Here is a 56,828-nt window from a genome sequence, read left to right on the forward strand (position 1 = left end):
AATCCATCGACCTGCATGCGGTTATCGAAGAAGCCGCGGCGGCGTGTCTGCCGCTGATCACCGAACGCCAGCAATCATTCGCGCTGCGTTTGCCGCCGCAGCCGACCCTGCTGCGCGGAGACGGTGTGCGCCTGTCGCAAGTGCTGCGCAACCTGCTGGACAACGCCTCCAAATACACTCCCGAAGGCGGCCGCATCGGCCTGCAGCTGAGCCTGCACGGCCGCCGCGCCATCATCGTGGTCAGCGACAACGGCATCGGTATCGGCGGCGACGCGCTGCAGCGCATCTTCGAGCCGTTCATGCAGGACGACCACGCGATCGGATTCAACGGTGCAGGCCTGGGGATCGGCCTGGCAGTGGTGCGGCAGATCGTCGAGGTGCACGGCGGCAGCGTCGTCGCCAGCAGTGACGGCATCGGCAAGGGCTGCACCTTCACGCTATCCCTGCCATTGGGCCGGCGTCCGCGTAGCCCACGGGTCCAGCGCAGCCAGTGAGCCTGCCCAGGTGCACGGCGGCGCGCGCAAGCTGACGGCGACCAGAGGTGTGTGCCTGGCAACACCCGCGGCGTCGCTGCGCGAAATCGCTGCACAGCGCCCGTGCTTACGCCTTGTCGACCCCGTAGTGGGTCAGGCCCAGTCGGGCCAGTTCGCCGGAGCGTCGGTAGTAGACCTCTTCCCAGCCATCCACGCGCTGGCGGTCGGTCTCGCTCATCGCGTCGAGAATGTCTTCGATGCTGAGCAGGTTGGGGTCTTCTTCCAAGCGTTCGAATACCGTGCCCAGGCCTTCGATCGCCTGGCGCGCCTGCGCTGCGCCCATCGCGCCCAGTCCCTGCAATGCGTCACGCCGGGTAGCGGCGTCCCAGCGGTCGAAGTAGCGTGCATAGCCGCTCTCGCTCATGTCCGCATCCAGCCGCGCCAATGCCACCAGCTCGCGCTCGCCCGGCGACAGGGCATCCATGCGTCCGCGCAGCGCGGTCAGTTTGGTTTGCGCACGTGCGCTGCGGCGGCGCCACAGCAACTCGGGCATGTTGAGCAGCCCCTCTTCCGTGGGCGGCGCCACCGCCGGCCAGTTCACTCCGAAGCCGTCGTCGGTAAGCTGCCATTGCGCGCGCTGCGGCGGCGTTGCCTTCAACAACAGCCGCTGCGCCTTGATCGGCTCGTCGATGCGGATGCCGTTGGCCAGGGTGAACAGCAGGCGGGTGTCGTCCAGCTCCAAGCGCCGGATGCGAAGCTGCGTCAGGTCCATTGAGCGAAGGCGGTATGGGGAGGTTTGACCATAGTCCGGCTCGGCGGTGGTGTCGAGTCGGTGCAGCCTCACACGTCGCCGTCTGTACTCCAGCCTTCGCCGCTGCCGCGCTGGATGACCCGATCGGTGTCCAGCACCTCGCCGGCCGGCACCTGCGCCTGCTGCGCAAGATCCGCATAGATCGGGGTGAAATCCGGCGCGGTGGCGCTCATCAACTGCGCAAAGCTGTCGATGACGAAGTAGGTCTTCTGGAAGCTGTCGATGCGGTAGCGCGTGCGCATGATGCGTTGCAGGTCGAAGCCGATCCGGTTGGGCGCCGGCGATTCCAGCGAGTGCAGCGATTCGCCCTTCGACGACACGATGCCGGCACCAAAGATGCGCAGCCCCTGCGGCGTGGCGATCAGGCCGAATTCCACCGTGTACCAGTACAGGCGGGTGAGGTTCTGCAGCGCGTCCGCGCCGATGCCGTGCGCCTTGACCCCGCCACGGCCATAGGCCTGCATGAAGTCGGCAAACAGCGGATTCATCAGTAGCGGCACGTGCCCGAACAGGTCATGGAACAGGTCCGGTTCGGCGATGTAGTCGATCTGATCGGGGCGGCGGATCCACCATGTCACCGGGAAGCGCTTGTTGGCCAGGTGCTCGAAGAAATCCAGCTCCGGCAGCAGGCCCTGCACGCCGACCAGGGTCCAGCCAGTGGCCGCCTGTAGCACCGCATTGAGCGCATCGAAACGCGGAATGTGGGTCTCGCCCATGCCCATCGCATCCTGCGCCTGCAGGAACTCGTCGCAGGCGCGGTCGACCAGCAGCGCGCGCTGGCGGCGATACAGGGTGCCCCAGGTGGCGTGGTCGTCGGCGCTGTAGCCATCCCACGGCTGCTCGACGACGGCGGTGGTGTAGACCGGCACATAGCCCTTGTCGGTGAGCTGATTCTCGACGCGTTGCGGTGCGATGTTCATGCGGCGGCGGTTCCCGATGATCAGCGCTCACCTTAGCCCGACGGTCGCGCAACGGGATTGCGAATCTTGCGTGTCCGATGCTTCCGGGCGCAAGATTCGTGCGTCATCCTCTGCTGCTGCGCAACATATGGACCAGCCAATCGCCCTGGACCGCACCGATCTGCGCCTGCTCGCCCTGCTGCAGACGCAGGGCCGCAGCAGCAATGCGGAGCTGGCGGTGCAGGTCAATCTGTCGGCCTCGGCCTGCCTGCGCCGCACCCAGCGGCTGGAGGCGGCCGGCATCATCGCCGGCTACGGCGCGCGCCTGGATGCCAAGGCGCTGGGGCTGGGGCTGCAGGCCTTCGTGCGGGTGCAGCTGGAGCAGCACGGCCAGGCCGATATCGAACATTTTGCCGAGGGCGTGCGTGGCTGGGACGAGGTGGTGGCCTGCTGGGCGCTCACCGGCGACATGGATTACCTGCTGCAGGTGCAGGTGCGCGACCTAGAGCATTTCTCGCGCTTCCTGCTCGACCGCCTGCTCAATGCGACCGGCGTGTCCGACGTCAATTCCAGCTTCGTGCTGCGCACGGTGAAAGCGCCGGAAGGCCTGCCGCTCTCGCATCTGGGCTGATCCGGCGGGCTGTGAGGCAGGCACACGCACTGTGACTTGCCTCTCAAACGATAACGATTTACATTTGCGTAACATCCGGCTGCGCCCGGCATGTCTTCTCGTCGATCCGCCAGCCCGACAGGGCCAGCCAGCTCGTCGCCCGAGTGGGACGCGCCGCGCATGCCTGCGTTTTTTTGCCCGGTGACGCCGCGCGTCCCGCACCGATCGACGAGAACCCTCCAATGCCCGCGATTTCCGCTCCCCTGGCCACGTTGTCCGCTGCCTTGCTGTGCGCGTTGGCGCTGACGCCCTGCGCTGCCCGTGCTGACGATGCCGCCGCCGATGCAAGCAACGCCAAGACGCTGGACCAGGTCAACGTCAACGGCGCGGTGAGCCGCGCGCAGCCGGCCACCACCACACGCCTGCCGCTGACCCTGCAGGAAACGCCGCAATCGGTGAGCGTGATCGGGCTGCAGCGGCTGGAAGAGCAATCGCTGTTCAGCATCGACGATGTGATGCGCAACGTCACCGGCGTCAACGTGTCGTTCTACGACACCCAGCGCCCGCTGTATTTCGCACGCGGCTTCCAGATCACCGACTTCCAGGTCGATGGCCTGCCCACCTACAGCGGTGCGACCAACCAGGAATACGACACGGTCTTCTACGACCGCATCGAGGTGATCCGCGGCGCCAACGGCCTGCTCACCGGCGCCGGCATTCCCTCGGCCACGGTCAACCTGCTGCGCAAGCGCCCGGGCAAGGACTTCGATGCCTCGTTCGCAGTCAGTGCCGGCACCTGGGATTTCCGCCGCATGCAGGCCGATGTCAATGCGCCGCTGACCGAAGACGGGCGCTGGCGCAGCCGCGTGGTCGCGGCCTGGCAGGACCGCGACTACTACTACGACCGTTACCACGACAACAAGATGTCGGGCATGGCGGTGCTGGAAGGCGACCTGACCGACAGCACCACGCTCACCGTCGGCTATCAGCGCCAGGACAACAGTCCGATCGGCTCGACCTGGGGCACGGTGCCGTTCTTCGCCGCGGATGGTTCGCCGGCCAACCTGCCGCGCTCGACCAACATGGCGCCCAAGTGGAGCCGCTGGCAGCGCGAGACCAGCACCGCCTTCGCCAACCTGGAACAACGCTTCGGCGAGGACTGGTTGCTGCGCGTCAACTACGCGCACACCAAGGGCGATGTGCAGAGCCTGCGCGTGTACGGCACCGGCTATCCGGCCGCCGATGGCAGCGGCATCTTTCTGCGCACCGGCGCCGGCGAAACCAGCGACGCGCGCGATGGCGTGGACGTGTACCTGTCCGGCGGTTTCTCGTTGTTCGGCCGCCAGCACGATGTGGTGGTCGGCGGCAGCTGGCAGGATCTGCAGTCGACCTCCTACGGCGTCGCGCAGACCTATCCCGATGACTGGGCGAGCTGCCCTAACGACTTTGGCCCGCCCGAGCGCTGTTATTTCATCCCCAATATCCGCAACTGGGATGGCGATATTTCCGAAGTGACCTATGCGCGGACCGGCCGCCGCAGCGAAGCGCGCACCACGCAGCGCGGCGTGTATGCCTCGACCCGGTTGCGTCTGGCCGACCCGCTGTCGCTGATTGCCGGTGCACGCCTGAGCTCCTGGGAAACCCGCACCCAGGCCTTCGACGCCAGCGGCGCCTACACCGGCACCAGCGGCCGGTACGAGGTGAGCGACGAAGTCACCCCGTATGTGGGACTGGTCTACGACATCGTGCCGGATGTGTCGCTCTACGCCAGCTATACCGAGATCTTCAACCCGCAGAATTACCGCGACAAGGACAACAACCTGCTCGCCCCGGTGGAAGGTTCCAACCTGGAAGCCGGCATCAAGGCGCAGTTGTTCGACGGCCGTGCGATGGCCACCGCCGCCGTGTTCGAGGCCAAGCAGGACAACTTCGCCGTGCGCGACATGACCCAGCCGGAATCCTCGCTGCCGGACGGCAACTCGGCCTACATCGGCATCAACGGCACCAAGAGCCGTGGCTGGGAAATGGATTTCAACGGCGAAATTCTGCCCGGCTGGACCGTCAACGCCGGCTTTACCCACGTCAAGGTGACGCGCCCGCCCACCGATGCGATCTACGCCAACCTGCCCGAGGATTACCTGCAGCTGTCCACCCAGCTGCGCCTGCCCGGCGCCTGGGAGCGCCTGAGCATTGGCGGCGGCGTCAGCTGGCAGAGCGCTGTGCGCGGCTTCAATATCGAGCGCCCCACCGGCGACGGTACCGGCGCCACCACGCCGGTGACCGTGGTGCAGAACCCGTATGCACTGGTGCACTTCAACGCCAACTACCGCATCAGCGAGCAATGGACCGCCACGCTGGCGGTACGCAACGCCTTCGACAAGACCTACTGGGCCAACCTGGATTACCAGAACTACGGCGAGCCGCGGTTTGTCAGCGTGTCGTTGCGTTGGCGCTATTGAGGCGTTGCCCATGAAGTCCGGGCTTGAGGCGTTGCCCATCAAGGCCAGGCGTTGCTACGGGTAAGGCATCGCGGCCAGGGCCGCTCCTACAGGAGCGGTGCTGGCCGCGCCGACGTTACCCAATACACCCGAAGACCGCCCCGCCATCGTAGGAGCGGACCCGGCCGCGACCCCATCCCGCCTCAGCGCACCTGAAAAAAATGCCACGCCGTCGTAGGAGCGGCCCAGGCCGCGATCCCCTCCGCGGCACATCTCAGCGCACCCGAAAAGAACCGCCGCATCCTTGCAGGAGCGGCCCAGGCCGCGACCTTGTCCGGCACACCCTCGGTGCATCAACACAAGGCATCAACAACGCAGTCGCCTACGCATCGGCTTTAAATGCGCGCGTCTCGAAACAGGCGCCCACGCCCACTCAGCTCCGCATGACCTCGCGCGGCACCCGCATCAGCTGCGCATCGCACCGCCTCCGCCTCACGGCGCCACGCAAGCCTCGTCCTTGCCGCGCAGTTTCTGCCAGCGCGAGCGCTCTTGCAGGCAGCGCTGATACGCCTCTGCCTTGGCCGCGGCAGCCTGCTCGGCGGCGGTGCGGGTGGCGCTGCTGCGCTGCGCCTGCAACTGCGCGATCTTGGCGCGGATCTGCGGCATCGCCGCCATCGCGGCACGCTCGCCTTCCAGGATGGCGGCGCCACGCTGGTTGAAATCGGCCGAGCCGATGTCGTTGACCTTGGGGCGGATCACCACATCGGCACGCTTGAGTTCCGCCTCGCCCAGGCGCTGGCCCATGATCGAGATCGACTGGTTGACGGTGCCGAGCAGATCGCCGGGATTCTTGCCGCTGGCCTTGCTGGAAATATCCACCGCCACCACGAACTCCGCACCGAGCTGGCGCGCCGCATCCACCGGCACCGGGCTGACCACGCCGCCGTCCACATAGTGGTATTGGCCGATGGTTACCGGCTCGAACACGCCGGGAATGCTGCTGGATGCGCGCACCGCCTGGCCGGCATTGCCGCGCACGAACACGGTGCGTTCGCCGTCTTCCAGCCGCGTGGCGACCGCCGCGAACGGCTTGCGCAACTTGTCGATCGGCTTGCCGCCGAGCTGTTCGTTGACGTAGTCCTGCAGCTTCTGGCCCTGCACCAGGCCGCCGGAGAAGATCCGCACATCGCGGATGCTGGTCTGGTCGAGCGCGACGGCCTTTTCCTGCATCTGGAACGCATCCATGCCGCTGGCATACAGCGCCCCGACCACGCTGCCGGCGCTGGTGCCCGACACCACCACCGGGGCAAAGCCGTTGGCCTCGAGCATCTTGATCACGCCGATATGCGCAAAGCCCTTGGCCGCGCCGCCACCGAGCGCCACGCCGATCTTCACCGGTTTGACCGCGCCGGCAGACGGTGCCTGCACCACCGGCGCCGGTGCTGCCGGGCGCGGCTCGCCACCGCAGGCCGAGAGCAGACCGAGCATGGACAACAGGGCAAGCGAGCGTGGGCGGCGGAGCGCAGTCATGGCGAAAACGTCGATGGGAAAGGCGAGGGAGAATACACGCGTGCCGTCACGGTGGCGCTGATGGTTGGCGTGCGTGGAGATTGTTCAGAACGGCATCGTTTGCAGGCGTTGCACTGCCTTGTCCCGGCAAGAAGGGCGAGCCGTTCATTCGGGCGATGGCCGCAGCCACCTGCACGGGCCGGGGGCGCGGAGCGGGGGGTGAGGGTAAGGAGCGAGGCCACATGGGATCGCAGCAGGCTTCGCCGGTCCCCTCATCCGGCGCGACGCGCCACCTTCTCCCGGCAGGAGTAGGGTGCCGGCATAGCCGCCGGCCGCGTCACCCCATCAAAACCGGTTGTCGCCATCCAGCAACCTTCCCAGGCCGCCCAACATCGAGCCTTCGCCGCGTTGCTGTCCACCGGCCTGCGGGGCGGCCTGCAGCATGCGGCCGGCCATGCGCGAGAACGGCAGCGATTGCAGCCACACCTTGCCGGGGCCGGTGAGGGTGGCCAGGAAGACGCCTTCGCCGCCGAAGAACATGCTCTTCAGCCCGGCGACGCGGCGCACGTCCATGTCCACGCCGGCGTGGTAGGCGACCACGCAGCCGGTGTCCACATCGATGCGTTCGCCGGGGCCGAGCTCGCGTTCCACCACGGTGCCGCCGGCATGCACGAAGACCCAGCCGTCGCCTTCGAGCTTCTGCATGATGAAGCCCTCGCCGCCGAACAGGCCGGTGAGGATCTTGCGTTGAAACGCGATCCCCAGCGACACGCCGCGCGCGCCGGCCAGGAAGCTGTCCTTCTGGCAGATCAGTTGCCCGCCATGCTCGGACAGGCGCAGCGCCAGCACCGTACCCGGATAGGGCGCGGCGAATGCGACCCTGGCCTTGCCGCTGCCGGCATGGGTGAACACGGTGGTGAACATGCTCTCGCCGGTGACCACGCGTTTGCCGGCCGACAGCAGCTTGCCCATCAGCCCGCCGCCGCCGCTCTGGCCGGCATGCGAGCCGTCGCCGAACACGGTGTCCATCTGCACCACGGCGTCCTTGTACATCAGCGCGCCGGCCTCGGCGATGGCGCTTTCGCCCGGGTCCAGCTCGACCTCGACGAACTGCATGTCGTTGCCGACGATGCGGTAGTCGATCTCGTCGGCGCGCCCGGCTGCGCCGGTCAGCGGTGGCGGCAGGCCGCTGCCGCCCTGCAGCTCGGCCAGCTGGCGGGCCGGTGTCCAGCCATCGAGTCCGTCGCGCCAGGCCAGCGCGTCGGGCTGGCGCTGGGCATGCGCGCGGGCGCTGGCATCGTCGATCGGGCCGACGCGATCGGCCTGTCCGGGAACATGGAAATACCACTGGGCCATCGGGACGACTCCTGTCTGTGCGTGCGCCGAGTCTAAGCGCAGCCGCGGTGACGGCGTCCCGTGTCCAAGGTCATGCCTTGAGGGCGCGGTCGGCCGCGGTTGTGGCCTGTAAGGAACGCGTGGCTGCCGGCTGTCGTCGCGTAGCTTGCGCAAGGTCCCCGGGCTGCGTGCGCGGTAGCGCGGATGGTGCTTACTCGCCCACCGTCGCCCAATAGCGCTCGCCGTCGCGCTGCACCCGCACCGGGCCGCCGAACACGTCCGACAGGCTGGCGTCGGTGAGCAGCGCATCGCGCGGACCATCGGCCACGACGGTGCCGGCACGTAGCAGGATCACCCGCGCGATCTCCGGCACGATTTCCTCGATGTGATGGGTCACCAGGATCAGCGTGATGCCTTGCCGGGCCAGGTGACGCATGGTGTCGAGCAGGTGCTGTCGCGCCACCAGGTCCAGGCCGGTGGACGGCTCGTCCAGCAGCAGCGCCTGCGGGCGGTTGACCAGTGCACGCGCGATCAGCACGCGGCGGGTCTCGCCGGCCGACAGTTCGGCAAATTGCCGGTCCAGCAACGGCAGCGCGCGCGCCAGGGCCAAGGCTTCCCGTGCCCGCGCGCGCATGTCGTCGCTGATCTCCCGATGCGGTGGCACCACATAGCTGGCGAAGAAACCGGACAGCACCGCGCTTTCCACATCCAGCCCCGGCATGTCGGCCAGGTTGACGCTGAGGTCGCCGGTGACGATGCCCAGCTGCGAGCGCAGGCGATCCACCTGCCAGCGCACCTGCCCGAGCACTTTCACCGCCGCCTGGCCGTCGGCGCGCACCAGCGGATACAGCTCGCGGGTGATCAGTTTGATGAAGGAGGATTTGCCGCAGCCATTGGGGCCGAGGATGGCGGTGTGCTGCCCCAGCGCGATGCGCAGGCTGAGCGCATGCAGCACGCGCACCTGGCCGCGCATCACGCTGGCCTGGTCGAGCTCGATCAACGGGATGGCGTTGGCAACAGCAGCAGGATCGGTGGACATCTCGGCAGTAACCGTCATACGGGTGACATCAGGCGCAGTGGGGAGGGGAAGCGTGTGAACCGCTTTAGAAATGTAGGGCGCACCCTACGCATCCGAAGGGTGAAGTTTGCCGCCATCGCCCCCATCATGTCTCCATCGACCCAACCCGATGGCGCCGCTGTGGAGATGCCGATGTTGTCCGACCCGATCATCGACCTTCTGACTTCCGGCGTGGCCGGGCTGGGCGTGTGGGGCATGCTGGCGGTGCTGCTGGTGTTCACCCAGCTGACCATCTTCGCGGTGACCTTGTACCTGCATCGCAGCCAGGCCCATCGCGGTGTGGACTTCCATCCGGTGGTGGCGCACTTCTTCCGCTTCTGGACCTGGCTGACCACCTCGATGATCACCCGCGAATGGGTGGCGATCCATCGCAAGCATCACGCCAAGGTCGAGACCGAGGAAGACCCGCACAGCCCGCAGACCAAGGGCATCAGCCAGGTGTTCTGGCGTGGCGTGGAGCTGTACCGCGAAGCGCGTGCGCAGCGTGCCGACATCGAGCAATACGGCAAGGGCGCGCCCACCGACTGGATCGAGCGGCATCTGTACACCCCGCATGCCAATGCCGGCCCGATCGCGTTGCTGGTGATCAACGCGGTGCTGTTCGGTTTGCCCGGCATCGCGCTGTGGGCGATCCAGATGGCGTGGATTCCGTTCTGGGCTGCCGGCGTGGTCAACGGCCTGGGCCACTGGTGGGGCTATCGCAATTTCGAGTCGGCCGACACCTCCACCAACCTGACGCCGTGGGCGCTGTGGATCGGTGGCGAAGAACTGCACAACAACCACCATGCGTTCCCGAGCTCGGCGCGGTTTTCGATGCGGCGCTGGGAGCTGGATATCGGCTGGGTCGCCATTCGCGGGCTGCAGGCGATCGGCCTGGCCAAGGTGCTGCGGGTGGCGCCGTCGCTGGACATCCGCCCCAACATCGCCGTGCCCGATGCCGACACGCTCAAGGCCCTGCTCTCGCATCGCTTCCAGGCGATGACCGATTACCAGCGCAATGTGTTCACCCCGGCGCTGCGCGAAGAGGCCGCGGCCACCGGCGCCAAGTTGCGGCAGCTGTTGCCGCGGCGGCTGCGCAAGGGCCTGGTCGATGACGGGCGTTGGCTCAAGCCCGATGCGCGCGCGCAACTGCAGCACTGGGTGGCCGAGCGCCCGCGCATGCGCACGCTGGTCGAGTACCGCGCACGCCTGACTGCAGTGCTGGAGGCGCGCAGCCACGATGCGTCCGAGCGGCTCAAGCACCTGCAGCAGTGGTGTCATGAGGCCGAAGCCAGCGGCAATGCCGCCCTACAGGCTTATGCGGCGCGGCTGAAGGGTTATGCGCTGAGTGGGTCGTAAGCATGGCGGCACGCGCACTGCTGTGCGTGTGCATGGATCGCATGGCTTGGTCGCGCGCGGCCTGCTGCTGGCGGGTGCCGTATGCGCTCCGGCTTTTCTTGCGCAAGCGCAGGCCCAGGTGCAGGACAGCCAGCAGTATCTGCAACGCATGGATACCGATGGCGATGGCCGGGTCAGCCGCGACGAATATCTGGCCTGGATGAGCTATGCCTTCGAGCAGCGCGACCTGGACCATGACGGCGTGCTGCAGGGCGATGAACTGCCTGGCCGACGCGGCAAACCGATCACCCGCGCCGCGCATCGCGCCACGCTGATCGAGCGCTTCGCGCGGCAGGATGCCAACGGCGACGGCTATCTGAGCGCGCGCGAGTTGCTGGCGCCGCCGCGCTGATGCCTACCTTCGCGCGCGTCTGACGCTGCGTTCGGCAAGCTCGAGCGCATGTTCACTCTCGACCAGGTCAGCCGGCGCTACGGCCAGGCCATTGCCCTCGACTCCGTCTCCCTGCAGTTCGCCAGCGGCATCACCACCGCCTTGATCGGCCCCAGCGGCGCCGGCAAGTCCACCGTGTTGCGGATGCTGGTGGGGCTGGAGTGGCCGGACAGCGGCACGGTCGCCTTCGATGGTGCGCCGCTGCAACGCGCCGGCCTGCAGGCGCAGCGCCAGCGCATCGGCTATGTGATCCAGGAAGGCGGGCTGTTTCCGCATCTGGATGCACGCAGCAATGTGGTGTTGCTGGCGCAGACGCTGGGCTGGACGCGGCAGCGCATCGACCAACGCCTGCAAACCCTGTGCGCGCTCTGCCAGCTGCCGCCGGAGCTGCTGGCGCGTTATCCGGCCGAGCTGTCCGGCGGTCAACGCCAGCGCGTGGGCTTGATCCGTGCGCTGATGCTGGATCCACCGGCCCTGCTGCTGGACGAGCCGCTGGGCGCGCTCGACCCGATCGTGCGTTACGACCTGCAGGCGCAGATGCGCGCGCTGTTCGCCCAGCTCGGCAAGACCGTGGTGCTGGTGACCCACGACGTCGCCGAAGCCGCCTACCTGGCCGACACCCTGGTGCTGATGCGGGCCGGCCAGGTGGTGCAGCAGGGCAGTGCACGCAGTTTGCTGGAACAGCCGGCCGATCCGTTCGTGCAGCGCTTTCTCACTGCGCAGCGCAGCATCGGCGACGCCGCATGATCGCGCGCGTGCTGCTCGCCGTGGCACTGCTGATCGCAAGCGTCGGTGCGCAGGCCGCGCAGGTGACGATCGGCTCGAAGAACTTCACCGAGGCCGTGCTGCTGGGCGAGATCGCCACCGCCGCCGGGCAGCGCGACGGCGTGGACGTGCAACACCGCGCGCAGCTCGGTGGCACGCGCATCCTGTGGCGCGCGCTGGAGACCGGGCAGATCGATGCGTACGCCGAATACACCGGCACGCTGGCGCAGGAACTGCTGCAGCTGCCCAAGGCCAGCCAGGCCGAACTGCGCGCCGCACTGGACGCGCGTGGGCTGGCGATGACCGACTCGCTCGGCTTCCAGAACACCTATGCCTTCGGCATGCGCGTCGAGCGCGCGCAGGCGCTTGGCATCGCCTCGATGTCGGATCTGGCACGGCATCCATCGCTCAAGATCGGGCTGAGCAACGAATTCATGCAGCGCGCTGATGGCTGGCCGGGCGTGCGCGCCGCCTATGCACTGCCGCAGACCGCGACCGGGCTGGATCACGATCTGGCCTATCGTGCGCTGCAGAGCGGAGCGATCGAGGTCACCGATCTGTACAGCACCGATGCGGAAATTCCGTATTACCGGCTGCAGGTGCTGCGCGACGACCGCCATTACTTTCCTGATTACCAGGCGGTATTCCTGTATCGCAAGGACCTGGCGCAGCGCTCACCGGCGATGCTCAAGGCATTGCAGGGGCTGCAGGGGCGCATCGACGAGGCGACCATGCAGCGGCTCAACGCACAGGTGAAGCTGGAGCGTCAGTCCGAGGCGGCGGTGGCTGCGCAGTGGCTGGGCGTTGCGCCGGCATCGGCAGCCGACTCGCGTGTGGCGCGTTTGCTACGGCATACGCGCGAGCATCTGGCCCTGGTCGGCATCTCGTTGGTCTTCGCCTTGCTGATCGCGTTGCCGCTGGGCGTGCTGGCGGCCCGGCGGCCGCGGCTCGGGCAGGTGGTGCTGTCGTTGACCGGCGTGCTGCAGACCTTGCCGTCGCTGGCAGTGTTCGTCTTCATGATTCCGTTGTTCGGCATCGGCGCCAAACCGGCGATTGCGGCGTTGTTTCTCTACAGCCTGCTGCCGATCGTGCGCAACACGCATGCCGGGCTGACCTCGATCCCGCGCGAGTTGCGCCAGACCGCCGAGGCGATCGGGCTGCCGGCATGGACGCGCCTGTGGCGGGTGGAACTGCCGCTGGCGCGTCGCACCATCGTGGCCGGCATCCAGACCGCGGCGGTGATCAACGTGGGCACCGCCACGCTGGGCGCGTTGATCGGCGCAGGCGGCTACGGCCAACCGATCCTCACCGGCATCCGCCTGGACGACATCGGCCTGATCCTGGAAGGTGCAATTCCTGCGGCGGTGCTCGCACTGATCGTGCAGGCGCTGTTCGAGGGCCTGGAGCGCTTGGTCACCCCGCGTGGGCTGCGCATCCGCCAGCGCGGCTGAGCCCGTAGGAGCGGACCCGGCCGCGACGGGGCTTAGCCGGTAACGCCCCGTCGCGGCCAGGTCCGCTCCTACGGTCACGCAGTTGGCAGCGCTGCGATCAGGGCTGAGAGCGCATCTTCGGTGACATTGAGGTGTGGCGCGATACGCAAACATCCGTGCCGGCGTGTGCAGATCGCGCCGCGCGCGCCGAACGCCGTCGCCACCGCATCCAGCCGGTTTGCTGGCGGCTGCAACGCGGTCAGATGCGCCGCGTGGGCGGGCGTGCACCAACTGCCCAGACCGCGTGCCTGCAGCGCCGCATCCCAGCGCGCGGTGAGCGCGCCCAGCGCCTGCGCGATGCGCGCCGGTTGCCAGGCAGCGACCTGCTGCAAGGCTACCGTCGCCATCGCAATCCGCAATGGATCGGCAACGCCGCCGGCATCGAACCGGCGCGCACCGCTGCGATAGGACGGCGCCTGGGCGACCGGAAATTCCCAGCTGCTGCCGGCATCGCGGCCGATCCAGTGTTCTTCGATCGGCACGCCGTGCGCCCGCCATTGCGGGGCCACCCACAGCCAGGCCAGCCCCATCGGCCCCAGCAGCCATTTGTGGCCGACGCTGACCACAAAGTCCGGCCGCCAGCGCGGCAGGTCGGTCGGTAGCACGCCCAGGCTCTGGCTCAGATCCAGCACCAGCGCCGCACCGCGTGCGTGCACCGCGGCGCTGATGCGGTCCAGATCGAGCTGTCGTCCATCCAGCCAATACGCATGCGGCAAGGTGACGATGCGCAATGCAGGTGTCTGGGCGATGGCCTGCAGCACCGCCGCGGTCAAGGCATCGCCACCGGCAGTGGACACCGCCACGATGTGCGCACCCACCTCGGCACAGCGGCGTTGCCAGATCAGCAGGTTCGAGGGGAACTGGCCTTCCAATAGCAGCACCGCCTCGCCGCGTTGCAGCGGCAGGTTGCGTGCGGCGGTCGCCAGGCCGTGCGCAGCCGAGGGCAGCATCGCCACGCCGTCGGCATCGTCGTCGAACAGGCCTGCAGCGAGCGTGCGCAAACGCTGGATGTCCTGCAGCCAGGCATCGAACGGCAGCTGCCACGGGGTGGCCAGCGCATCCACTGCCTGATGCGCGACCGCTTGCACCGCGCGCAGCAGCGGGCCGCGCGAGGCGGCATCCAGATAGGTGATGTCGGCAGGTAACGCAAATGCCTGCTGGCGGTGTTCCCATTCGACGGGCGCGGGGAGCAGGCTGGACAGAGAAAAAGAAGACATGGCGACAGCTTACCGCTGGCTGCCACGCTGCCGACACGGCGCGTTCACAGGCGCTCCTCAAGCATATGGCGATGTCTGCACTCTCATCTCTGCTGGGCCACCACCAGCAACAGCAGCTGACGCTGCTGGAACGCTACGCGCAGACCCGCGCGCTGAGCGATCGCCTCGCCGCACCCCTGAGCGCTGAAGACGCGATGGTGCAGAGCATGCCCGACGCCAGCCCCAGCAAGTGGCATCTGGCGCACACCACTTGGTTTTTCGAACGCTTCGTGCTGCAGGCCGATCCGGCCTACCGTGTGTTCGACCCGGCCTGGGATTTCCTGTTCAACAGCTACTACCAGAGCGTGGGCCCGATGCACGCGCGCGCGCGTCGCGGGGTGTTGTCGCGGCCGTCGCTGCAGCAGGTACGCGACTACCGGGCTGCGGTTGATACGCAGATGCAGCAGCGCCTGCGTGATGGGGTGTTGGATGCGCAGGCTTGCACCATCGTGCAGCTCGGCATCCAGCACGAGCAGCAGCACCAGGAATTGCTGTTGACCGATATCAAGCACGCGCTGTGGAGCAATCCGCTGCAGCCGGCGTACCGCGATGCGCCGGCACCGCCTGCCGCCGTCGCCAGCACGCTGCGCTGGCAGGCACGCGACGAACAGATCGTGGAGATCGGCGCGGCGGCATGGCCGCAGGCCGATGCCTTCGCCTACGACAACGAGTCGCCGCGCCACCGCGTGCTGGTCGGCGCGCATGCGTTGGCGCATCGGGTGGTCAGCAACGCCGAGTTCCAGCAGTTCATCGACGCCGGTGGCTACCGCAGTGCCGGTGCCTGGCTCAGCGATGGCTGGGCGATGGTGCAGGCGCAAGGCTGGCAGCACCCGCTGTATTGGGATGCGGACGGACGCGAATTCACTTTGGATGGCTGGCGCCCGCGCGATGCGCACGCGCCGGTATGCCACCTGAGCCTGTTCGAAGCCGATGCGTTCGCGCGCTGGGCCGGCGCGCGCCTGCCCACCGAAGCCGAGTGGGAACAGGCCGCCACCGGTGTGCCGGTGCAGGGCAATTTCGTCGATAGCGATGCCTTGCATCCGCGCGGCGCCGACGCGGTGGATACCGGCCTGCAGCAGTTGTTCGGCGATGTCTGGGAATGGACCGGCAGCGCCTACCTGCCATATCCCGGCTTTGCGCCGTGGCCCGGGTCGCTGGGCGAATACAACGGCAAATTCATGAATGCGCAATGGGTGCTGCGCGGTGGCAGCTGTGCCACGCCGGCCAGCCACGTCCGCGCCAGTTACCGCAACTTTTTTCCCTCCGATGCGCGTTGGCAGTTTGCCGGCGTGCGCCTTGCCAAGGATCTGCCTTGAACGCCGCCGCCCATGCCATGCAACGCGCGCACGCCGCGCTGACCGACCTGCGCCCGCAACCGGACGACATCACCGCCGATGCGCTGGCCGGCCTGTCGCAAACGCCCAAGACGCTGCCGTCCAAGTATTTCTACGATGCGCACGGCTCGCAGTTGTTCGAGGCGATCACCCGGCAGCCGGAGTACTACCTCACCGGCACCGAACTGGCGTTGCTGGAGGCCAGCATGGCCTCGATCGCGCAGGCGATCGGCGCTGGCGTGCACGTGGTCGAATACGGCAGCGGCAGTGGGCGCAAGACCGAATTGCTGCTGCAGGGCCTGCGCGATGTGGTGGCCTACACGCCGCTGGAAATCTCACGCACTGCCTTGCTTGAGAGCACCGCGCGGCTGGCGCAGCAGTTCCCGCAGATCCAGATGCTGCCGGTATGCACCGACTTCACCAAGCCGCTGCAGCTGCCGCAGGCGCAGCGCCCCGCGCGCCGGCATCTGGTGTTCTTCCCCGGTTCGACGCTGGGCAATTTCACCGATGATGCCGCCGTCGAGTTGCTCGATGCGATGCGCCAGACCATGGGTAGCGACGGGTGCGCCCTGATCGGCATCGATCTGGACAAGGATGCCGGCCTGATCGAGGCCGCCTACAACGATGCGGCCGGCGTCACTGCCGAGTTCACCCTGAATCTGCTGGCGCGGCTCAACCGCGAGATCGGCAGCGACTTCGACCTGGACGGCTTCCGCCACCACGCGGTGTATGCGCGCGAACGCGGCCGCATTGAAACCTTCCTGATCAGCCAGCGCGCCCAGCGCGTGCAGGTGGGCGGCAAGACATTCGAATTTGCCGAAGGCGAGGCGATGCAGGTCGAATACAGCTACAAGTACACCGACGCGCGTTTTGCCGAACTTGCCGCCGCTGCGGGGCTGAAAGTCACTCACGGCTGGAACGATGCCAAGGACTGGTTCGGCCTGCGCGTGTTGCGCCCGCTCTGAGTTCTGGCGTCTGGCGTGCAACGGATTGACGACGGGCAGATCGTCGCGACCATCCGCGCGCTGCTAACGCGCCGGCTGCCGGAGCAATCGATCTGCCCGTCCGAGGTTGCCCGCGCACTCAGCGATGACGAAATGCGCTGGCGCGCGCTGATGCCGCAGATCCGCAGCGTTGCCGCCGATCTGGCCGGCAGCGACGTGGTGCAGATCACCCAACGTGGCGAAGTGGTCGATGTGGGAACTGTGCGTGGCCCGGTTCGCCTGAGACGCGGCCGGCATTTCGAATGACGGGCGGGGCGCTGCATGCGCAGCACCGCTCGCGTGCGCTGCAGGGGCACCTTGGCTAGCCGATCGTGACGCCGGTAGCCCATCGCCCCAGCCGGCACTGACCGCCGTCATGCGGCAACGCGGTCAGTCGCCGCAGCAGCGGCCGTTGCGCGGCATCTGTGCCACGACCCACCAGCCCGTCACTGCCGCACCACCGGCAACGCCCCATCATCGGCGCGCAACGCTTTAACGCTGCAACGCCGATCCGCAGCCCTACGCCGCCTGCACCACATGCAAGGCTTTGGGATTGCGCCACTGCACCAGCAGCGCCGCTTCGCGTGCCTTGGCTTCTTCCAGATGCGCGTGCTTGATGTGCCCGTAGCCGCGGATATGTTCGGGAATGCTGGCGATCTGCGCGGCCAGGCCGACGTTGTCGGCATCCAGCCGTTGCAGCAGCGTGTCCACTGTTGCCACGTAATCGGCAATCAGCTGACGCTCGCCACGCCGTTCGGCGCTGTAGCCGAACACATCCAGCTTGCCGCCGCGCAGGAACTTCAGCCGCGCCAGCAGCTTGAAGGCAGTGAACATCCACGGCCCGTATTCGCGCTTGATCGCGTGGCCGTGCGCATCCTTCCTGGCCAACAGTGGCGGTGCCAGGTGGAAGCGCAGCGTGTAGTCGCCTTCGAACTGCTGCTGCAGCCGGCGCTGGAAGTCGCCACGCGTATACAGCCGCGCCACCTCGTATTCGTCCTTGTAGGCCATCAGCTTGAAGAAGTAACGCGCCACCGCCTCGCTCAATGCGCTGCTGCCGGGCGCCTGTTGCGCTTCGTGCGTGCGCACGCGCTCGACCAGGCTGCGATAGCGCTGTGCGTAGGCGGCATCCTGGTAGTCGGTCAGAAACGTCACGCGCCGCGCGATGGCTTCATCCAGCGACTGCGCCAGCTGCTCGTCGTCGAGCGGATGCGTGGGCGCATCGACATCGCCATGCAGCGTGTTGCCGTCGCCTTGCGCCAGCGTGTGCGGTGCGGTCTGCCCGCCAAGATCGTGTTCTTCCCAGCTGCCGGGTGCGCGCGCTGGCGGCGTATCGCCCTGGGCATGCGCACGCTCGCCACCCTTGCCCAACCCGGCCGCCTGCTGCACCGCCGGCAGGTCGATCGCGGCCAGGCGCCCCCACGCAAACGCCTGCTGGTTCATCGCTACCGCCGCGCCATTGAGCTCGATGGCGCGCATCAGTGCGGCATGCGACAACGGCACCAGCCCGTGTTGCCAGGCATAGCCAAGTACGAACAGGTTGCTGGCGATCGCATCGCCCAGCAGCGCCGTCGCCAGTTGCGTGGCATCCAGCAACAGCGGCTCCTGGCCGCCCAATGCGGTGCGCACGCCGGCAATGATCTCGGCGGCGGGAAACTGCAGATCCGGCTGGGTGGTGAAGTTGCCCGGCATCGCTTCGTAGGTGTTGAGCACCACCTGGGTACGGCCGTCGCGCACCTTGGACAGGGCCCAATAATCGTTGACCACCACCATGTCGCAGCCCAGCACCAGATCCGCTTCGCCGGCCGCGATGCGCACCGCGTGGATATCGGCCGGTCGGCGCGCGATGCGGATATGCGTGGTCACCGCGCCGCCCTTCTGCGCCAGGCCGGTCTGGTCCAGCACCGTGGCGCCCTTGCCTTCCAGGTGCCCGGCCATGCCGAGCAATGCGCCGATGGTCACCACGCCGGTACCGCCGACGCCGGTGATGAGGATGTTCCAGGGCTGTTGCAGCGTGGTGCGTTGCGGCGGCGCGGGCAGGTTGCCCAGCAAGGCGCTGGCATCGCGCTGTTGGCCCTTGCGCGGCGCACCGCCATACACGGTGACAAAGCTCGGGCAAAAGCCCGACACGCAGGAATAATCCTTGTTGCAATTGGATTGGTCGATCTGCCGCTTGCGGCCGAATTCGGTCTCCTTGGGCAGCACCGACACGCAGAAACTCTTCTCGCCGCAATCGCCGCAGCCTTCGCACACCAGCGAATTGATCATGACGCGCTTGGGCGGGTCGACCAGCTTGCCGCGCTTGCGGCGGCGGCGCTTTTCGGTGGCGCAGGTCTGGTCGTAGATCAGGATCGACACGCCCTTGATCGTGCGCAACTGCTGCTGCACTGCATCCAGTTCGCTGCGATCGTGGAACGCCACCTCGCTGGGGAAGCGCTCGCGCCGGCGCGTCCATTTGCCGATGTCGTCGCTGACCACCGCGATGGTGTGGATGCCTTCGGCGCGCAGCTGCTGCGCGATGTCCGGCACGGTGAGCGTGCCGTCCACCGGCTGGCCGCCGGTCATCGCCACCGCATCGTTGTAGAGGATCTTGTAGGTGATGTTGACGCCGCTGGCGACCGACTGCCGGATCGCCAGCGAGCCGCTGTGGAAATAGGTGCCGTCGCCCAGGTTCTGGAACACGTGCGGTGTTTCGGTGAACGGCGCCTGCCCCGACCAGGTCACGCCTTCGCCGCCCATATGGGTGAAGGTGTCGGTGGAGCGGTTCATCCAGGTCACCATGTAATGGCAACCGATGCCGCCCAGCGCCCGCGAGCCTTCCGGCACCGCGGTGGAGGTGTTGTGCGGGCAGCCGGAGCAGTAATGCGGCACGCGCGGAAACAGCGCGCGCGGTAAGGCCATTTCGGCCTCCTTGCTGTCCATCCAGCGTAGCCGCTGTTCGATCGACTCGGTCATCGCACTGGACGGCAGCGCAAAGCGCTGGATGCGCTTGCCGATCACCGCCGCGATCGTGGCCGGAGTCAACTCGCCGGTGGACGGCAGGATCCATTCGCCCTGCTCGTCGTACTTGCCGACGATGCTCGGCCGCGCACCGGCACTGGCCGGCCAGTTGTAGAACAGCTCCTTCATCTGGCGCTCGATGAAGGCCTTTTTCTCTTCCACCACCACGATGTCGTCGAGCCCGCGCGCGAACGCGCTGATACCCACCGGCTCCAGCGGCCAGGTCATGCCGACCTTGTACACGCGGATGCCGATCTGCGCGCAGGCCTGCGCATCCAGGCCCAAATATTCCAGCGCCTGCAGCACGTCCAGATAGCTCTTGCCGGTGGTGACGATGCCCAGCCGCGCATGCGGCGAATCCAGCACCATCTTGTCGATCTGGTTGGCGCGTGCAAAGGCCTGTGCGGCGGCGATCGCATAGCGGTGCAGGCGCATTTCCTGATCCACCGGCGGGTCCGGCCAGCGGATGCTCAGGCCGCCCGGCGGTAGCGCAAAGTCCTCCGGCAACACGATGCTGCGTGCGAACGGATCCACATCCACCGAGGCCGACGACTCCACCGTCTCGGCAATGGTCTTGAAGCCGACCCAGCGCCCGGTATAGCGGCTCATCGCCCAACCGAGCAGGCCCATGTCCAGGATGTCCTGCACCCCGGCCGGGTTGAGGATCGGCATCATCGCGCTGACGAATTCTTCTTCCGAACCGTGCGGCAGGGTGGAGCTGCGGCAGGCATGGTCGTCGGCGGCCAGTGCCAGCACGCCGCCATACGGCGAGGTGCCGGCGGCGTTGCCATGCTTGAACACATCGCCGCTGCGGTCCACGCCCGGGCCCTTGCCGTACCACATGCCGTAGACGCCCTGCACCTTGGCACCGGGGAACAGGTTGGTCTGCTGGGTGCCCCAGACCATGGTGGCGGCCAGGTCTTCGTTGAGGCCGGGGGTGAAGGTCACCCTGGCCGCGTCCAGATGCTTGCGCGCACGCCACAGCTCCAGGTCGAAACCGCCCAGCGGGCTGCCGCGATAGCCGCTGATGAAGCCGGCAGTCGCAAGCCCGGCGGCGTCATCGCGCAGGCGTTGCATCAACGGCAGCCGCACCAGCGCCTGCACACCGGACAAGTAGATGCGCCCATCGGCACGCGTGTACTTGTGCTCCAGCGTGTAATCCGCATCCACCTGGCCGAGCTCCGGCGTGTTGGCAGAGTCGGGAGAAGAGAGTGCAGCAGTACTGGTCATGGCGTGCCCGGAAAGGGTGGCTGGGACCCGGTGCGTGTCATCTGAAACCAATGACCCGCCCGACGGATTCCAAAACGGCGGTGCAAAGTGTAACAGTCGCTCTTCACGCGCCCGTTGCATGCGGATGCACAGCCGTCGCGCTGCGGTTACGATGGGGACGGGAAGGGTCGTTTGCTGTCAGGGGATAAAGCCAGTGAAAAGGAAATACGCATGGGCCGCGATGTTGGCCCTGCTCGGGGGCGTGTGGTCGATGGCGCAGGCGCAGAACCTGCCCAAGCCCAAGGAGTTCTATTTCGACGAAGATCGCGGCACCACCAAGGCCGTGGTCGCGGTGCAGGGGCAGGGCGATGCGGTGGTCGACCGCCTGGCGGCGATGGTGCAGCGTGACGCCCGTGCGGCTGAACCGCGCGCGCAGCTCGCCTCGCTGGCCTATGCCGGTGGACGCACGCAGTTGGGCGACGAGCTCTACCAGGGCGCCCTGGGGCTGGTCTCCAACGGCAGCCAGCAATACCGTGCCATCACCTGGAACTACGGCTGGGATCTGCTGCGCGCCGACCAGCCTGACAAGGCCTTGCAGCAGTGGGCCAGCCTGGCCAACGGCCGTCCGGCCGCGCCGGCCTGGTTGCCGACCACCGCCGCCCTGGCGCTATGGCGCACCGGGCGTAAGCAGGAAGCGGTCGAGTGGTACGCCGCTGCAGTGCGCACCTGGCCGGATCGCTGGAGCAGCACCGCCAGCTACGCCACCTTGCTGCCGGATTGGCGCGAGGCCGAACGCGCCAGCCTGGCCGAGGTCTTTGCGGCATGGCAGGCCAACCCGCCTGCGTTTCCGTAACTCGACTGCGGGCGCGCTGCAGAAAGCCCCGTAGCGCGTCGCTATGCATCACGTCGCACGTCGTCTTGCGGCCGGCGCCAGCGGGCAACGCGGCCACGCTCCAAGTCGATTGCTTCGGATGTCGTGCTTCGAAGGATTGGTCAGCGCTGATGGATCAGTTGTAGAGCGGATGATCTGCGGCTTTGTTGCAGGGCCCTTGCCCGCTCACCATCGCAGGACACGCCGCAAGTACGTCCCTGTAGGCTCTTACGCGGCATCCATGCCGCGTAAGGTCCCGCGACGGTGAGCGGGCAAGGACCTGTCGAGATGGTCGGTCTTTTGAAGCAGCCGCCCGTGCGATAGCTCAATCGTAGAGCGGTTGATCTGCGGCTGGGTTGCAGGGCCCTTGCCCGCCCACGATCGCGGGACACGCCGCAAGTACGTCCCTGTAGGCTCTTACGCGGCATCCATGCCGCGTAAGGTCCCGCGACGGTGAGCGGGCAAGGACCAGTTGAGATGGTCGGTCTTTTGAAGCAGCCGCCCGTGCGATAGCTCAATCGTAGAGCGGTTGATCTGCGGCTTTGCTGCAGGGCCCTTGCCCGCCCACCATCGCGGGACACGCCGCAAGTACGTCCGTGTAGGCTCTTACGCGGAATCCATGCCGCGTAAGGTCCCGCGACGGTGAGCGGGCAAGGACCAGTCGAGATGGTCGGTCTTTTGAGGCAGTCGTCCGTGCGATAGCTCATCGTAGAGCGGTTGATCTGCGGCTTTGCTGCAGGGCCCTTGCCCGCCCACCATCGCGGGACACGCCGCAAGTACGTCCGTGTAGGCTCTTACGCGGCATCCATGCCGCGTAAGGTCCCGCGACGGTAGGCGGGCAAGGACCAGTCGAGATGGTCGGTGTGCACGGTCAAGAGCGGTGCGCGATGTGCATCGCTGGAGAATGATGGGCCGGCTCAATGGCTCAGTGGCCGATGCATGTCTAGCAAGCAGCTTTTCATTCGACCACCGAGCCCTCGACTGACTAGCTTTGGCAACATCCCGGAAGCGGCAAGCCTCGACATGCCTGTTGCCAGGCGTTGAGCGACCGATCTGCGCCACGCGTAGGCGTGCTCGCCGATTTAGCCCGTCGTCGATCCAGCCCGTCGCCGATCCAGGCACGACGCCCACTATGCGATGCTGAGTGCCGCTTTCCCACGGACCTGACCACGCCATGGCGGTGGATGCATTTGCGTTGATTCTGGCGATGCTGGGGCTGGGCCTGCTGTTCGCGCGCTTGCGGGTGCTGCCGGACAACAGCGCCGATGTACTCAATCGCATCGTGCTGTACATCTGCCTGCCAGCCTCGGTGCTGACCTATGTGCCGCGGTTGCACCTGGATGCATCGCTGGGTGGAGTGATCGCCACGCCGTGGCTGCTGACCGCAATCATCGTGCCGCTGCTGTGGGGCTGCAGCCGCCTGTTCCGGTTCAAGCGCGAGGAATACGCCGCGCTGCTGATGTGCGTGGTGTTCACCAACTCCAGCTTCATCGGCTTTCCGATGGTGCGCGCATTGATCGGCGATCACGCCCTGCCGTATGCAGTGGTCTACGACCAGTTCGGCACCTTCGTGCTGTTATCGACGTTCGGGCTGTATGTGCTGGCCCGCTACAGCGGCGACACTCCGCCGACCGCAAAGCTGATCCTGTTGCGCGTGCTGCGCTTCCCGCCGCTATGGGCATTGCTGTTTGCATTGACGGTGATGCCGGAGCAGCCGCCGACCTGGATCGGCGCGGGCTTAAAGAGCCTGTCCGACGCGATGCTGCCGCTGGTGATGCTGGCGGTGGGCTTTTCGCTGCAGTTGCGCCTGCCTGCGGACGAACTCAAACCCTTGGCGGTGGGCTTGGCCTTCAAGTTGGCAGTGATGCCGATCCTGGCGTTGCCGCTGTCGCTGGCGCTCGGTCTGCATGGCGCGATGCTGCAGACCAACGTGCTCGAATCGGCCATGCCCACCATGATCACCGCCGCCGCGCTGGCCATCTCGCATCGGCTGGCACCGCGCCTGGCCGCAGCGATGGTCGGCTACAGCATCCTGCTGTCGCTGCTGACCCTGCCTGCATGGGCCTGGCTGTTGGCACGCCTGGTGGCTTGATAGGGCCTGGTCCGTATGAAATGCTGGGCCGCAACACTGCGCGCCCACATGGACAGGAGCAATACATGCACGGATATCGCTTGATCACCACGGCGTTGCTATGGCTTGGCAGCGTCTGCGTGGCACATCCGGCCATGGCGGCAGCGCCTGCGAGCACAGCGGCTGCGGCCAACGATCCGCTGGTGGATCAATGGGCGCGCCAGGTCGGCCAGACCATGCAGGCACGCCTGCGCAGCATGGCGGCTAGCGGCGAGCCCAGGCAGCTGTATCTGGCCGGTTTGTTGTGGGTCGATGCCGAGGACGACGCGGTGTCGGCCGCAGACGGAGGCTATGCCCCCATCCAGCGGGTCTGGCTGCAGCGTGCCCTGGACGCGCGGCCGCGCGACCCGTTGGTGGCGCGCATGGAATCCGCCGGTTGCGCACCTGCGTTGCGCTGTGACCCAGGAGCTGCGCTGGCCTTCCTGGAGCAGGCCGATGCCGGCAACGCCAGTGTGCATCTGCGTGCCTATACGGATGCGCAGCGCCGCGGCGACCAGGCGGCTGCCGAACGCGCTTGGCAGGCGGCCGTGCAGTCCGATCATTTCGACAGCGGTGCGCTGGCACTCGGCAAGGCTCTGCATGCCATCTACGGCGGCGTGCAATGGCCATCGCTGGCCTCGGTCAGCTTGCGCGCGCAACTCGACGCGCAAGGCATGCCCTCCACGGGCGCGGGCATGGCGGCGATGTTCGTGATGGGTGCCTGGTCTGCACATGCACTTCCCGCGCTGGGCGATCTGATGCGGCGCTGCAGCTCCACCGTTGCCACGCCCGCGTTACGCGACGAGTGCATGGCCGTGCTGAACAACGTGGCCAATGACGAGTCCACCTTGGCCACCGCCATGATCGGCAGCAGAGGCATGGCGGCACTGAGCAGCGGCGCCGATGCCACGCGCTGGCAGGCGCGGGTGCGGGAACTGCAGTGGCTGCAGCAGCAAGAGCAGCCCCGCGCGCCCACCGTCGATGGCCTCGCCGACAAGCTGGAGGCCGTCCTGACGCAGGGCGAAGTGCCGGCGTTGCGTGCACGGTTACAGCGTCAAGGCCTTGCAGTGCAGCCGCCAGCGGGTTGGCAGCCGGGCGCACCGGGCCACCAGACCCGCTGATCCGCTTGGCCGGCGCATGTCGCCTCGGCCATCCGCCAGCGGACGATGCTGCAGTGCGAGAGCGATCGACGGTGGACGTTTAACGCCTTTCGACTACTTCCTCACTTCGTCGCGGTGTACGCTGCCGGCTTGCTCCCGGAAGCGAGGCGTGCATGAAGACAGTCCTGGTGGCCGGCTCCAAAGGCGGCGTCGGCAAGACCACGATCGCCACCAATCTGGCCGCCCATGCGGCCTTGCAGGGCCAGCGCACCGTGCTGGCGGACGCCGATCCGCAAGGCTCGTCCACGCGCTGGGCGCAGCGTCGCGCCAGCCTGGAAAGTGCGGTGTTGCCGATCGACGCCACCCGCCGGCGCAACTGGCAGGCCGCGGTGCCCGACGGCACCGACCAGCTGGTCATCGATGCCCCGGCCGGCGCGATGGCCGATGACCTGAGCGGCTTCCTCGACCACGTCGATGCCATCGTGGTGCCGGTATTGTCCTCGGCGCTGGATATCGAAGCGGTGGTCGGCTTCCTCAACACACTGGCCAAGGTGCCGCGCGTGCATCAGCGCAAATTGCCGGTGGGCCTGGTGCTCAACCGCGCCCGTCCGTGGACCCAGACCTCGCAGCAAGCTGCCGAGATGATTGGCGCCTGGCCCTATCCCCTGGTAACCCAGCTGCGCGACACCCAGGCCTATGTGGTGATGGCCGGGTTGGGGCGCAGCCTGTTCGATTACCGCTCGGCGCAGGTGCGCGACCATCAACAGGACTGGGAGCCGCTGTTCAAGTGGCTCAAGAAGTCCTAGACCGGAGTGTTTTCATGCGCGAACTGATACTGCTGCGACACGCCCACGCCGAGCCAGCCGATACCGGCCAGGCCGATCTGGATCGCCCGCTGTCCCCGCACGGCATCGCCGAGGCCGAATCTGCCGGCCGCTGGCTGCGCGAGCAGCGCCTGGTGCCCGACCGCGTGCTGTGCTCGCCGGCGCGACGTGCGCGCGAGACGCTGGAAGCGGTGCTGGAACTCACCGGCTACATCGAACAACGCCTGGACGAGCGAATCTACGACGCCACGCCGGGCACCCTGGCCAGCCTGGTGGACGAACACCGCGATGCCGAGCGCCTGCTGCTGGTCGGCCACAACCCGGGCCTGGAACGGCTGGCCGCCTTGATGCACAGCGGCCAGACCGGCGACTACCGCGGTATGCCGACCGCCGCGATCGCCCTGCTGGCACTGCCGCTGGATGCGGCCATCGAACCGGGCATCGCCCGCCTGACCGCCTTCTGGTGGCCTTGATCCGTGTCATCGTCGCTGCGCTGGTTTGCCTGGCTCGCGCTCTGGGTCGCTCTTCCCTGCATGGCGCAGCAGAAGCTGCATTCCATCGATCCGGTGCAATCGCGCTTCGGGTTCGAGATCAGGACGCGCTTCGGCATGAAGATCGAGGGGTTCTTCCCGCGCTTTCGGGGTGAACTGGCGGAATTGCCTGACGGGCGCCAGCAGGTGCGCTTCCGTCTGGATGCCACGCAGGTGGAAATTCCCGGCAAGGATCGCTACACGGCGTGGATGCGCGGCGAGGATTTTTTCGACGTCGCGCAGTATCCGGTGGTGGAATTCGAGTCGTTTCCCTACACCGGGGAAGCGGTGAAGAAGGGCGGCGACATCACCGGCAACCTGACCATTCGCGGAATCACCCACGTCGAGACCCTGCACGTGGTGCCGGCTGAATGCGCGCGTCCGGGCTATGATTGCGATGTAATCAGTCGAGGTACGGTCCTGCGTGGACGTTACGGAATGAATGCGTGGCAGATGGCCCTGGGTGACAGGGTGACGTTCATTCTGCGTGGGCGGTTGCAGGAGGCGCGGCGCCCGTGAGGTTCCTGTTGAGGGTGCTTGTGCTGGCAACGCTGTTGCTCGGCACCGGATGCGCCGGCCTGTCGCAAATCGAACGCAACCGTGCCGCCGGGGTGGCTGCTGCTGCCCGCAGCACCGTGGTCAGCTGCACGCAGGCCAATCGTTGCGCCCAGCTCTCGCCGCTGCGCGCGCTGGGTGGCGAGGCGATCACCGCCTCCACGCCGGCCGCGCCGCGGCACTACGCCACCATCGTCGATCACGGCGAAGAATCGCTGGTGGCGCGGCTCAACCTGATCCGCAGCGCCACCCGCAGCATCGACCTGCAGACCTACATCTTCGACAAGGACGACAGCGCGCGGATGGTGCTGGATGCGCTGACCGATGCGGCGCAGCGCGGGGTCAAGGTGCGCATCCTGATCGATCAGCTCTCGGCGATCGCTGATCTGCAGATTCTCGGTGCGCTGGCCAGCACCCACGAAAACCTGCAGCTGCGCATCTACAACCCGACCTTCGGCAAGGTCAAGCTCAATTACTTCGACTATGCCGGCAGCGTGGTGTGCTGCTTCCGTCGCTTCAACCAGCGCATGCACAACAAGCTGCTGGTGGTGGACGACGTGCTCGGCGTGGTCGGCGGGCGCAATTACCAAGACGACTATTACGACTGGGATAGCGAGTACAACTTCCGCGACCGCGACGTGATCCTGGCCGGGCCGGAAGTGCGCGCGATGGCGGCCAATTTCGATGCGTTCTGGCGCGCGCGCCGCAGCGTGCCGGCCGAGCGTCTGAACGATGTCGGGCGCCTGCTGCTGGAGCAGGGCGCGCCCAAGATGCCGCCGGCCACGTTCCGCCGCCCCGATCGGGTGCAGCGGGTCGATCAGGAGGCGCGCGATCCCCAGTTCGTGCGCGACGCGTTCGTGACCCCGGCCATGCCGGTGCAGCGCGTGCTGTATGTGGCCGATCTACCGCAGAAGCACCGCAAGGAGCACGCCGCCAAGGCGGTGTCCACCGCGCCGGAACTGGACGGCCTGATTGCCGGCGCGCAGCAGGAAGTGCTGCTGCAGACGCCGTATCTGGTGCTGTCCGACGAGGCCCAGGCGATCTTCCGCGCATTGCGCCAGCGCCCGCAGCCGCCGCGGATCGTGGTGTCGACCAATAGCCTGGCCGCCACCGACAACCCGATCGTGTATGCGCTGTCGTACAAGTTCAAACGCCGCAACATGCGCGAGCTGGGCTTCAACGTCTACGAGTTCAAGCCGTTCCCGCTGAACGCGCCGGTGGAGTACGCCAACCTGGTGCCCGATCCGCTCAACCCCGCGGCGGCCGAGCCGGCCGAAGACGATGGTCGGGTCAACCGCGTGATCGGCGGCAGTGCGGCTGGCAACGCCATGCGTGGCAGTGGTGGCGGTGGCGGTGGCACGGCCGGCACTGCGATCCGCGGCAGCGGGGGTGGCGCAGGCCGTGCGCCCGGCGGCAGCGAGGTCGATCGGCGCGTGCTGCGCACCGAGACACGGCCTTCGTTCCTGGGCACGCGCGCGGTCAACAAGCCGCTGCCGGTGACCCGTGCCGGTGCGCGCATGGGCCTGCATGCCAAGTCGTTGGTGGTGGACCGCCGCATCGGCGTGATCGGCACGCACAACTTCGATCCGCGCAGCGAGAACTACAATACCGAAGCGGCGGTGGTGATCGACGATGCGCGCTTTGCGCAGGCGCTGGCGGCCAGCATCGAGCGCGACATGGCGCCGGAAAACGCCTGGACCGTGGCCCCGCGCGAAAAGCCGCCGGTGCTGAGCGGATTGAACTACAGCGTGGGCAAGGTGTCCGAAGCCTTGCCGGTGCTGGATTTCTGGCCCTGGCGCTACGCCACCAATTACGAGTTCCAGCCGGGGCCGGGTTGCCCGTTCCCGCTCAAGCGCCAGGACCCGCAGTTCCGGCAGTGCTATGTAGCGGTAGGCGATTTCCCCGAGGTCAACGTCGGCCCGAAGTGGCTGCTGGTGCGGATGCTGACCGCCTTCGGTGCAGGATTGGTGCCGATCCTCTGATCGCAGCGCTGCCGGCCCGGGGTCGGCATCGAGACGGCGCGTGGCAACCGGTGCATCGTGGAGTGACGCACCGCTGCAATGGCGCGGTGCGCTGCAGGAGATGAGCGGCGCGCCACACACCGCCATCCGCCGAAGTCACCATCGCGGCCTGGCGTGCAGCGCCAGCCAAAGGCAGTTGCATCAGACCCCAGCGCCGCAGATGCTGTCCCGATTCCCGATTCCCGATTCCCGATTCCCGATTCCCGATTCCCGATTCCCCCCAATCCCCAATCCCCAGCCTATGACCTTCCGCGAACCCGTCGACCTGGCCGCCCTCAACGCCTCCAGCCGTGACACCTTGATCGAACATCTGGGCATCGTGTTCACCGCCGCCGGCGACGACTGGTTGAGCGCCACCATGCCGGTGGATGCGCGCACCAAGCAGCCGTATGGCCTGCTGCACGGCGGTGCGTCGGTGGTGCTGGCCGAAACCCTGGGCAGCAGCGCCGGCAACCTGTGCGTGGATATGACCGCGCAGATGTGCGTGGGGCTGGAGATCAATGCCAATCACCTGCGCGCCGCCACCGATGGCCTGGTCACCGGCACCGCGCGCGCGGTGCATGTGGGGCGCAGCACCCAGGTCTGGGACATCACCATCGAAAATCCGGCCGGCAAGCGCGTCTGCGTCTCGCGGCTGACCCTGGCCGTGGTCCCGCGCAGCAATGGCTGAGCACGCCGTGCAAGTGCATGGGTGGAACAGCGCCACCCGCTGCGGGCACTGCGCGCAGGCCACGCTGCTGTCACAATAGTTGCGCTTCCTTCCCCTGGTACCGGTCCCGTTCCGTCAATGAGCGAGTCATCCCTGGACGCCACGCGCGACGCTGGCAGCGTGCTGCGTTGGTTCCGGTACCTGTATCGGGTGCCGTTGTTGCTGATGCATCTGAGCATCTGCCTGCCGATCACCATGCTGTGCGTGGTGGCGCCGCCGCTGGCGCGCATCCGTACCGGGCGCGACGACACCCTGGACGAGCTGATGATCCGTTGGTGGCAGGGCAACCTGATGCGCATCTTCGGCTTCCGCCTGCGGCGCTTCGGCACCCCGCTGCCGGGCGCGACCCTGTTCGTGGCCAACCACGTCAGCTGGGTCGACATCTCGATGCTGCACAGCCAGCGCGTGATGGGCTTTGTGGCCAAGCGCGAGATCGCCGGCTGGCCGCTGGTCGGCTGGCTGGCGACCAAGGGCCAGACCATCTTCCATCAGCGTGGCAATACCGAATCGCTGGGCGGGGTGCTGCAGGAAATGCTGCTGCGTCTGCAAAGCGGCAAGCCGGTGGGCGTGTTCCCCGAAGGTCGCACCCGTGGAGGTACCGAAGTCGGCCCGTTCCATGCGCGCATCTTCCAGGCCGCGGTCGAGGCCGGTGTGCCGGTGCAGCCGGTGGCGCTGCGCTACGGCGAGCGCGGCAATGCGCAGGCGGTGGTGGCGTTCGGCGAGCGCGAGAGTTTCTCCGCCAATATCGTGCGTCTGCTCGGCGAGCCGTCGCGACTGGCCGAGGTGCATTTTCTCGAGCCGATCCGCGCGCTGGATATCGAAGGCCGCCGCCGCCTGGCCGATACCTCGCGGCAACGCATCATTGCGGCAATGGAGTCCTGAGCCGACGATGCAAGCGCTCATCACCCCTGCGGCCAGCACCCCCTTGTCTGGCCCGATGAGCGCATGAACGCCTCCGACTATCTGCCGCCGCGCTGGCTGCGCAATCCGCATGTGCAATCGGTGCTGGGCAGCAGTGCCTTGCGCCGGCTCCGCAGCCGCCAGTTGCTGGCCGCCAGCGGCGCGGTCACCAGCGAACACATTCTCGACGGCGGCGACGGCGTGCGCCTGCAGGGCTGGATGAGCATCCCGCCCGGCGATGCCCCGGTGCGCGGCACGGTGCTGCTGCTGCACGGCTGGGAAGGCAGCGCTGACTCCAATTACATGCGGCTGACCGCCGCGCGCCTGCTCGGCCTGGGCTATCAGGTGTTCCGGCTGAATTTCCGCGACCACGGCGGCACGCACCATCTCAACGTGGACCTGTTCCACTCCGATCGCATCGAGGAAGTGGTCAATGCGGCGGGCGATCTGTGGCGGCGGTTTCCCGCGCCGCAGCTGCTGGCGGCGGGCTATTCGCTGGGCGGCAATTTCGCATTGCGGCTGGCGCTGCGGGCACCGGCGGCCGGGCTGCCGCTGGCGCGCGTGGCGGCGGTGTGCCCGTTGCTGGATCCGGCGGCGACGATGCTGCAGCTGGAGAAGGGCCCGCAGTTCTACGATTGGTATTTCCGCCGCAAGTGGCGCGAGTCGCTGCTGCGTAAGCGCAAGCTGTTCCCCGATCAGCACGGCTACGACGACGCCACCCTGGCGCTGGACATGCGCGGGCTGATGGCCTGGCTGGCCGAGCAGCACACCGGGCATGGCTCGCTGGAAGCGTATTTCGACAGTTATTCGATCGCCGGCGAGCGCCTGGCCGGCCTGCAGGTGCCGGTGGACATCCTGATGGCCGAAGACGACCCGGTCATTCCGTTCGAGGATTTCGCCGCCTGGCAGCTGCCGGCGCATGCGCAGCTGGAGATCGCGCGCTGGGGCGGCCACTGCGGCTTTCTGGAAAATGCCCGCGGCGATGGTTTCGCCGAACGCTGGGTGGCCGAGCGGCTGGCGGCGCAGGCGTAGGTCGGCGGCACCCCGCGCATCGTTACAATAGGCGTTTGTCCTGGACACGCCCTCCGCCATGCAAGACGCCATTCTTCAAGCCCTGCGCCGCAACGCGGCCGACGATGCGGTGGCGCTGGCCCGCGAGTGGGTCCTCAGCGCGCCCGAAAGCGCCGCCACGCATCGCTGGCTGGGCCTGGCCCTGCAGCAGCAGGGTCAACCGGCGCTGGCGCTGGCCAGCATCGAAACCGCGCTGACGCTGACGCCGGAAGATGCCGACCTGCATCTGCTGCGCGCCGGCCTGCTGCTGGCGATGCGCGAGCTGTCCGCCGCGGACGATGCGCTGTCGCGCACCACCGCGCTCGACCCCAACCAGTTCAACGCCTACGTGATGCAGGCGCATCTGGCGGTGGCGCGCGGCGATCTGGATGAGGCGCAGCGGCTGAGCCGCACCGCCGCGCGTCTGGCGCCCGAGCACCCGCAGCTGCTGGCTGTCGATGGCGTGGTGGAGTTGCGCCGCGGCCAGGGCGACCGCGCGCTATCGCTGCTGACCCGCGCCGCCGAGCAATTGCCCGACGACCCGCGGGTGATGTTCGCGCTGGGCTTTGCGTATCTGCAGAAGGAGCATTTCGCGTTTGCCGAGCGCGCCTTCGAGCGCGTGGTCGAGCTCAATCCGCCCGGCACCGCGCTACGCGCCTTCATCGCCCAACTGGCCCAGCGCCAGGGCCGCCTGGACGATGCGCTGGCCGCGATGCAGGGCGTGTTCGCCCAGCCCGGCGGCGATCTCCCGGCCATGCGCCGGCTCGCCGGCGAGATGGAATTGCAGGCCGGCCGCCCCGACCAGGCCGCCGCGCATCTGCGCCTGGCGCTGGCGCACTGGCCGGCCGACCGCCGCACCTTGCATGCCTTGCTGACCGCCTGGGAGCGGCTGGGCGCGGTGGACGATGCGCGCGACACTCTGGACGCGGCGCTGGCCACCTCGGCCAATGCGCACGACCTGTGGCTGGCGCGGCTGGCGGTGGAGCCGGTCGGCGGGCCGCAGGCGCAGGCGGTGATCGAGCGCTGGCTGCTGGCCATGCCCGAGCATCTGCCGGCACTGGAAGCGCTGATGCGCGTGCACGACATGCAGGGCCATGCCGAACAGGCGGAGATGGTGGCGCGCCAGATCGTGGCGGTGGAGCCGGGCCGCATCAGCGGCGAGCAGCGCATCGTCGAGGCGCTGCTGGAACGCGACCCGCCGGCTGCGATCGCCTGCGTGCAATCGCTGATCGACTCGCTGCCCGAACCCCAGCAGACCGTGCTGCGGCCGTGGCTGGGCAATGTGCAGGACCGCGCCGGCCAGCCCGACGCGGCCGTGGCGACCTGGATGCAGTTCCAGCGCGAACAGGCCCAGCACCGCCTGCCGTTGCCGCCGCAGGCTGCCAAGCAGCCGATGCAGTGGCCGGAGCTGGGGACCATTCCCGAGACGGTGACGGCACGGCCGCTGTTCGTATGGGGCACGCCCGGCTCGCATGTCGAACGCCTGGTCGCGGTGATGGGCGCGGCCACCCCGTTGGTGCGCGACGACCGTTATGGCAGCACGCCGCCGTCCGATGCGCTGCAGAGTTACCGCACTGTCGAGCAGCTGGCGTCCGGCGAGCTGGCGCCGATGGCGCTGGTGGAAGGCTGGAAGGCGCAACTACCGCGGCGCGGTATCGACGACGGCAACGTCATCGACTGGCTGCTGTGGTGGGACAACACCTTGCTGACCGCGCTGCGCCCGCACCTGCCCGAAGGCCGGCTGGCGATCGCGCTGCGCGACCCGCGCGACATGCTGTTGGACTGGCTGTCGGCCGGCGCGCCGGCACCGCTGGCCGTGCAATCGCCGCAGCAGGCCGCCGACTGGCTGTTGACCGCGCTGGAACAGCTCGCGGTGCTGCACGAGCGCGATCTGTATCCGCACCGGATCATCCGCCTGGACGGCATCGAGAGCGACCCGCAAGGCATCTCCACCGCGCTGGAACAGGCGTTCGGCCTGCGCTTTCCGCTGGTCGAACCGCGCGGCCCGGCCCGCCTGGCCGCGGGTCGCTGGCGCAACTACCGCAATGTACTGGGCGCGCAATTCGATCTGCTTACGCTGATCGCGGTGCGCTTCGGCTACCCGCAGGACTGAGCGCCGCTCAGCACGGCCGCGCTCACTGTCGGTGGGCGCGGCCGGCACCCGTGCGGCATGCCTTCGGCAGCGCAGCTCGCACCACTCCGTAGGAGCGGCCCCGGCCGCGAAGAGGCGTTACCGATGAACGGCTACCGACGATGCAGCGTTACCGGTATGTCCCGTCGCGGCCAGGTCCGCTCCTACGGTGGGTGCAGATTGGTCAGCAACCGAATGTGGCGCTCACTGCCCGGCAGGCGCGGCCTGTGCCCGGCGCGGCATGCCTTCGGCGGCTGCCCGGTAGGAGCGGCCCCGGCCGCGAAGAGGCGTTACCGATGAACGCGGCCACCGACGATGCAGCGTCACCGGTCGGCACCGTCGTGGCCAGGGCCGCTCCTACGGGTCGATGCAGATTGGTCAGCAACCGAATGTGGCGCTCATTGCCTGGTAGCCCGGCCGGCGCGGCAGCCACCGGCGGCGCAGCTCGCACTGCCTCGTAGGAGCGGACCCGGCCGCGACGAGGCGTTACCGATGGACGCGGCCACCGACGATGCGTCGCCACCGAATGATGTGGCGTTACCGAGAAGGCCCTGTCGCGGCCGGGTCCGCTCCTACGCTCGGTGCGGATTGGCCGGCTGAATATGGCGCTCCCTGCCACGCGCACGCCGCACGCGCACGTCCACGCTGCAGACGCACGATCACGCGGCCGCGGTGTTCGCCGGCGTGGTGAACCGGCCGCGATAAACCCGGTCGGGCGCACCAGAGGGTTCCATGCCGATGGCTTCCTCTGCGACGCGGACCCAGGCACCCTGGTCGGCCTCATTGCCCCGGAGACTCCTGCATGCGCCTGACCAGCAACAGCATCGAAAACGGCAAGCCCATCGCGGTGGAATTTGCCGCCGGAACGCCCGAGGGCTTTGCGCCCAACCGCAACCCGCATCTGGCCTGGAGCGAGGTGCCGCCCGGCACGCGCTCGTTCGCGCTGCTGTGCCTGGATCCGGATGTGCCGACCGTGCCGGAAACCGTGGGCCGCGACGATGTGCAGATTCCGGTCGATCAGCCACGCACCGATTTTGTGCATTGGGCGATGGCCGATATCCCCGCCGACGTGCATGAGATAGCCGCAGGCAGCTGCAGCGACGGTTTCGTGCCCAAGGGCAAGCAGCAGCCGGCCGGCCCCGCCGGTGCGCGCCAGGGCCTGAACTCGTATACCGAATGGTTTGCCGGCAATGCCGACATGGCCGGCAATTATCTGGGCTACGACGGCCCGTACCCGCCGTTCAACGACCTGCGTGTGCACCGCTATTTCTTCCGCGTGTTTGCGCTGGACGTGGCGCAGCTCAGCCTGCCCGAGACCTTCACCGCGGCCGATGTGCTGTCGGCGATCCAGGGCCATGTGCTGGCCGAGGCGGCGTTGCACGGCACCTACACGTTGAATCCGGCGCTGCGCTGACGGTAACGAACGGTCCTGCGCCACCGGTCAGGTCGGCGCGGGGCCGGTTGCGGCCCATGGTGACCTGGTGCGTGCGGCGTCAATCGCACGATCGCCGCCACACCGGGTCAACCGTTGGCTTCGATCATCTGCTCGAGCACGTACACCGGCGCGCCGTCCGTGCCTACGGCGGCCGGGTAGCGGGTGACGCGCAGCAGGGTGCGGATGCCGGCTTCGTGCTCGAAGCCTTCGATCTTGCCCTCGAAGGCTTGCCAGGTCTGGGTGACAGGCTGCCCTGCCGCATCCTGCTCGCGCAGTTGCAGGCATTGGCGCGCCGGGTCGGACCCGCATGCCACGGTATCGGCCGCCACTTCGATCAGCAGCGTCTGGCCGGGTCCACCGTAGCGGGTGTCGGCCGTGGCGACACCGCCGAACACCAGCCGGGTGCCGTCGCTGCGGGTCAGGGTCAGCTGCGGCGAGGCCTGCGCGGTGTTCAGCGCCACCGCGAAGCGGCCGGACAGCAACTCGCTGGCAGCGCGCTCCTGGGCCATCCGCTGCGGTTGCGCGCACAGGCGTTTGCTCGACACCACCCGGCCGATCTGCAAATGCGCCTGCGCCACGCTGTAGTCGGCGCCCAATGCGTTGCAGGTCTGGCTGACCTGGATGCGGTGATCGCTGAAATCCAGCTGCAAGGGCGGTGTGCCGGCGACGAACAGGCTGCGCAAGGCAGTGCCGTGCGCATCGCTGGCCTGCTGCAGCTGCCAGTGTTGCGCCCGCAACGCGGCCTGCAGTGGTGCGTTGTCGGCGGCGATTGAGCTGGTCGCGGCCGGCTCGGCGGCAGCAGCGTCGGCGCTGGATCCGGGCGCTTGCGGCGGCGTGCTCGACCCGCAGGCCGTCACGCCCGCTGCCAGCAGTGCAGGGGCAAACAACACGGCACGCATGCGGCGGCTCCCGGTGATCGATATGTCAGTGATACCGCCACCGCGTGTCCAGGGCAATGACGCAAGTCACTGCCCGGCCATGTGCCTCGCATGCCGCGCCGGCTCAGCCGGCACGACACGCGACCGCGTGGCCGTTTCAGGCCAGCGCCGGCAGCCACAGCAGCAGGGCGGCGCCCAGCACGATGCGGTAGACCGCAAACACCGTGAAGCGGTGCTTCTTGATGTAGCCCAGCAACCACTTCACCACCACAAAGCCGGTGATGGTCGCCGCCACGAAGGCCACGGCCACATCGGCCCAGTTCTCGCTGCCGAAGCCACCTTCCTTGTACATCTCCAGCAGGGCATACCCGCTGGCCGCGAACATGGTCGGGATGCCCACCATGAACACGAAATCCGCCGCCGCCGAGCGCTTGCTCAGGCCCAGCAGCATGGCCAGGAAGATCGCCGAGGCCGAGCGCGAGGTGCCGGGGAACACACCGGCCACCACCTGTGCCAGACCGACCGCGATGGCCACCTTCCAGGTCACCACATCGCGCTCGGGCAGTTTGCCGGCAAAGTGCTCGGCCACCAGCATCCACAGCCCGCCGATCAGCAACGCCCAGGCCACCGGCTGCACGGTTTCCGGCAGCTGCCAGCCGGCCTTGCGCACGATCAGCCCGACCACCGCGGTGACCAGGAAGGCCACACCGATCTTGAGCACGTAGTCGCGGTTGTCGCGCTGGCCCAGGCCGGTGGCCAGGGTCCACAGCTTCTGCCGCAGCGCCAGGCAGATCGCCAGGATCGCGCCAGCCTGGATGACGATGTTGAAGAAGTCAGAACGGCGTCCGAGCCATTGTTCGGCGATCAGCAGGTGGCCGGTGCTGGAGATCGGCAGGAATTCGGTGAGGCCTTCGAGAATGCCCAACAGCAGGGCGGAAATCAGATCGGACATCGGACTGGAGAGGGGATGGGGGGAGGCGTCAGGATAGTGCATTGCGGCATGCACCATATCGGTGCACCATGCGATTGCTTAGCACCTAAAGGGTGCTAGCTAGACGTGAGCGGCCTCAAGCGATGCAAGCAAAATCAAGGACTTGTGAAGATCCAACGCTTGGCATGGTCCCTGCTGTAGTTCCGCTCACGAGCCACTTAACTCCTGCAGAGGTTTCTTCCGATGTCCGTGGAAAATGTTGAAAAGCTGATCAAGGACAACAAGGTCGAGTTTGTCGACCTGCGCTTCGTCGATATGCGTGGTGTACAGCAGCACATCACCTTCCCGGCCAACATCATCGAGCCGGCGCTGTTCGAAGAAGGCAAGATGTTCGACGGCAGCTCGATCGCGGGTTGGAAGGGCATCAACGAGTCGGACATGGTTCTGCTCCCGGACGCCGGCACTGCGTATCTGGATCCGTTCTTCGCCGATCCGACGATCGTGCTGACCTGCGACATCCTCGATCCGGCCACCATGCAGAGCTATGAGCGCGACCCGCGCGGCATCGCCAAGCGTGCCGAGGCCTACCTGAAGTCCTCCGGCACCGCCGACCAGGCGTTCTTCGGCCCGGAGCCGGAATTCTTCATCTTCGATTCGGTGCGCTTTGCCAACGACATGGGCCACACCTTCTTCCAGGTCGGCTCGGAAGAGGCTGCCTGGAACACCGGCGCCAAGTACGACGGCGGCAACAGCGGCTACCGTCCGGGCGTGAAGGGCGGCTACTTCCCGGTCCCGCCGACCGACACGCTGCACGACCTGCGCGCGGAAATGATCAAGACGCTGGAACAGGTCGGCATCGAGACCGAGGTGCACCACCACGAAGTGGCCACCGCCGGCCAGTGCGAGATCGGCACCAAGTTCAGCTCGCTGGTGCAGAAGGCCGACGAACTGCTGACGATGAAGTACATCATCAAGAACGTCGCCTACCGCAACGGCAAGACCGCGACCTTCATGCCCAAGCCCATCGTGGGCGACAACGGCTCGGGCATGCACGTGCACCAGTCGCTGACCAAGGGCGGCGTCAACCTGTTCTCCGGCGACGGCTACGGCGGCCTGTCGCAGATGGCGCTGTGGTACATCGGCGGCATCTTCAAGCACGCACGTGCGATCAACGCCTTCTCTAACTCCGGCACCAACAGCTACAAGCGCCTGGTCCCGGGCTTCGAGGCGCCGGTGATGCTGGCTTATTCGGCCCGCAACCGCTCGGCCTCGTGCCGCATTCCGTGGGTCACCAACCCGAAGGCGCGCCGTATCGAAATGCGCTTCCCCGATCCGTTGCAGTCCGGCTACCTGACCTTCACCGCGCTGATGATGGCCGGCCTGGACGGCATCAAGAACCAGATCGACCCGGGCGCGCCGAGCGACAAGGACCTGTACGACCTGCCGCCGGAAGAAGAGAAGCTGATCCCGCAGGTCTGCTCCAGCCTGGATCAGGCGCTGGAAGCGCTGGACAAGGACCGCGAGTTCCTCAAGGCCGGCGGCGTGATGAGCGACGACTTCATCGACGGTTACATCGCGCTGAAGATGCAGGAAGTCACCAAGTTCCGTGCTGCGACCCACCCGTTGGAGTACCAGCTGTACTACGGCAACTGAGTTCCACCGCGGTGATGGCGGAGGCCCCCCCTCCCACCTCCGCCATCGCCGCACATGTTTGATCGCTCCACGGCACCGGCCGGGGAGCGAAGGGGTATTGAGAGAGCACACAGTTCGCGACGCGCGGGCCTGACCTCTCCCACGGGGCGGATGCATCTGCATCGGCCGAGGTCTGCGTAATCGCGAACGCGCGGATGCCGGGGTTGGCATCCAGGTGAATGACACCGCCGGGCGGCGCAATGCCGGCCGGTCTTTTCCACCATTCGGGGTATGCGCATGAAATTGATCACCGCCATCATCCGGCCGTTCAAGCTCGACGAGGTCCGCGAGGCCTTGTCCGCAGCAGGCGTGTCGGGCATCACCGTGACCGAGGTCAAGGGTTTCGGGCGCCAGAAAGGCCACACCGAGCTGTACCGCGGCGCCGAGTACGTCGTCGATTTCCTGCCCAAGATCAAGATCGAGACGGTGGTGACCGACGACCGGCTGGACGCAGTGGTCGAGGCGATCCAGAACGCCGCCGGCACCGGCAAGATCGGCGACGGCAAGATCTTCGTGACCGCGATCGAGCAAGTCGTGCGCATCCGCACCGGCGAGATCGGCGCCGATGCGCTCTGAGTCCCCCACCCCCGGAGTTCTTATGAAGACAGCCTTTTTTGCCGGGTGGAAAGCCCGGTTCTACAGTGTCTGCATGCTGATGCTGTTCAGCGCGCTGGTGGTGGGCGGCATGGGCAGCGCGCACGCGCAGTCCACCCCGCAGGTCACTCCGCTGCCGACCGAGCCGGTCACCACCGAACCGCTGCCGTCGGCGCAGCCGCCCGCCGCACCGGTGGCCGCCGCCGAAGCCGCGCCGGTGGTGGAGAAGGGCGATGTCGCCTGGATGCTGACCTCCACGCTGCTGGTGCTGCTGATGGTGGTGCCGGGCCTGGCGTTGTTCTACGGCGGCATGGTGCGCGCCAAGAACGTGCTGTCGGTGCTGATCCAGGTCGCGGTGGTGTTCTCGCTGCTGACCATCCTGTGGGTGGTGTACGGCTACAGCCTGGCGTTCTCCGGCGAAGGCCCGTGGATCGGCAATCTGGACAAGGCGCTGCTCAAGGGCGTGACCATCGAGACGCTGGCGGCCACCTTCACCAAGGGCGTGAGCCTGCCGGAATACGTGTTCGTGGCGTTCCAGGCGACCTTTGCCGGCATCACCGGCGCGCTGATCGTCGGCGCCTTTGCCGAACGCGCCAAGTTCGCCGCGGTGCTGCTGTTCTCGGTGATCTGGTTCACCTTCGGCTACCTGCCGCTGGCGCACATGGTCTGGGCCACCGGCGGGTACCTGTTCGGCCTGGGTGCGCTGGATTTTGCCGGCGGCACCGTGGTGCACATCAATGCCGGTATCGCCGGCCTGGTCGGCGCCTACTTCGTCGGCAAGCGGGCCGGCCTGGGCCGCGAGGCGATCAAGCCGCACAACGTGACCCTGACCTTCGTCGGTGCCTCGCTGCTGTGGGTGGGCTGGTTCGGTTTCAACGCCGGCTCCAACCTGGAAGCCAATGCCGGTGCGGCGCTGGCCTTCCTCAACACCTTGCTGGCCACTGCCGCTGCCATCCTGGGCTGGTCGCTGACCGAGAAGATCATCAAGGGCAAGTCGTCGGCGCTGGGCGTGGCTTCGGGCATGGTCGCCGGCCTGGTCGGCATCACCCCGGCCTGCGGCACGGTGGGTCCGTTCGGTGCGATCGTCATCGGCCTGGCGGCCGGCGTGCTGTGTGTGTGGGGCGTCACCGGCCTGAAGCGCCTGCTGGGCGCCGACGACAGCCTGGACGTGTTCGGCGTGCATGGCCTGGGCGGCATCATCGGCGCCATCCTGACCGGCGTGTTCTCGGCGGCCTCGCTGGGCGGCCAGAAGGGCGGCGATTACGACATCGTGCATCAGGTCGGCATCCAGGCGCTGGGCGTGGGCATCACCCTGGTGTGGATCGGCGTGGTGTCGGTGGTGGGCTTCCTGGTCGCCAAGCTGGTGTTCGGCCTGCGCGTCACCGAGGAAGCCGAGCGCGAGGGCCTGGATATCACCTCGCACGGCGAAGCGGCATACGAGTCCTGAGCATGCACACCCGCGGCCACGCTGCCGCGGGTGGCGCAACGACCCGGCCGGGACAGCCGTGCCGGGTCCGTTTTCCCCGTTGCCCCACTGGGCGCGGACCAACTGCCGAGGTGCCTGCATGACCAGCCCCACGCCTGTGACTGTCGGCGCGGATGTCCGCTGGATCGGTGCCACCTGCTGCCGTCCGGCCCCGATTCCTTGCCTGCATGCTTCGTTCTGCGCGCCATATGCGCAGGCCGATCATGCTTGCACTAAATTGGTGCAATGCTGATGTCGTCCATTCTCCCGTCGCTGGACAGCCTGGGCACACCGGTGGCCTGGGCCGACCGCGAGGGCCGCGTGCTGGGCGTCAATCCGGCCTTCGCGCGCTGGCTCGGGGTCAGTGCGCGGCGCCTGGTCGATCAACCGCTGGCCGCGCTGGAAGTGCAGGGTGATGCGCTGGCCCGCTTCCTGCTCAACGACGAGCGCGACGTGCTGCGCCTGCATCGGCTGGCATTGGGCCTGCCCAATGACGCGCCGCGCTTTGCCGAAGGCTGGCTGTCGCGGCTGGACGACGGCGGCTGGCTGCTGGAAACTCATCCGGTCGACGAATTCCCCGCGCTGGATCCCACCCATGCGCTGCCCAATGCCTTGAGCGCCGCGCTCAAGGGGCTGGCGCACGAACTGCGCAATCCGTTGGCCGGGCTCAAGGGCGCGGCGCAGTTGCTGGCGCGGCGCTCGGCCGGGCGCGACGAGGACGAGCGCGAGCTGATCGAGTTGATCGGCACCGAGATCGAACGCCTCAATACCTTGCTCGAACGCCTGCTCTCGCCCACGCCGGCGCGCCCGCACGACCGCCTCAACATCCACGTCGTGCTCGAGCGTGTGCTGCGCCTGGCCGAGGCCGAGGGCGGCTGGTCGGTGCAGGTGCAGCGCGATTACGACCCCAGCATTCCCGACATCCTCGGCGATGGCGACCGCCTGACCCAGGCAGTGTGGAATCTGGTGCGCAATGCGTTCCAGGCCGGCGCCACGCGGGTGACCCTGCGCACCCGCGTCGAGCACGGCCAGCGCATCCGCGACCGCGTGCATGCGATGTCGCTGCGGCTGGAGATCATCGACGACGGCGGCGGCGTGCCAGAGGAACTGGCCGAGCACCTGTTCCTGCCGCTGGTCAGCGGCCGCGCCGAGGGCAGCGGCCTGGGCCTGGCGCTGGCCCAGCAGGTCTCGCGCGAACACCACGGCACGCTGACCTACCGCTCGCGGCCGGGACATACCGTTTTCACCCTGCTGCTGCCCGAGCTGGCCGGCGATCACGACAAGGAGCATCTGCATGGCTGAGGCCGCCGCCGCATCCCACCACATCTGGGTGGTCGACGACGACCGTTCGGTCCGCTTCGTGCTGTCCACCGCCTTGCGCGATGCCGGCTACGCCGTGGATGGCTTCGAAAGTGCCGCCGCCGCACTGCAGGCACTGGCCATGCGGCCCACCCCGGATCTGCTGTTCACCGACGTGCGCATGCCTGGCGAAGACGGCCTGAGCCTGCTCGACAAGCTCAAGTCCAGGCACCCGCAACTGCCGGTGATCGTGATGTCGGCCTACACCGACGTGGCCAGTACCGCCGGCGCCTTCCGCGGCGGCGCGCACGAGTTCCTGTCCAAGCCCTTCGATCTGGACGATGCGGTGGCCTTGGCCGCACGCGCGCTGCCCGATGCCGATGCCGGTGTCGAGGAGATCATCGGGACGCCGTTGGCAGAAGGCTCGGCCTCGCTGATCGGCGACACCCCGGCGATGCAGGCGCTGTTCCGCGCGATCGGCCGATTGGCGCAGGCACCGCTGTCGGTGTTGATCAATGGCGAGACCGGCACCGGCAAGGAACTGGTGGCGCGCGCGCTGCATAACGAATCGCCGCGCGCGCGCAAGCCCTTCGTCGCGCTCAACACCGCTGCCATTCCGGCGGAACTGCTGGAAAGCGAGTTGTTCGGCCACGAAACCGGCGCATTCACCGGCGCCACCAAACGCCATATCGGTCGCTTCGAACAGGCCGACGGCGGCACACTGTTCCTGGACGAAATCGGCGACATGCCGCTGCCGCTGCAGACCCGCCTGCTGCGCGTGCTGGCCGAGAACGAATTCTTCCGTGTCGGTGGGCGCGAGTTGATCCGCGTCGATGTGCGCGTGATCGCCGCCACCCACCAGGACCTGGAGGCGCTGGTCGAACAAGGCCGCTTCCGTGCCGACCTGTTGCATCGCCTGGACGTGGTGCGCCTGCAATTGCCGCCGCTGCGCGAGCGCCGCGGCGACATCGCGCAGCTGGCCGAGAATTTCCTGGCCATGGCCGGGCGCAAGCTCGACATGCTGCCCAAGCGGCTGTCCTCGGCCGCGCTGGAACAACTCCGCCAATACGATTGGCCCGGCAACGTGCGCGAGCTGGAAAACGTCTGCTGGCGCCTGGCGGCCCTGGCCACTGCCGACATCATCGACGTGGTCGACGTGGAATCGGCACTGGCGCGCGGCGGCCGCCGCCAGCGTGCCGGCCGCGGTGACGGGCAATGGGACGAGATGCTCTCCAGCTGGGCTGCGCAACGCCTGAGCGAAGGCGCCCAGGGCCTGCACGCCGAAGCCCGCGAACGCCTGGACAAGACCCTGCTCGAAGCCGCCCTGCAACTCACCCAGGGCCGCCGTGCCGAAGCCGCCGCCCGATTGGGTCTGGGCCGCAACACCGTCACCCGCAAGCTCGGCCCGGGCCGCAAACGCCGGTGATCTGAGTCTAAGCCCCTCTCCTATGGGAGAGGGGTTGGGGTGAGGTCCCTGTGCCGATGCAAGCGCTGCTGCACGCGCATCTATCCCAACGATGCCTCGATCGAGCTGAGGCTGCCCGACGTTGCCCGCGGCAAGCGTTGATCAGTGACACGCCGCCGCATCCTTGCTCTCGATGACGCCATCGCAGTTCTAACGTGCCGACGCCATCGTCCAAGCAACTCACGACACGTGTACTCGGCGTCTCGCACACCATCCCAACAACCCGCGTCCCATCGACCCGCACCTCCAACAACCCGAGCATCCGCACCAACCCCGTAAACTCCTGTGCTGCCAGCGGCGCATTTCATGACATGTGAACATGCGCCCGCATAGGTTTCCAGCCTGATCAGGAGAACAGCTCGATGCGTTACCGGTCGTCCACGATCGTTGCCCTCACCGCGCTGGCGCTTGCCGCCTGCAGCAGCACGCCACCGCCTCCGCCACCACCGCCCCCGGCGGCGCGCGTGGTGCCCGTGCGTCCGGTCCAGCAGGCCGAAGCGGCGCTGGCATCGGCGTCGGGCAGCCTGGTCAGCGGTCGGGTGGTGTTGGTCCCCGCGCTGCAAGGTATCCGTATCACCGGCACGGTTGGTGGCCTGCGCCCGGGCGGCGTGGCCGGTTTCCATGTGCACGAACGCGGCGATTGCAGCGCCGCCGACGCCAGCAGTGCCGGTGCGCATTTCAATCCGACCGGTGCGGCGCATGGACGTGCCGGCAACACTCCCCACCACGCCGGCGACATGGACAACCTGCGTGCCGATGCCGAAGGTGTCGCGCATCTGGACATGATCGTTGCCGGCATCACCCTGGGCGATGCCGCGCCCACCGACGTGGTCGGCAAGTCGCTGGTGGTGCATGCCGATGCCGACGACTATCGCAGCCAACCCAGCGGCAATGCCGGCGCACGTCTGGCCTGCGGCGTCATCCGCGTCACCCAGTGGCGCACACCCCCTTCGCAGCCCTGAGTCGGGGCATCCCTGGCTGCAGCTGCGGCCTTTCCACAGGAGTTTTCTCATGCGCATTCTTCCAACGACGTTGTTCCTGGCCACCGCGCTGGTGCTGACCGCGTGCAAGCGCGACGAACCCGCTCCGGCCGATCCTGCACCCGCACCGCAGGCCGGCGCAGCGGCCGAAGCGGCGCATGGCGGTGAGCACGCCGCGTCCATGGTCACCGAAGCGGCGGCCACCACCACCGCCACCGCCGAGCTCAAGCCGACCAAGGGCAGCGACGTCAAAGGCACGGTGAGCTTCAAGATCGTCGACGGCGCGCTGCGCGTCACCGGCCAGCTCAGTGGCCTCAAGCCCGACAGCGAACACGGCTTCCATATCCACGAAAAGGGCGATTGCAGCGCACCGGACGGCAGCAGCGCCGGCGGCCACTTCAACCCGGCCCAGTCCGATCACGGCGCCGTCAGTGCCGACCCGCACCACGGCGGCGACATGCCCAACATCAAGGCCGATGCGCAGGGCAATGCCAGCATCGATGGCCCGGTGTCGAGCAACGTCAATCTGGGCAAGGCCGACCAGTTCGATATCGCCGGCCACGCGGTGATCGTGCATGCCGATGCAGACGACTACAAAACCCAGCCCACCGGCAACGCCGGCGGCCGTCTGGCCTGCGGTGTGATCACCACCGACAACGCGCCAGCTGCAGCCAAGTAAGCAGGACAGGCCAGCGGCCAGGTAAAACGCCGCGGTGATCGATCACCGCGGCGTTGTTGTTTCTGGGCTGCTGTGGGGGAGCGATCCGGTCCTGCGGCGTGCCGGCGCTAATGCATCCGGCACGCCACATGTCGCGCGCTGCACGCTTCCTGTCGGTACGCATCGAACTGTCGATACACCTCACACCGGGCGCACCGCACAGGCGACCACGTCGTTCGCTTGCGCAAGACCCGCGTCATCAACGACTCAATAATTCGGCCACAGCCCCGGCGTCGCCAGCTCCAGCAGATGCGCATCCGGATCGCGGAAGTAGAGGCTGTGCCCGCCGCCCGGCCACTGCGTACGGCCCTCGATGGGCACGTCGCAGGCCTGCAGATGTGCCTCCCATCCAGCCAGCGCATCGGTGGCGATGGCGAATGCGAAATGCGCGCGCCCGCTGCCATCGTGCGGCGGAATCGTGCCGCCCGGCAGCGTGACCGTAGCGGCGGTGCTGCCCTGCAGAAACAACAGCAGCACCTGCCCGGGTGCGATTGCGTACGCGGCCATGCGCGCGTCGCGATACATGGCTGCCAATCCCAGCACGCGGGCATAGAACGCGCAGGCGCGCTCCAGATCTGCCACATACACGCCGGTTTCCAGTACGCCCTGCAACGCCGGCGCCACGGAGGCCGGCGTCTGGCTCACGCGGCCAATGCCTGGCGCGGATCCTGGCCCGGTTCCACATGCACGTACAGTACCGGCAGCCCGTGCGCTTCCAGCACTGCGGCCATCTGCCGCTGACGCGACAGATACTGCTCGTACACCCCGCGCAGGCGTTCGCAATTCTCGCGGTCGTGCGCGTAGTAATCGCACCAGCCGGCCGGGTCGAACAGTGCGATGCGCACTTCGCCATCGACATAGCGCAGCACCGGCTCGGGCGGCTGCTCCAGCCACTCTTCGCTGTGCGGCGCCAGCAGGGCGGCTTCGATCAGCGGCCACAACGGGGCCAGGCCCTGGTTGTCGTACTGCATCGAAATCATCGCCGCCAGATCGTTCGCGGTGAGATACCGCGCGTGTTCGATGCGTGCGCCGAAGCTTTCCTGCGCCAGCAGCGCGGTATCGGCCTGCGCCATGCCCTGGGCCAGCAGCACTTCTTCCATCGCATCGGCCACCGTCGCCACGATCTGCGGATCGCCGGAGAGCAGGAACGGCAGCACGCGCAGGCCGCCGCCGGTCAGCTGTGCGTCGGCCTGGAAGGGCAGGGGGATCTCGCCCTGCGCATCGGCGCCGAACGCCAGCACACGCGGGCCCTGATCGCGCCCCGGCGCACGCGCATGCAGCTCGTCCAGCCGGCGATGCAGCGGCCAGCCCGGCCGCAGTACCTCGGCCGGGTCGAAGTGCGCCATTGCCACGCTGAGCTCGAGCTCGCGGACTTCGGGGATCCACTGCGCCAGGTCGCGGCCGATGCGTTCGGCCAGCATGCCGGCCTGCTCGGGCGCCAGGGCGCCGCGCTCGGGGGCGGTGCCGCCCGTCAATTCCAGCGCCATCACACCCATGGCGGTCACGCCGTGTTCGGTCTTGCTCATGATTCGCGGTTGGCCCATCACGGGGTCGAAGCTACACTGCGGCCATTATGCCTGCCGGCCCTGTGCAGGCCATGTCCCCGAGTCCTCCATGCCAGGTCAACCGATGCCCGCAGCCCGTCCCGTCGCCATTCTGGGCGGCGTTCGTATCCCGTTCTGTCGTCAGAACACCGCTTATGCGGACGTGGGCAACCTGGGCATGTCGGTGCGCACGCTGGGGGCGCTGGTCGAGCGCTTCGGGCTGCACGGGCAGCAACTGGGCGAAGTGGCGATGGGGGCGGTGATCAAGCACTCCTCGGACTGGAACCTGGCGCGCGAGGCGGCGCTGTCGTCCGGGCTGTCGCCGCTGACGCCGGGCATCACCCTGCAGCGCGCCTGCGGCACCAGCCTGGATTCGGTGATCACCATCGCCAATAAGATCGCGCTGGGCCAGATCGATTCGGGCATCGGCGGCGGCTCGGACACCACCTCGGAAGTCCCGATCGTCTACGGCAAGAAGCTGCGCGCGCGGCTGATGGCCGCCAACCGTGCCAAGGCCACCGGCGACAAGCTCAAGGCGCTGCTGCGCGGCTTCAAGCTGAGCGAGCTCAAGCCCGAATTCCCCGGCGTGGCAGAGCCGCGCACCGGCAAGAGCATGGGCGACCACTGCGAGGACATGGCCAAGGAATGGAACATCTCGCGCGACTCGCAGGACGAATGGGCGGTGTCCTCGCACCACAAGCTGGCCGCCGCCTATGAGCGCGGCTTCTTCGACAGCCTGATCGCGCCGTTCCGCGGCGTCTCGCGCGACAACATCCTGCGCGCCGACACCTCGCTGGAAAAGCTGGCCACGCTGCGCCCGGCCTTCGACAAGACCTCCGGCCGCGGCACGCTGACCGCGGCCAATTCCACCCCGCTCACCGATGGCGCGGCCGCGGTGCTGCTGTCCAGCGAAGCCTGGGCGCTGGCGCATGGCCACACCCCGATGGCCTATCTGCGCGATGCGCAGGTGGCGGCGGTGGATTTCGTGCATGGCGAAGGCCTGTTGATGGCGCCGACCATCGCGGTACCGCAGATGCTGGCGCGTCAGAGCCTGACCCTGCAGGACTTCGACATCTACGAAATCCACGAGGCCTTCGCCGCGCAGGTGCTGTGCACGCTGCGCGCCTGGGAAAGCGAGGATTACTGCCGCAATCGCCTGGGGCTGGAAGCGCCGCTCGGGCGTATCGACCCGGACAAGATCAACCCGCTGGGCTCGTCGCTGGCCACCGGCCACCCCTTCGCCGCCACCGGCGCGCGCGTGGTGGCAACGGCCGCTAAGCAGCTGGAAGAACGCGGCGGCGGCCGTGCGTTGATTTCGATCTGCACCGCCGGCGGTATGGGCGTGGTGGCCATCGTCGAGCGCTGACGCTGCTGCGCAGCGTGGGATTGGGCATTCGGAATTGAGGATTCGCAAAGCAGCTGCGGACTCCTGATTTTACGAATCCCCAATTCCCAATCCCGAATCCCCAACCTGCAAGGACGCATGGATGTCGAACGTTGATTCACGCGAGCCCCCTACGCTTTATCTGCCTCCGACGCACGGCGCCGTGTGGCGCGAGGGCGATGTACTGGTGTGCACGCCGGGCGCCGATCTACCGCCGCGTTGCGTCAAGTGCAATGCGCCGGCGGACATCTCGCCGCGCCGCTACATCTTCCATTGGCATCACCCGGCGATCTATCTGGCCCTATTGATGGGGGTGCTGCCGTATCTGATCCTGGCCATCGTGCTGCGCAAGCGCAGTGCGCACGTGCTGAGCCTGTGCGCGTGGCATGAGCGCCGCCGCGTGCAGTGTGTCGCCATCGCGATGGCGTCGATCGTGCCGCTGCTGGTCGGGGTGCTGTGGATCGGTAGCGCGACCGGCTGGCTGACCGGTGCCGGTGTGATGGCGGTGATGCTGTTGATCGGCAGACGCGGTTCGCGCGTGTTGTCGGCGCAATCGGTCGATCACGAGCAGGCACGTTATCTCGGTGCCTGTGACGCGTTTTTGCGCGCATTGCCGACGCCGCCCCAGGAATCGCGCGATTGGTGATCTGCGCCGCTGCGTTTGCAGATAGCTTCGTAACGTGCGTGCGTTGCCATCCCTGCAGGTGTGATGACAGGCCGGCAAATGTTGCCGGTGGCGCTTTTGCCCGGATCTAGAAAAACAAAAGCCCCGAACATGCCGGGGCTCCTGGTGAATCCACGCATCGCCGCAATAGCGGTCAGACCTCAGATCAGAGCACGCGATCGTCCGGTGCGAGCGGATCGGCCGGCGGCGTTGCATACGCCGATACGATCGGCCCGCGCAGCGACTGCTGCGGCAAGCCCTCGTGCACCGGCTCGCCGCGTGCGGCGCGCAGGGCGTTGGCGTAGCAATGCTGCGCGGACAGCAGATCCCCGGCGGCGGCAAAGCCATGGCCGAGTTCTTCCCAGGCCTCGCTGCCCGCGCCATTGGCCACTGCGCGATGCAGGAACTCCTCGGCCTGCGACCACTGCTGCTGGTGGCGTGCCAGACGTGCCAGGGTCAGCAACAGGCCCGGGCTGTCCGGGTACTGGGTCAGCCAACGCTGCGCACTGGCGCGGCGCGAATCGTATTTTTCCAGCGGCAGCACGCCGTATAGACGCACCAGCGATTCGTCCCACTGCGTATCCAGCGCCTGCTCCAGGCTATGCACCGCCGCATCGTCCCAGTGCAGCACTGCCGCGCGCTGTGCATAGGCACCCACCACCGCGGGATAGGTACGCAGCGGTTTGGGCAGCGCTTCCCAGCGTTCAGCCAGGGCATTGGCATCGCCGGCCTGCAACAGCGTCTGCTCGGCCAGCGTGGCTTCCAGTGCGCTGTAGGCCTCCGGTGCCAGCACCGCCTGCTGACGCAATGCGCCCAGCTGGCCATAGGCCTCGTCGGCGCGACCGATCTGCGCCAGGGCATGCGTGCGCAGCAGCAGGCCGCGCGCCGGCAGCGGTTGCGCGTTGGCATGATCGAGCGCATTGATCGCCTCGACCGGGCGTTGCCGCGCCAGATGCCGCTCGCCTTGCAGCAACGCATGCGCGGTGGGGTCGCACTCGGCCAATTGCTGGGCCAGCGCGTTGGCCGCCACCTCATCGCCGCGTGCATCGGCAACCCGCACTGCGCTGGCCAGGGCGATGCCGCTGACCTCCGCATCTTCGCTGGCGTTGACCAACAGGCGCTCGGCACGCTGCCACTGGCCGTGATCGGCTGCGCGCAGGCCTTCGATCAGGCGGGCGCGGCCCTTCCTGCGGCGGTACTTGCCCCAGACCCGGAACGGCAGGCTGACCAGCGTCCACACCAGCCACAGCACCAGCAGGGCGATGACCAGGATCAGCAGCGCCTGCGGCATGGCGGCGCGGTAGTCGTTGCCACCGACGCTGACCACCACATTGCCCAGGTCGTAACTGGTCTGATGCGACAGCCATTGCGCACCGAGCACGCCCAGCGCCACGGCAACCAACAGGATCAAGACGGTACGCAACACTTTCATTGGGTGGATCTCCCTTCACGCATGGCCTGCAGTTGCAGCAGGGTGGTGCCCAGTTCCGGCAGGCGCGGACGCAGTGGCGCTTGTTGCAGCGTGCGCAGGCGGGTACGTGCCTGGCGACGTTGTGGCGAATCCGGCCATAGCCGGGTGGTCCAGGTGTCCACCCGGCGCAGCGATTGCGCAAAGCCGGCGGCATCGCCGCGTTCGGCTGCGGCGCGGGCCAGGCTGACCTCGATCTGCAAGGCGTCGCGCGCCGCATGGCGGTTGCCGCCGGTCAGCAGTGCATCGCCACGGCTGGGACGGATGTCCACCAGCGGCGTGAGTGCTTTCTGCCACCACGGCTGCGCTGCTTCGCTCTCTTGAGCGGTCTGTTCGGGCAGGCGCAGCAGGTCGCCGGCCAACTGGTCCAGGGTGTGGCCGGCCTGCGCCTGTGGACCGGCGCCCAGGCGATCCAGTGCGTCGCGTTCCTGCACCAGCGCCTGACGCAGGTTGAGATAGCCGGGATCGTCGATGCCATTGAGCGCGGCATTGGCCAGTGCGTAGGCCCGGCGCGCACCGTCGGCGTCGCCGGCGATGCTCAGCCGCTGCTGGCCCAGCCGCAGCAGCAGTTCCACTTCATCCAGCCGCAGCGCCTGTGCACCGTGGCGGTTGGGATCGGCAAGCTTTTGCACGGTTTCTTCGAGCAAGGCGCTTCGTTGGCTCAGGCCCAGCATCTCGTCGCGCAGCACGCGGTTGGTGGCTGCCGCATCCGCCAGGCGTTCGTTGGCCAGGCGTTGGTCGCGGCGCAAGGTCTCCAGCATCTGCTGCGTGCCATCCCAGCGCTGCTGCTGCGCCTCGGCGGCCTGCAGTTGCGCGCTTTGATAGCCCTGCCATGCGCGCCAACCGAAGAACAGCGCCACGCCCACGGCGGCCAGCGCGACGACGAGCAGCAGCCATGCCAAGGGAAAGCGTCGCGTGGAAGCGGGCATTTCGGTCATTCGTCCATCCTCGCGCGGTCACGACGGGTGCAGGTGCCGCAGTCATCTTCCATAGCATGGCGTGCAGCGGCAGACAGCCGCAAGCCGTGCTTGAGTTCGAAGTTCAGCAAGGTCGCGATGGTGTCACGATCGCGGCGGCGGCAGCGGCCAATTGCTCGGGCAAGGGACCCGCAGCGCGCACCGCATGCTGGAAGCCGGCGGCGTGTGCGGCTTGCAGCATGCGCTCGCTGGAGGCCACCAGTGGGCGTTGCCGTAAGGTGTCGATCAGCGGTCCGGGCAATTGCTGCAGCACCAGCGTCAGCGCTTCGGCGCTGCTCAGCGCCAGCACGCTAGCGGGCAGCACGTCCGCCAGGGCACGCACTGCCGATGCGCGCAGGCGCAGCGGCACGCGCTGATAGACATCGGCGCGCAGGATGCGGGCGCCACGTTGCTGCAGGGCTGGCGCCAGCATGCCGCGCCCGCCCGGGGCGGTGATCAGCCCAACGGCCTGCAGCGGTTGCCGGAACAGCGGCAATGCGAGCAGGCCCTCGCTGTCCATGCGCGCCGGGCGTATCACCGTGTCGATGCCGCAGGCCTGCAGCGCGCGCGCAGTGCCGTCTCCCACGCTCACCCACTGCGCCTGCGCCGGCCGCTGTAGCGGCGCCAGACGATGCGCCGCGTGCACTGCGGCCGGGCTGGTGAACACCGCGATCGGCGCGTGCAAGGCCTGCCGCAATGCAGCCCGTGCCTGCGGGGTGTCATTGGTCTGCAGCCGCCACGGCGACAGCGCCAGCAGCCGTCCGCCGTGCCGCGCGGCGGCCCGTCGCAGCGGCGCGTGTTCACCGCTGGGCCGCAGCGAAATCAGGGTCCAGGCGTTGGCAGCTGGGGCGGGAGGTGTCATCCAGTGATTATGCGAGAGCCGTGCGTTATCGGGGGCGGGTGTCGCGCTGCGCTAGCGCTGGCGGCGATTCGATCCTCGCGCGCTGTCTGATCTTTGCGTGCCTGCTCGACGCGATGCCTGCGTTTCTGCGGCCAGAACCTCGTCCCCGGGTCTGTGCCGGTGACCGCTTCCGCCCACGATCCGCCACGACAATCGAGCTGGAGTGGCGCCGTGATCAAGTCCTACCTCATCAACATGCAGCGCAGCGGCGAGCGCCTGCAGGCGATGTCGACGCAGTTCCACGCGCTGGGCCTGCCGTTCGAGCGGATTCCCGCAGTCGATGGCGCTACCCTGACGCCTGCGCAGATTGCCGACTTCGCACGCGAGCGGCCGCTGGAAGGCTCCGGGGATGCCTTCAGCACCGGCCCGCGCAAGTGGACCGCCTCCAACATCGGGTGCTTCCTGAGCCATCAGGCCGCGTGGCGCATCGCAGCCCACTCCGACGACGCCTACACCGCCATCTTCGAAGACGACATGCATCTGTCCGACGCGCTGCCGGCGCTGCTGCGCAGCAGCGAGTGGCTGCCGGGCGGCAACAGCATCGTGCGGCTGGAGCCGTCCTACAACCGCATCAAACTCGATGCCAAGGTTGCCGAGGTCGGTGGCCGGCAGCTGCGCCTGGTGCGTCCCTCGGCCCACCAACACTGCTGGCCGGTCTGCGCCGGGGCGCTGATTCTCAGTCGCGATGCGGCGCGCCTGCTGCTGGCGGCCGAGGCACGCTGGCACACCATGGCCGACATTTTCCTGTTCGGCTGGAACGAATCGCCGGTCGCACAGCAGCTGTCCACCTATCAGCTGGCGCCGGCCGCCTGCATCCAGGACAAGTTCTTCCACGCCGCTCCGGAGCAGATCGTGTTTACCAGCACCATCGATGCGCCGTTGACGCACGCGCAGAGGCAGCGCAGCGCGCATTGGAAGGCCAAGGCCACCGCGTTGCTGCGTGTGGCGCAGGGCTATCGCAAGGTCGTGTTCGCACCCTGAGCCGGGCGAGACCCAGGCATGCGGCGACGCGATGCCGTACGCGTTCACCATGCGGTACCGCATGTCATTCCAGTGCACAAGACGCTCGCGGAACATTGCGGCATGATGCCGCCCTTCGCCGTCTTCCAGCCTTCGCCGATGACTCCTTCGTGCACGCTCGCATCCGCCCTGCAGTCGCTGCAGCAACAGTTCATCGCCATGCCGCCGGTCCTGTCGATGGGCATTGCCGTCGACGGCTTGCATGACGGCGCCTTGCGTTTGCGTGCGCCGCTGCAGGCCAACGTCAACGACAAGGCCAATGCATTCGGCGGCAGCCTGGCCTCGTTGATGACGCTGGCCAGCTGGGGCTGGCTGACGCTGCAACTGCAACTGGCCGGGCACAGCGCCGATGTCTACGTGGCCGACAGCCAGCTGCGCTACGTCGCCCCGGTCTACGAAGACCTGGTAGCCAATGCCGAGCCGTCCGAACTCGGCAGCTGGGAGGCATTCCTGGCGACCTTCCGGCAGCGCGGCAAGGCGCGCATCGGCATGCGTGCGCAGATCGCGCTGGGATCCGGTGCGGCGGCGGCCACCCTGAGCGGGCGCTTCGTGGCGTTTCCAAAACGGTAGGATGCGCGCTGGACTTGGGGGAATGCGCATGCGTGCAGTGATCGGGGCAATGCTGTTGCTCGGGCTGGCGATGGTCAGCGGGGGGGCGTCTGCCGGCAGCCGTGCCCAGGCACGCGCGCTGGAAACCACCCAGGCCGCCTACACCGCCGCGGTGCGCTGGAGCGATTTCGATGCCGCGCAGGGCTTTGTCGAGCCGAGCTACGCCCAGGCGCATCCGCTCAGCGATCTGGAACGCTCGCGCTACGAACAGGTGCAGATCTCCGGCTACCGCGAGCTGCGGGTGGGCGAGGATGGCAACGGCGACCTGCGCCGCGAGGTCGAGCTGCGGGTGATCAGCCGCAATACCCAGGCCGAGCGGCTGGTGCGCAGCATCGAGCTGTGGCGCTGGGATGCCGAGCGCAAACGCTGGTGGCTGGCCAGCGGCCTGCCCGATCTGTGGCAGGGCCAGTAGCCCGTGCCACCGGTGCCTGGCCGTCGCGCGTGCCAGCTGTGCGACAATTCCCGCCCGCTTGACTGACCCTGACCCCGTGAATTTCGAAGAGCTGCAGGCCTTTGTCGGCCGCAACCCCATGTTGTCGCTGGCCCTGGTGGGCCTGACCATCGCCCTGATCGTCACCGAGGTCGCGCGCCTGTTCCGTGGGTATCGCGCACTCAAGCCGGCTGAGCTGACCCGTTTGATCAACAGCGAGAACGCGTTGGTGATCGACCTGTCGCCGACCGCCGATTTCGAAAAAGGCCACATCGCCGGCAGCCGCAACGTGGCGCTGGCCAAGTTCGACCCGGCCGGCAAGCTGCTCGCCAACGCCAAGTCCTCGCCCGTAGTGGTGGTGTGCCGTAACGGCAATGCCTCCGCAGGCGCGGCCAAGACGCTGAAGAAAGCCGGTTTCGAGCAGGTCTACTGGCTCGATGGCGGCGTGGCCGCCTGGCAGATGGCCGAGCTGCCGCTGGTCAAGGGCCGCGCCTGACCGCACCTTGTGAGGCGCCGGGCAAGTCCCCATTGCTGGCATGAGAGACTCGCACTTTCACGTCTGCATCATTCAACGCTGCATCCACCGAACCGTTTCTGGAGTTAGGAATGTCCGACGAAATCATCAACGGCGCGGTTGCGCCGGCCGACGCCGCTGCTGGCCCCGCTTTCACCATCGAGAAGATTTACGTCAAGGACGTTTCCTTCGAATCGCCGAACGCGCCGTCCGTCTTCAATGACGCCAACCAGCCCGAGCTGCAGCTGAACCTCAACCAGAAGGTGCAGCGCCTCAACGACAACGCCTTCGAAGTGGTGCTGGCCGTGACCCTGACCTGCACCGCCGGTGGCAAGACCGCCTACGTGGCCGAAGTGCAGCAGGCCGGCGTGTTCGGCCTGGTCGGCCTGGAGCCGCAGGCGATCGACGTGCTGCTCGGCACCCAATGCCCGAACATCCTGTTCCCGTATGTGCGTACCCTGGTCAGCGACCTGATCCAGGCCGGCGGCTTCCCGCCGTTCTACCTGCAGCCGATCAACTTTGAAGCGCTGTATGCAGAAACCCTGCGCCAGCGTTCGCAGGGCGAAGGCACCTCGCTGGCCGATTCCGAGCCGGCTGGCAACGCCTAAGCCTTGCGTGCGCCGATGAGCGATTCGACGCAGAAGATCGCGGTTCTCGGCGCCGGCTCCTGGGGCACGGCCCTGGCCGCGCTGCTCGCCAGGCACGGTCACCCGACCGTGCTCTGGGGACGCGATGCGGCGATGGTGGATACCATCGACCGCACCCACGAAAACGTGCGTTATCTGCCGGGGATTGCACTGCCCGAGAGCCTGCGTGCGACCACCGACCTGCAACTGGCCATTGTCGATGCCGGCTGGATCCTGGTCGTGGTGCCATCGCATGCATTCACCGAGACGATCCGGTTGATCGCCCCGTTGCGTCCGGCCGGTGCCGGCGTTGCGTGGGCGACCAAGGGCTTCGAGCCCGGTTCCGGGCGGTTCCTGCACGAAGTGGCGCGCGACATCCTCGGTCCCGGCGTTCCGCTGGCCGTGGTGACCGGGCCGTCCTTCGCCAAGGAAGTCACGCTCGGCCTGCCGACCGCCATCACCGTGCACGGCGACGATGCGGCGTTTGCGCAGGTCGTGGCCGATGCGATGCATGGCCCGACCTTCCGCGCCTACACCGGCGATGACATGGTGGGCGCCGAGCTCGGTGGCGCAATGAAGAACGTGCTGGCGGTGGCCACCGGCGTGGCTGATGGCATGCAGCTGGGCCTCAACGCACGTGCCGGCCTGATCACGCGCGGCTTGAACGAGATGCTGCGCCTGGCGGCGGCGATCGGTGCACGGCCGGAGACGTTGATGGGCCTGGCGGGTCTGGGCGATCTGGTGCTCACCTGCACCGGCGATCTGTCGCGCAACCGACGGTTGGGGCTGGCCCTGGGACGCGGACAGAGCCTGAACGATGCGATCCGCGAGATCGGCCAGGTGGTGGAATCGGTGCAGACCGCCGATGAAGTCATGCGTCAGGCCGAGCATCACGGCATCGAGCTGCCGATCTCCAACGCCGTGCGTGCGGTATTGCATGGCGAGATCACCCCGGAAGCAGGCCTGAAGGAATTGCTGGCACGCGAGCGCAAGCCCGAGTACCCGCAGACCTTGTTCACCTGATCGTGGCATCGCGCGTTGACGCGCTGCGCAGAAACAACAAAAAGCCCGGCATTGCCGGGCTTTTTGTTGGTGCCGATCGCAAAGGTTGGCTGCAAGCCGTAGCCGCTTGAGCGCGCTGCATCGTGCTTCTACAGCAGCCGCATTGCGCACATGCCGCCATAGCGCGATGTGCGCAGCGCCAGCCGATCGCCCAAAAGAAAGAAGCCCGGTCGGGGGACCGGGCTTCCAATGCAACGCGGGAGAGAGAGTCGCGTTGCAGTCAAACGTGCGGCTTACCAGCTGAAGCGCGGGCCGACCGACCATTCCTTGTTGCCGTCGCCATCCATACGGATGTCGCCGTTGATGCCCCAGTTCTGGTTCAACTTGACCTGGGCGCCAAGGCGGCCGTAGAAGTTGTCGCCGATGTCGATGCCGCGCTTCTTGGAGAAGTCTTCGTAGCCAGCCAGGGCGTAGACTTCGAAGTGCTCGCCGAAGGC

At 67.6% G+C, this 56,828-nt stretch carries 52 protein-coding genes (2 of these 52 running past the window's edge); 37 read left to right on the forward strand and 15 right to left on the reverse strand.

Going from position 1 to position 56,828, the window contains the following annotated elements:
• Nucleotides 1-494, forward strand: partial view of a diguanylate cyclase domain-containing protein gene (locus tag ABQY64_RS00930; protein WP_349779658.1) — the 3' portion only. It extends 1,123 nt beyond the left edge of the window; only the last 494 of its 1,617 coding nucleotides appear in the window; its start codon lies off the left edge, out of view; it ends in the stop codon at nt 492-494.
• A 106-nt stretch (nt 495-600) separates the two neighbouring features.
• Here ABQY64_RS00930 and ABQY64_RS00935 read toward each other — a convergent pair whose 3' ends face one another.
• Together ABQY64_RS00935 and phhA are read right to left on the reverse strand one after the other, a co-directional pair.
• Nucleotides 601-1,245, reverse strand: coding sequence for a DUF4375 domain-containing protein (locus tag ABQY64_RS00935; protein ID WP_184230582.1), 645 nt, complete (start codon nt 1,243-1,245; stop codon nt 601-603).
• A 68-nt stretch (nt 1,246-1,313) separates the two neighbouring features.
• Entirely contained in the window at nt 1,314-2,204 is an 891-nt protein-coding gene (gene phhA / locus ABQY64_RS00940; RefSeq protein WP_024939508.1) for a phenylalanine 4-monooxygenase, read from the reverse strand.
• Nucleotides 2,205-2,331: 127 nt separating this feature from the next.
• On the opposite strand from phhA, the gene ABQY64_RS00945 reads away from it, so the two are divergent.
• Nucleotides 2,332-2,814, forward strand: coding sequence for an Lrp/AsnC family transcriptional regulator (locus tag ABQY64_RS00945; protein ID WP_039814299.1), 483 nt, complete (start codon nt 2,332-2,334; stop codon nt 2,812-2,814).
• A gap of 221 nt (nt 2,815-3,035) precedes the next feature.
• Nucleotides 3,036-5,252, forward strand: coding sequence for a TonB-dependent siderophore receptor (locus tag ABQY64_RS00950; RefSeq protein WP_039814296.1), 2,217 nt, complete (start codon nt 3,036-3,038; stop codon nt 5,250-5,252).
• A 471-nt stretch (nt 5,253-5,723) separates the two neighbouring features.
• Here ABQY64_RS00950 and ABQY64_RS00955 read toward each other — a convergent pair whose 3' ends face one another.
• The 3 genes from ABQY64_RS00955 to ABQY64_RS00965 form a co-directional block, all read right to left on the reverse strand.
• Nucleotides 5,724-6,761, reverse strand: a complete 1,038-nt coding sequence (locus ABQY64_RS00955; protein WP_047129912.1) for a patatin-like phospholipase family protein — start codon at nt 6,759-6,761, stop codon at nt 5,724-5,726.
• Nucleotides 6,762-7,085: 324 nt separating this feature from the next.
• On the reverse strand, nt 7,086-8,096 hold the full coding sequence (locus tag ABQY64_RS00960) for a TIGR00266 family protein (RefSeq protein ID WP_349779659.1): 1,011 nt from the start codon (nt 8,094-8,096) through the stop codon (nt 7,086-7,088).
• 190 nt (nt 8,097-8,286) lie between these two features.
• Entirely contained in the window at nt 8,287-9,132 is an 846-nt protein-coding gene (locus tag ABQY64_RS00965; protein ID WP_016901219.1) for an ABC transporter ATP-binding protein, read from the reverse strand.
• 153 nt (nt 9,133-9,285) lie between these two features.
• Here ABQY64_RS00965 and ABQY64_RS00970 point away from each other — a divergent pair, with 153 nt between their 5' ends.
• Genes ABQY64_RS00970 through ABQY64_RS00985 form a run of 4 tightly spaced genes read left to right on the forward strand, consistent with a single transcriptional unit; the run spans nt 9,286 to nt 13,137 of the window.
• Entirely contained in the window at nt 9,286-10,491 is a 1,206-nt protein-coding gene (locus tag ABQY64_RS00970; protein WP_016901218.1) for an acyl-CoA desaturase, read from the forward strand.
• Nucleotides 10,492-10,537: 46 nt separating this feature from the next.
• Complete coding sequence (locus ABQY64_RS00975; RefSeq protein ID WP_065048191.1) at nt 10,538-10,882, forward strand: calcium-dependent protein kinase 21; 345 nt, start codon at nt 10,538-10,540, stop codon at nt 10,880-10,882.
• A 48-nt stretch (nt 10,883-10,930) separates the two neighbouring features.
• Nucleotides 10,931-11,668, forward strand: a complete 738-nt coding sequence (locus ABQY64_RS00980) for an ATP-binding cassette domain-containing protein (RefSeq protein ID WP_024939502.1) — start codon at nt 10,931-10,933, stop codon at nt 11,666-11,668.
• Nucleotides 11,665-13,137: a glycine betaine ABC transporter substrate-binding protein gene (locus ABQY64_RS00985; RefSeq protein ID WP_349779660.1), complete on the forward strand. Its 1,473-nt coding sequence runs from the start codon at nt 11,665-11,667 to the stop codon at nt 13,135-13,137. The genes ABQY64_RS00980 and ABQY64_RS00985 overlap by 4 nt, the downstream gene beginning before the upstream one ends.
• Before the next feature lie 74 nt (nt 13,138-13,211).
• Here the strand turns inward: ABQY64_RS00985 and ABQY64_RS00990 are convergent, their stop codons facing one another.
• Nucleotides 13,212-14,393 carry an aminotransferase class V-fold PLP-dependent enzyme gene (locus ABQY64_RS00990; RefSeq protein WP_126968450.1) on the reverse strand — a complete coding sequence of 394 codons (1,182 nt, stop codon included), beginning with the start codon at nt 14,391-14,393 and terminating at the stop codon, nt 13,212-13,214.
• A gap of 65 nt (nt 14,394-14,458) precedes the next feature.
• On the opposite strand from ABQY64_RS00990, the gene egtB reads away from it, so the two are divergent.
• The 3 genes from egtB to ABQY64_RS01005 are packed head-to-tail and all read left to right on the forward strand — an operon-like array spanning nt 14,459 to nt 17,016.
• Nucleotides 14,459-15,748, forward strand: coding sequence for an ergothioneine biosynthesis protein EgtB (gene egtB, locus ABQY64_RS00995; RefSeq protein WP_164739548.1), 1,290 nt, complete (start codon nt 14,459-14,461; stop codon nt 15,746-15,748).
• Nucleotides 15,745-16,731: an L-histidine N(alpha)-methyltransferase gene (gene egtD, locus ABQY64_RS01000; RefSeq protein ID WP_349779661.1), complete on the forward strand. Its 987-nt coding sequence runs from the start codon at nt 15,745-15,747 to the stop codon at nt 16,729-16,731. Before egtB ends, egtD begins: the two co-directional genes overlap by 4 nt.
• 15 nt (nt 16,732-16,746) lie before the next feature.
• Nucleotides 16,747-17,016 carry a DUF3253 domain-containing protein gene (locus ABQY64_RS01005; RefSeq protein WP_349779662.1) on the forward strand — a complete coding sequence of 90 codons (270 nt, stop codon included), beginning with the start codon at nt 16,747-16,749 and terminating at the stop codon, nt 17,014-17,016.
• A 252-nt stretch (nt 17,017-17,268) separates the two neighbouring features.
• On the opposite strand, the gene ABQY64_RS01010 is transcribed toward ABQY64_RS01005, so the two are convergent.
• On the reverse strand, nt 17,269-20,976 hold the full coding sequence (locus tag ABQY64_RS01010) for an indolepyruvate ferredoxin oxidoreductase family protein (RefSeq protein WP_349779663.1): 3,708 nt from the start codon (nt 20,974-20,976) through the stop codon (nt 17,269-17,271).
• 193 nt (nt 20,977-21,169) lie between these two features.
• Between ABQY64_RS01010 and ABQY64_RS01015 the strand changes: the two genes are divergently transcribed.
• The 12 genes from ABQY64_RS01015 to ABQY64_RS01070 all read left to right on the forward strand — a co-directional run bounded on the left by ABQY64_RS01015 (nt 21,170) and on the right by ABQY64_RS01070 (nt 35,170).
• Nucleotides 21,170-21,808: a M48 family metallopeptidase gene (locus ABQY64_RS01015; protein WP_039517757.1), complete on the forward strand. Its 639-nt coding sequence runs from the start codon at nt 21,170-21,172 to the stop codon at nt 21,806-21,808.
• 1,192 nt (nt 21,809-23,000) lie between these two features.
• Nucleotides 23,001-23,918, forward strand: a complete 918-nt coding sequence (locus tag ABQY64_RS01020) for an AEC family transporter (protein WP_039512436.1) — start codon at nt 23,001-23,003, stop codon at nt 23,916-23,918.
• Between the two features lie 65 nt (nt 23,919-23,983).
• Nucleotides 23,984-25,057: a hypothetical protein gene (locus ABQY64_RS01025; RefSeq protein ID WP_349780131.1), complete on the forward strand. Its 1,074-nt coding sequence runs from the start codon at nt 23,984-23,986 to the stop codon at nt 25,055-25,057.
• 152 nt (nt 25,058-25,209) lie between these two features.
• On the forward strand, nt 25,210-25,842 hold the full coding sequence (locus tag ABQY64_RS01030; RefSeq protein WP_016904235.1) for a ParA family protein: 633 nt from the start codon (nt 25,210-25,212) through the stop codon (nt 25,840-25,842).
• 14 nt (nt 25,843-25,856) lie between these two features.
• Entirely contained in the window at nt 25,857-26,333 is a 477-nt protein-coding gene (locus ABQY64_RS01035) for a histidine phosphatase family protein (protein WP_016904234.1), read from the forward strand.
• A gap of 3 nt (nt 26,334-26,336) precedes the next feature.
• The gene (locus ABQY64_RS01040; RefSeq protein ID WP_349780132.1) at nt 26,337-26,909 is read left to right on the forward strand and encodes a YceI family protein; all 573 of its coding nucleotides are present in this window, start codon (nt 26,337-26,339) and stop codon (nt 26,907-26,909) included.
• On the forward strand, nt 26,906-28,927 hold the full coding sequence (locus ABQY64_RS01045) for a phospholipase D family protein (RefSeq protein WP_102253134.1): 2,022 nt from the start codon (nt 26,906-26,908) through the stop codon (nt 28,925-28,927). The genes ABQY64_RS01040 and ABQY64_RS01045 overlap by 4 nt, the downstream gene beginning before the upstream one ends.
• A 280-nt stretch (nt 28,928-29,207) precedes the next feature.
• Nucleotides 29,208-29,636 (forward strand): hotdog fold thioesterase, encoded by a 429-nt coding sequence (locus ABQY64_RS01050; RefSeq protein ID WP_016904231.1) that lies wholly within the window; start codon nt 29,208-29,210, stop codon nt 29,634-29,636.
• Nucleotides 29,637-29,657: 21 nt separating this feature from the next.
• Nucleotides 29,658-30,557, forward strand: a complete 900-nt coding sequence (locus ABQY64_RS01055) for a lysophospholipid acyltransferase family protein (RefSeq protein ID WP_349780133.1) — start codon at nt 29,658-29,660, stop codon at nt 30,555-30,557.
• 63 nt (nt 30,558-30,620) lie between these two features.
• The gene (locus ABQY64_RS01060; protein WP_016904229.1) at nt 30,621-31,607 is read left to right on the forward strand and encodes a YheT family hydrolase; all 987 of its coding nucleotides are present in this window, start codon (nt 30,621-30,623) and stop codon (nt 31,605-31,607) included.
• A 58-nt stretch (nt 31,608-31,665) separates the two neighbouring features.
• Nucleotides 31,666-33,738, forward strand: coding sequence for a tetratricopeptide repeat protein (locus ABQY64_RS01065; RefSeq protein WP_349780134.1), 2,073 nt, complete (start codon nt 31,666-31,668; stop codon nt 33,736-33,738).
• Nucleotides 33,739-34,558: 820 nt separating this feature from the next.
• Entirely contained in the window at nt 34,559-35,170 is a 612-nt protein-coding gene (locus ABQY64_RS01070) for a YbhB/YbcL family Raf kinase inhibitor-like protein (RefSeq protein WP_102255369.1), read from the forward strand.
• Between the two features lie 107 nt (nt 35,171-35,277).
• Here the strand turns inward: ABQY64_RS01070 and ABQY64_RS01075 are convergent, their stop codons facing one another.
• Both ABQY64_RS01075 and ABQY64_RS01080 read right to left on the reverse strand, forming a co-directional pair.
• On the reverse strand, nt 35,278-36,090 hold the full coding sequence (locus ABQY64_RS01075) for an META domain-containing protein (protein WP_104561123.1): 813 nt from the start codon (nt 36,088-36,090) through the stop codon (nt 35,278-35,280).
• Nucleotides 36,091-36,226: 136 nt separating this feature from the next.
• Nucleotides 36,227-37,021: an undecaprenyl-diphosphate phosphatase gene (locus ABQY64_RS01080; protein ID WP_016903412.1), complete on the reverse strand. Its 795-nt coding sequence runs from the start codon at nt 37,019-37,021 to the stop codon at nt 36,227-36,229.
• Between the two features lie 222 nt (nt 37,022-37,243).
• On the opposite strand from ABQY64_RS01080, the gene glnA reads away from it, so the two are divergent.
• From glnA to ABQY64_RS01115, 7 genes are all read left to right on the forward strand, one after another.
• On the forward strand, nt 37,244-38,653 hold the full coding sequence (glnA, locus tag ABQY64_RS01085; protein ID WP_016903411.1) for a type I glutamate--ammonia ligase: 1,410 nt from the start codon (nt 37,244-37,246) through the stop codon (nt 38,651-38,653).
• 276 nt (nt 38,654-38,929) lie between these two features.
• Nucleotides 38,930-39,268 carry a P-II family nitrogen regulator gene (locus tag ABQY64_RS01090; protein ID WP_002808480.1) on the forward strand — a complete coding sequence of 113 codons (339 nt, stop codon included), beginning with the start codon at nt 38,930-38,932 and terminating at the stop codon, nt 39,266-39,268.
• A gap of 22 nt (nt 39,269-39,290) precedes the next feature.
• Complete coding sequence (locus tag ABQY64_RS01095; RefSeq protein WP_179464359.1) at nt 39,291-40,733, forward strand: ammonium transporter; 1,443 nt, start codon at nt 39,291-39,293, stop codon at nt 40,731-40,733.
• 264 nt (nt 40,734-40,997) lie between these two features.
• The gene (locus tag ABQY64_RS01100) at nt 40,998-42,053 is read left to right on the forward strand and encodes a nitrogen regulation protein NR(II) (protein ID WP_016903409.1); all 1,056 of its coding nucleotides are present in this window, start codon (nt 40,998-41,000) and stop codon (nt 42,051-42,053) included.
• Nucleotides 42,046-43,476 carry a nitrogen regulation protein NR(I) gene (gene ntrC / locus ABQY64_RS01105; protein ID WP_016903408.1) on the forward strand — a complete coding sequence of 477 codons (1,431 nt, stop codon included), beginning with the start codon at nt 42,046-42,048 and terminating at the stop codon, nt 43,474-43,476. Before ABQY64_RS01100 ends, ntrC begins: the two co-directional genes overlap by 8 nt.
• Nucleotides 43,477-43,877: 401 nt before the next feature.
• Nucleotides 43,878-44,477, forward strand: a complete 600-nt coding sequence (locus ABQY64_RS01110) for a superoxide dismutase family protein (RefSeq protein WP_039516513.1) — start codon at nt 43,878-43,880, stop codon at nt 44,475-44,477.
• Between the two features lie 49 nt (nt 44,478-44,526).
• A complete protein-coding gene (locus tag ABQY64_RS01115) occupies nt 44,527-45,174 on the forward strand; it encodes a superoxide dismutase family protein (protein WP_024940497.1) in 648 nt (215 codons plus the stop codon).
• Nucleotides 45,175-45,420: 246 nt separating this feature from the next.
• Here the strand turns inward: ABQY64_RS01115 and ABQY64_RS01120 are convergent, their stop codons facing one another.
• Both ABQY64_RS01120 and ABQY64_RS01125 read right to left on the reverse strand, forming a co-directional pair.
• Nucleotides 45,421-45,858: a VOC family protein gene (locus tag ABQY64_RS01120; RefSeq protein ID WP_349780135.1), complete on the reverse strand. Its 438-nt coding sequence runs from the start codon at nt 45,856-45,858 to the stop codon at nt 45,421-45,423.
• Nucleotides 45,855-46,739 carry a hypothetical protein gene (locus ABQY64_RS01125; RefSeq protein ID WP_181141946.1) on the reverse strand — a complete coding sequence of 295 codons (885 nt, stop codon included), beginning with the start codon at nt 46,737-46,739 and terminating at the stop codon, nt 45,855-45,857. The genes ABQY64_RS01120 and ABQY64_RS01125 overlap by 4 nt, the downstream gene beginning before the upstream one ends.
• Nucleotides 46,740-46,827: 88 nt before the next feature.
• Here ABQY64_RS01125 and ABQY64_RS01130 point away from each other — a divergent pair, with 88 nt between their 5' ends.
• Both ABQY64_RS01130 and ABQY64_RS01135 read left to right on the forward strand, forming a co-directional pair.
• Nucleotides 46,828-48,123: an acetyl-CoA C-acetyltransferase gene (locus ABQY64_RS01130; RefSeq protein ID WP_349780136.1), complete on the forward strand. Its 1,296-nt coding sequence runs from the start codon at nt 46,828-46,830 to the stop codon at nt 48,121-48,123.
• Nucleotides 48,124-48,244: 121 nt separating this feature from the next.
• Nucleotides 48,245-48,787: a hypothetical protein gene (locus ABQY64_RS01135; protein ID WP_349780137.1), complete on the forward strand. Its 543-nt coding sequence runs from the start codon at nt 48,245-48,247 to the stop codon at nt 48,785-48,787.
• Between the two features lie 184 nt (nt 48,788-48,971).
• On the opposite strand, the gene ABQY64_RS01140 is transcribed toward ABQY64_RS01135, so the two are convergent.
• From ABQY64_RS01140 to ABQY64_RS01150, 3 genes are all read right to left on the reverse strand, one after another.
• The gene (locus ABQY64_RS01140) at nt 48,972-50,237 is read right to left on the reverse strand and encodes a heme biosynthesis protein HemY (RefSeq protein ID WP_016903401.1); all 1,266 of its coding nucleotides are present in this window, start codon (nt 50,235-50,237) and stop codon (nt 48,972-48,974) included.
• Nucleotides 50,234-51,211 (reverse strand): uroporphyrinogen-III C-methyltransferase, encoded by a 978-nt coding sequence (locus tag ABQY64_RS01145; protein ID WP_039517726.1) that lies wholly within the window; start codon nt 51,209-51,211, stop codon nt 50,234-50,236. The genes ABQY64_RS01140 and ABQY64_RS01145 overlap by 4 nt, the downstream gene beginning before the upstream one ends.
• Before the next feature lie 103 nt (nt 51,212-51,314).
• Nucleotides 51,315-52,091, reverse strand: coding sequence for a uroporphyrinogen-III synthase (locus ABQY64_RS01150; protein ID WP_374151330.1), 777 nt, complete (start codon nt 52,089-52,091; stop codon nt 51,315-51,317).
• A 210-nt stretch (nt 52,092-52,301) separates the two neighbouring features.
• Here ABQY64_RS01150 and ABQY64_RS01155 point away from each other — a divergent pair, with 210 nt between their 5' ends.
• The 6 genes from ABQY64_RS01155 (at nt 52,302) to ABQY64_RS01180 (ending at nt 56,352) form a co-directional block, all read left to right on the forward strand.
• Entirely contained in the window at nt 52,302-53,111 is an 810-nt protein-coding gene (locus tag ABQY64_RS01155) for a glycosyltransferase family 25 protein (RefSeq protein WP_349780138.1), read from the forward strand.
• 138 nt (nt 53,112-53,249) lie between these two features.
• A complete protein-coding gene (locus ABQY64_RS01160; RefSeq protein WP_026064546.1) occupies nt 53,250-53,720 on the forward strand; it encodes a YiiD C-terminal domain-containing protein in 471 nt (156 codons plus the stop codon).
• Nucleotides 53,721-53,748: 28 nt separating this feature from the next.
• Nucleotides 53,749-54,171 (forward strand): hypothetical protein, encoded by a 423-nt coding sequence (locus tag ABQY64_RS01165; protein ID WP_349780139.1) that lies wholly within the window; start codon nt 53,749-53,751, stop codon nt 54,169-54,171.
• Nucleotides 54,172-54,247: 76 nt separating this feature from the next.
• Nucleotides 54,248-54,685 carry a rhodanese-like domain-containing protein gene (locus ABQY64_RS01170; protein WP_016903395.1) on the forward strand — a complete coding sequence of 146 codons (438 nt, stop codon included), beginning with the start codon at nt 54,248-54,250 and terminating at the stop codon, nt 54,683-54,685.
• Nucleotides 54,686-54,795: 110 nt separating this feature from the next.
• Nucleotides 54,796-55,311, forward strand: coding sequence for a protein-export chaperone SecB (gene secB / locus ABQY64_RS01175; RefSeq protein ID WP_016903394.1), 516 nt, complete (start codon nt 54,796-54,798; stop codon nt 55,309-55,311).
• 15 nt (nt 55,312-55,326) lie between these two features.
• Nucleotides 55,327-56,352, forward strand: a complete 1,026-nt coding sequence (locus ABQY64_RS01180; RefSeq protein ID WP_349780140.1) for an NAD(P)H-dependent glycerol-3-phosphate dehydrogenase — start codon at nt 55,327-55,329, stop codon at nt 56,350-56,352.
• A gap of 272 nt (nt 56,353-56,624) precedes the next feature.
• On the opposite strand, the gene ABQY64_RS01185 is transcribed toward ABQY64_RS01180, so the two are convergent.
• On the reverse strand, nt 56,625-56,828 hold the end of the coding sequence (locus ABQY64_RS01185; protein WP_016904049.1) for a diffusible signal factor-reguated Ax21 faimly virulence factor. Its footprint extends 393 nt past the window's final position; 204 of the gene's 597 nt are visible here — the last part of the coding sequence; its start codon lies beyond the right edge, outside the window — the gene reads right to left on this strand; its stop codon occupies nt 56,625-56,627.

Origin of the sequence: Xanthomonas sp. WHRI 7065 (assembly GCF_040203115.2) — a bacterium.
Classification (GTDB): Bacteria; Pseudomonadota; Gammaproteobacteria; order Xanthomonadales; family Xanthomonadaceae; genus Xanthomonas; species Xanthomonas arboricola.

Bases quoted from the DNA above. Each gene is read 5' to 3' on its own strand.
- ABQY64_RS00935 (WP_184230582.1), bottom strand. From the start codon at position 1,245: ATGGACCTGACGCAGCTTCGCATCCGGCGCTTGGAGCTGGACGACACC.
- phhA (WP_024939508.1), bottom strand. From the start codon at position 2,204: ATGAACATCGCACCGCAACGCGTCGAGAATCAGCTCACCGACAAGGGC.
- ABQY64_RS00945 (WP_039814299.1), top strand. From the start codon at position 2,332: ATGGACCAGCCAATCGCCCTGGACCGCACCGATCTGCGCCTGCTCGCC.
- ABQY64_RS00950 (WP_039814296.1), top strand. From the start codon at position 3,036: ATGCCCGCGATTTCCGCTCCCCTGGCCACGTTGTCCGCTGCCTTGCTG.
- ABQY64_RS00955 (WP_047129912.1), bottom strand. From the start codon at position 6,761: ATGACTGCGCTCCGCCGCCCACGCTCGCTTGCCCTGTTGTCCATGCTC.
- ABQY64_RS00960 (WP_349779659.1), bottom strand. From the start codon at position 8,096: ATGGCCCAGTGGTATTTCCATGTTCCCGGACAGGCCGATCGCGTCGGC.
- ABQY64_RS00965 (WP_016901219.1), bottom strand. From the start codon at position 9,132: ATGACGGTTACTGCCGAGATGTCCACCGATCCTGCTGCTGTTGCCAAC.
- ABQY64_RS00970 (WP_016901218.1), top strand. From the start codon at position 9,286: ATGTTGTCCGACCCGATCATCGACCTTCTGACTTCCGGCGTGGCCGGG.
- ABQY64_RS00980 (WP_024939502.1), top strand. From the start codon at position 10,931: ATGTTCACTCTCGACCAGGTCAGCCGGCGCTACGGCCAGGCCATTGCC.
- ABQY64_RS00985 (WP_349779660.1), top strand. From the start codon at position 11,665: ATGATCGCGCGCGTGCTGCTCGCCGTGGCACTGCTGATCGCAAGCGTC.
- ABQY64_RS00990 (WP_126968450.1), bottom strand. From the start codon at position 14,393: ATGTCTTCTTTTTCTCTGTCCAGCCTGCTCCCCGCGCCCGTCGAATGG.
- egtB (WP_164739548.1), top strand. From the start codon at position 14,459: ATGGCGATGTCTGCACTCTCATCTCTGCTGGGCCACCACCAGCAACAG.
- ABQY64_RS01010 (WP_349779663.1), bottom strand. From the start codon at position 20,976: ATGACCAGTACTGCTGCACTCTCTTCTCCCGACTCTGCCAACACGCCG.
- ABQY64_RS01020 (WP_039512436.1), top strand. From the start codon at position 23,001: ATGGCGGTGGATGCATTTGCGTTGATTCTGGCGATGCTGGGGCTGGGC.
- ABQY64_RS01025 (WP_349780131.1), top strand. From the start codon at position 23,984: ATGCACGGATATCGCTTGATCACCACGGCGTTGCTATGGCTTGGCAGC.
- ABQY64_RS01030 (WP_016904235.1), top strand. From the start codon at position 25,210: ATGAAGACAGTCCTGGTGGCCGGCTCCAAAGGCGGCGTCGGCAAGACC.
- ABQY64_RS01035 (WP_016904234.1), top strand. From the start codon at position 25,857: ATGCGCGAACTGATACTGCTGCGACACGCCCACGCCGAGCCAGCCGAT.
- ABQY64_RS01050 (WP_016904231.1), top strand. From the start codon at position 29,208: ATGACCTTCCGCGAACCCGTCGACCTGGCCGCCCTCAACGCCTCCAGC.
- ABQY64_RS01060 (WP_016904229.1), top strand. From the start codon at position 30,621: ATGAACGCCTCCGACTATCTGCCGCCGCGCTGGCTGCGCAATCCGCAT.
- ABQY64_RS01065 (WP_349780134.1), top strand. From the start codon at position 31,666: ATGCAAGACGCCATTCTTCAAGCCCTGCGCCGCAACGCGGCCGACGAT.
- ABQY64_RS01070 (WP_102255369.1), top strand. From the start codon at position 34,559: ATGCGCCTGACCAGCAACAGCATCGAAAACGGCAAGCCCATCGCGGTG.
- ABQY64_RS01075 (WP_104561123.1), bottom strand. From the start codon at position 36,090: ATGCGTGCCGTGTTGTTTGCCCCTGCACTGCTGGCAGCGGGCGTGACG.
- ABQY64_RS01080 (WP_016903412.1), bottom strand. From the start codon at position 37,021: ATGTCCGATCTGATTTCCGCCCTGCTGTTGGGCATTCTCGAAGGCCTC.
- glnA (WP_016903411.1), top strand. From the start codon at position 37,244: ATGTCCGTGGAAAATGTTGAAAAGCTGATCAAGGACAACAAGGTCGAG.
- ABQY64_RS01090 (WP_002808480.1), top strand. From the start codon at position 38,930: ATGAAATTGATCACCGCCATCATCCGGCCGTTCAAGCTCGACGAGGTC.
- ABQY64_RS01095 (WP_179464359.1), top strand. From the start codon at position 39,291: ATGAAGACAGCCTTTTTTGCCGGGTGGAAAGCCCGGTTCTACAGTGTC.
- ABQY64_RS01100 (WP_016903409.1), top strand. From the start codon at position 40,998: ATGCTGATGTCGTCCATTCTCCCGTCGCTGGACAGCCTGGGCACACCG.
- ntrC (WP_016903408.1), top strand. From the start codon at position 42,046: ATGGCTGAGGCCGCCGCCGCATCCCACCACATCTGGGTGGTCGACGAC.
- ABQY64_RS01110 (WP_039516513.1), top strand. From the start codon at position 43,878: ATGCGTTACCGGTCGTCCACGATCGTTGCCCTCACCGCGCTGGCGCTT.
- ABQY64_RS01115 (WP_024940497.1), top strand. From the start codon at position 44,527: ATGCGCATTCTTCCAACGACGTTGTTCCTGGCCACCGCGCTGGTGCTG.
- ABQY64_RS01125 (WP_181141946.1), bottom strand. From the start codon at position 46,739: ATGAGCAAGACCGAACACGGCGTGACCGCCATGGGTGTGATGGCGCTG.
- ABQY64_RS01130 (WP_349780136.1), top strand. From the start codon at position 46,828: ATGCCAGGTCAACCGATGCCCGCAGCCCGTCCCGTCGCCATTCTGGGC.
- ABQY64_RS01135 (WP_349780137.1), top strand. From the start codon at position 48,245: ATGTCGAACGTTGATTCACGCGAGCCCCCTACGCTTTATCTGCCTCCG.
- ABQY64_RS01140 (WP_016903401.1), bottom strand. From the start codon at position 50,237: ATGAAAGTGTTGCGTACCGTCTTGATCCTGTTGGTTGCCGTGGCGCTG.
- ABQY64_RS01145 (WP_039517726.1), bottom strand. From the start codon at position 51,211: ATGACCGAAATGCCCGCTTCCACGCGACGCTTTCCCTTGGCATGGCTG.
- ABQY64_RS01150 (WP_374151330.1), bottom strand. From the start codon at position 52,091: ATGACACCTCCCGCCCCAGCTGCCAACGCCTGGACCCTGATTTCGCTG.
- ABQY64_RS01160 (WP_026064546.1), top strand. From the start codon at position 53,250: ATGACTCCTTCGTGCACGCTCGCATCCGCCCTGCAGTCGCTGCAGCAA.
- ABQY64_RS01165 (WP_349780139.1), top strand. From the start codon at position 53,749: ATGCGTGCAGTGATCGGGGCAATGCTGTTGCTCGGGCTGGCGATGGTC.
- secB (WP_016903394.1), top strand. From the start codon at position 54,796: ATGTCCGACGAAATCATCAACGGCGCGGTTGCGCCGGCCGACGCCGCT.
- ABQY64_RS01180 (WP_349780140.1), top strand. From the start codon at position 55,327: ATGAGCGATTCGACGCAGAAGATCGCGGTTCTCGGCGCCGGCTCCTGG.